Origin of the sequence: Sorangium sp. So ce590 (genome assembly GCF_051521365.1) — a bacterium.
GTDB lineage: Bacteria > Myxococcota_A > Polyangia > Polyangiales > Polyangiaceae > Sorangium.
In genome coordinates, this window is record NZ_CP150346.1 from 6,002,957 (window position 1) to 6,060,627 (window position 57,671).

A 57,671-nucleotide genomic window follows, 5' to 3' on the forward strand; every position below is an offset into this window, starting at 1 on the left:
CGGGCGCCAACGTCCGGCGCGCCTCCCTGCACAACGCGGCCAACGTGCGCGGCCTCGGCATCGGGGTGGGCGACGAGGTGCTGGTCTCGCGCCGCAACGACGTGATCCCGTACGTCGAGGAGGTCGTCGAGAAGCGCGGCCCCGTCGCGGTCCCCCCGTCGCTCTGCCCGGTCTGCAGCGCGCCGCTCGTCGTCGAGGGAGAGTACCTCCTCTGCCGGAACGCCGCGTGCCGCGCCCTCATCGAGGGGCGCATCCACAACTGGATCGACGCGATCGGCGCGCTGGAGTGGGGCGACAAGCTGATCGAGCAGGTGGTCGCCGCGGGCCTCGTGCGCGAGCCGCTCGACCTCTACAAGCTCACGGTGAAGGACATCGCCGAGCTCGACCGGCGCGGGGAAAAGAGCGCCACGAAGTGCCTCGACCAGCTGAAGAGCCGGCTCCCGCTCACGCTGCCGGTCTTCCTCGCGGCGCTCGGCATCGAGGGGTTCGCGATCCAGACCGCGCGGCTGCTCGTGTCCGCCGGCTACACGACGATCGAGAAGCTGCTCGCGGCCGGCGAGGACGAGCTCGCCGACATCCCGGGGCTCGGCGCGATCAAGGCCGCGAGCATCGTTCGAGGGCTGCGCGCCCGCGGCGACGAGATCGCGCGGCTGCTCGCCGCCGGCATCGTCCCGGTGGCCCCCGAGGCCGAGGGGCCGCTCGCCGGCCTCACCTTCTGCTTCACCGGCGCGGCCGTGCGCCCCCGCGGCGAGCTCACCCACCTCGTCGAGTCGAACGGCGGCCGGGTGCTGAACAGCGTCACGAAGGAGCTCAGCTACCTCGTCCTCGCCGACGTGGCGTCCGCGTCGAGCAAGGCGGTCAAGGCGCGCAAGTACGGCACCAAGCTCATCACCGAGGACGACCTCGACAAGCTCATCGCCGAGCGCCGCGGCGGCTGACCGGAGGAGCCGCCGGGGCTAGAGAGCGCCGGCGGAGCGGCGCGGCTGTCCAGCTGAGCCTCCAGCGCGAGCCCGCGGAACGCGGCGGCCACGGCGACCCTCGACTTCCCCGCGCGGGCGCTCGAGCCGCACCTGCGCGCGGGGCAGCCACGCGCGCGCGGAGCTGCCTTCGCCGCCCACGTCGCCCACGTCGCCCACGCGTGATGAGCTCGCGCATCGCACGAGCGTAGCGGCGGCGCGGGCGCTGCCCAAGGCGGGCGACGTCTGATCATGACATCCACGAAATGCGGTGAGCGCTGCCCAGCGCGGCCATCCGGCTCACGCCGCAGCCGCGAACAGCGGCGCCGGAGCGCTGCGTGCCCGTGTCTCGCCCGCTAGACTCGCGTCATGATCGACGCCATCGCCACGCCCCCGAGCCCCCAGAACGAGCCCGTCCTCGCGTACGCCCCTGGCAGCCCGGAGCGCGCGGCCCTCAAGGCGGAGCTCGATCGCCGGGCACGGGAGACGATCGACATCCCGATGGTCATCGACGGCGAGGCGGTCCGGACCGGAGCCCTCGACGAGGTCCGCGCACCGCACCGGCGCGACCTCCTCCTCGCCCAGGCCCATCAGGGCGGCGCCGAGCACGTCGCGCGCGCGATCGAGGCCGCCCGGCGAGCGCAGCGCGCCTGGTCGCGGACGCCGTGGACAGAGCGCGCCGCGGTGTTCCTCAAGGCGGCCGAGCTGCTCGCGACCCGGTACCGCCCCGTGCTCAACGCGGCGACGATGCTCGGCCAGAGCAAGACGGCATTCCAGGCGGAGATCGACTCCGCCTGCGAGCTCATCGATTTCTTCCGCTACAACGTCCACTTCGCCCACCGGATCGCGGCGGAGCAGCCGGCGAGCGCGCCCGGCATCTGGAACCTCGCCGAGCCTCGCCCGCTCGAGGGCTTCGTCTTCGCGGCCACGCCGTTCAACTTCACCGCGATCGCGGGCAACCTGTGCGCGGCCCCGGCGCTGATGGGCAACACGGTGGTCTGGAAGCCGTCGGCGAACGCGCTCTGCTCCGCGCACGTCGTGATGGAGCTCCTGATCGAGGCGGGCCTGCCTCGCGGCGTCATCAACCTCGTCATGGGCCCGCCCGAGCTCGTCTCGAACGCCTGCCTCGATCACCCGGACTTCGCCGGCATCCACTTCACGGGATCGACCGCTGTCTTCCGGTCGATCTGGCGCCGCATCGGGGAGAACATCGGGCGCTACCGGAGCTACCCGCGCATCGTGGGCGAGACCGGCGGCAAGGACTTCGTCTTCGCGCACGCGAGCGCCGACGTCGACGCGCTCGCCGTGGCGCTCGTCCGGGGGGCCTACGAGTACCAGGGGCAGAAGTGCTCCGCCGCGTCGCGCGCGTACGTCCCCCGCTCGCTCTGGCCGGCGCTCAAGGGCCGACTCGAGGGCCACATCCAGGCGATCCGCATGGGGGACGTCGCCGACTTCCGCAACTTCATGGGCGCGGTGATCGACGGGCGCGCGCATGCCCGGCTCACGGAGCGGATCGCCGCGGCGAAGAAGGACACGGCGTGCTCGCTCGTGTGCGGCGGCGGCGGGCGCGCGCACGACGGGAGCGACGGCTGGTTCGTGGAGCCGACGCTGATCGAGACAACGGATCCGCGCCACGCCCTGATGACGGAGGAGCTGTTCGGTCCGGTGCTGACGGTCTGGGTCTACCCCGACGGCGAGGAGGACAAGGCGCTCGCGCTCTGCGACGAGACGTCACCGTACGGCCTCACGGGCGCCGTGTTCGCGCGGGACCGGGCGTTCATCGAGGCGGCGAGCGACGCGCTCCGCTTCGCGGCGGGCAATTTCTACATCAACGACAAGCCGACGGGCGCCGTCGTCGGGCAGCAGCCGTTCGGCGGCGGGCGCGCCTCCGGCACGAACGACAAGGCGGGCAGCCTGTTCAACCTGCTCCGGTGGGTCTCGCCGCGGGTCGTGAAGGAGACGTTCGCCCCGCCGCACGCAGTCGCCTACCCGTTCATGGCAGCCGAGTAGGACGCGCGCGGCGCGCCAGGAGGCACGCGGCGCGGCGGCGCGTCGCCGCGCGGCGACGAGGTGTGGCGGGCCTCGTCGGTCAATCCTCCGGCGAGTAGTCGCAGGCGCCGGCCGCGAGGTCGGCGCAGGACCAGCTCTCCTCCTCGTAGCATTCGGCCTGACGCTCGATGGCGATGGCATAGGACGCGCGGTCGGATTCGCCGAGACAGATGGCGATGCAGGCGTCCTTGCCAGGGCTGTCGGGCTGGCACTCGGCGTTCTTGGCGCAGACGACCTCGCAGGGGTCGCTGCCCGAGCAGCCAGCCGTGAAAGCGAAGAGCAGCAGGGCAAAGACGAGCGCGGGACGGGGCATGGCGGAAGCTCCAGCGGCCATCGGAGCACGCGACGCAGCCGGCGGCGAGAGGCGAGCAGGAGGGCGTCTGCGCGCCGTCGCCTGCCCGGGAGATAAGGAGGGAAGCGCGCCCCGGCAGCGGTGACGCCGGAGGTGAGCTGACCGGCGACCGCCGTGCTCGATCCGCCGCGCCGAGCGCCCGGGCGAAGACCAGGTCGCTCCACGAGAGTTCAGGCCCGACGGATCACCCTCCCAGGCACCGCTCACCGAGCCCCACAGCTCGCACCGGCCTCTGAAGGATTCATCTGTGGAGCAGCCCCCCAAACTCCACGATTTGTCCAGATCTTCGACCGTCAAAACCGTGCGCTCTCATGGCGCACGCGACGAGCAGCGGTGTAGGTGTACTAATCCCACGTAGCCACACTAAATGCTGCAGTGGGACAGCAAACGTGTTGGAGGTGCCATGAGGTCGATGTATTTTTTGGGTTTTTTCGTGCTTGGCACGATCGCGGCGCCAGCTGCGGGCTGCGGTGGCGATGAAGACGGCAGCGGAGGAAGCGGAGGCGAGGGGGGAGCCGGGAGCACCACGACGTCGAGCGTGACCACCACCACCGGCCTCGTCACGAGCACCTCCACGGGCTCGGGCGACGTGGACGACGGCAACGACAGCATCGATGAAGCAGAGGAGATCCCCGCCGGCAACAACGGGCTAAGCGGGACGCTCGAGCCGCTCGAAGAGGACGCGGACTACTATCGGTTCACCGGAACCAAGGGCCTCCCGGTCTACCTCATCAGCGACGCGAAGCCGAGCGACGCCGAGAGGGATCCGACCTTCCCCGATACGGTCATCACGCTGCTCGACGCCGAAGGGAACCAGATCGCGCAGAACGACGACCCGGTCGACGGTCTCACCAACGACGGCGAGCTGCTCACCGTGCTGCCCGCAGACGGCGAGTATTTCGTGGTCATCCAGGACTGCAACGCCGCGTTCCCGGAGATCGCCTTCCCGAACGGTTGCTTCAACCCGGCCGAGGTCGTCAGCTTCGACTACTCGCTGCAGTTCCTCCCGATCAATCTGGCAGCCAGCGACACCGACAGCCTCGTCGGCGAGACGGAGCCCAACGATGACGCCGAGCAGGCCGTGCCGATGCCGTATCAGCTGACAGCCAACGAATCGGCCTACTACACCACGTTCGTGTTCGGCAGCTTCGCGAGCGAGACCGACGTCGACGTGTATTCGTTCACCCCGCCGGCGACCCCCGAGGTCGACAACGCCCAGCTGGCCGAGCTCACCCTCTCCGGCCCGAGCGGGTCCGAAGGCAACGGCTCGACGGTGGACGTCAGCGAGATCGCCGTCTTCAACGCGACCGATCTGACGAGCGCCTATGCGAAGGTCGACCCGTCAAAGGGCGGCGATATCGCCGTTCCGGTGGAGGCCGGGCAAGAGTACCTCGTGTTCGTCAAGCGCCCCGCAGGAGCGGTGGGGAAGAACGACTTCTACATCCTGCTGAACAACCGGGCGAGCTCCGAGCCGCTCGAAGCCGAGGAGCTCACCAACGGTGACGTGACGACGCCGGAAGGCGGCCTGGTCTCCTTCCCCAACGGGGGAGGCGGCGTCAGCTTCGCCATCGAGGGGAAGCTCGCCGACACCGAGGAGGGCGCGGACGTCGACGTCTACGAGGTCCCCCTCGACGACGTGGAAGCGGGCTGGACGATCTCGGTCATCTGCGGCGCCCAGCGCCACGGCTCCGGCGTCCGCGAGCTCAGCGCCGAGGTGCTGAACGGAGACGGCACCCCGATCGACGCCACCACCCACTCGGGCACGGAGACCGAAGCGGAAGCGCTGTTCATCGATAAGGTCGCGATCCCAGAGGCTCCCGAGGGCAACCGGCTGCTCGTCAAGGTGTCGGCCGGCACCCCGGCCACCGATGTGACGAGCCGCGGTTACAACTGCCTCTTCGCCTACCTGCCGCCGGCCACCGACTGAGGGTCCGAAGCACCGCACGGCTCGAGCTCCCGTTTTCCGGGGGCTCACGCCGCTCGGCGCTCTGGAGCGCACACCGTCGGACGGCGCCGGAAGGCCTGGGCCGCGCGCTCCCGCCCGAACCCCTCGAGACCCCGTGGTATAGCCGGACCGACATGAAGGTCGGCCACACGCCCGCGCGCCCCGGGCTCCTCTCCCTCCTCCTGCTCGTCGCCTGCAGCGCCGGCCCCCGGACCGGCGCGGTCGCGCCGCCGGACGGGCCCCGCGGCGCCGCCCCGCCGGGGACGACCTCGCGTCCGGCGATGACGCCGCCGTCCGAGGAGGCCCCGGCGCGCGCCGAGTTCGACCCCGTGCCGCACGGGATCACCGCGGGCGGGGTGAAGCAGCTCTGCGACGATCACCTGCGCGCGGCACACGAGCACCTCGACGCGATCAGGGCGCTCCGCGGCGCGCCGCCGGAGAAGCTCACCTACCCCGCGACCCTCCGGCGGTTCGACGACGCCGTGCTCGAGGTGAACAGCGCGGGCGACTTCCCGTACCTGATGGGGGTCGCGCACCCGGACGCGGCCGTGCGCGAGGCCGCCAGGCTCTGCGAGCCGAAGGTCGACAGGTTCACGACCGCGATGTGGCTGGACGCCGATCTCGCCGCCGTCATCAAGGCGTACGCCGAGACGGACGAGGCGCGCGAGACGCTGAAAGGAGAGCGCGCCCGGCTCCTCTCCGACGTCCTCCGCGACTTCCGACGCAACGGGCTGTCGCTGCCGCCCGACCGGCAGCAGCGCCTCCGCGACGTGAACGAGCAGATCACCCGCATCGGACAGGAGTTCATGGCGAACCTGTCCACGGCGAACGGCTCGATCGAGATCGCGCCCGCCTCGCTCCAGGGGCTGCCCAAGGAGTACGTGGCGAAGCACCCGCCCACGGCGAACGGCAAGGTCGAGATCAGCACCGACTACCCCGACTTCTTCCCGTTCGTCACCTACGCGAAGGACCGCAAGGCCGCGCTCGATCTCTACGTTCTGTTCACCAACCGCGGCGGCGAGAAGAACGTGAAGCTGCTCGAGCGCCTCCTCGCGCTCCGCTCCGAGAAGGCGAAGATGCTCGGCTACAAGAGCTGGGCCGACTACGCCATCGAGCCGCGGATGGCCAAGACGAGCGGCGCCGTGCGCGCCTTCCTCGACCAGGTCAAGACCGCGCTGAAGGAGCCCGCCAAGGCCGAGTTCGCCGAGCTGATGAAGGAGCACGCGCGGCTCGGAGGCAAGCCGACCGACAGGCTCCCGCCCTCCGAGCGCTACTTCCTCGAGGATCGGGTCCGCGCGTCCAAGTACCAGTTCAACTCGCAGGCGCTCTCGGACTACCTCGAGATCGGCGCGGTGAAGCAGGGGCTCATGGACATCACGGCGCGGATGTACGGGGTCGAGTACAAGGAGGTCCCCGCCAAGGCCTGGCACCCCGACGTGACCGCGTACGAGGTGCGCTCCGAGGGCAAGGCGATCGGGAAGTTCTACCTCGACCTCTACAGCAGGCCCGACAAGTACAAGCACGCGGCGATGTTCGCCGTGCGGACGGCGAAGCTGCTCGACGACGGTTCGTGGCAGACCCCCGTCGCGGCGCTGGAGTGCAACTTCCCGAAGCCGGGGGCGCAGCCGGCGCTCATGTCCCACGAGGACGTGGTGACGTTCTTCCACGAGTTCGGGCACGTGCTGCACCACCTCCTCACGCGCTCCGAGCTGGCCTCCTACTCGGGGACCGCGACCGTGCGCGACTTCGTCGAGGCGCCGAGCCAGATGTTCGAGGAGTGGGCGTGGTCCCGCGAGGTGCTCGATCTGTTCGCGAAGCACCACGCGACCGGCGAGAAGATCCCGGACGATCTCTTCCAGGCGATGACCCGCGCGCGGGGCTTCGGGCGAGCGCTCGCGACGCAGCGGCAGCTCACCCTCGCGTCGATCGACCTGGAGCTCCACTCCCGCGATCCGGGCTTCGACACGACCCTGGTCGTGGAGCAGGCGCAGCGCGCGAACGAGTCCTTCGCCTTCGTGAAGGGGACGCACCTGCAGTCGAGCTTCGGGCACCTCATCACGTACGACGCCGGCTATTACGGCTACCAGTGGGCCCTGTCGCTCTCGCGCGACGTGCTCACCCGCTTCAAGCAGGAGGGCCTGCTCAACCCCGTCGTCGCGCGCGCCTTCCGCGACGAGGTGCTCGCCAGGGGAGGCGGCGTCGAGGCAGGCGAGCTCGTCGCCCGCTTCCTCGGCCGACCACCGCGCCACGACGCGTACCTCGCCTACCTCCAGGGCAAGGAGTGAACGCGCCTCGGCCGCGCTGCGGACGCGGGGCCGGGGCTTCCAGGAGACAGGACGGGCGCCGCGCGCCCTCCGCCGCGGAGCGGCGGCCGGTGCTCGGGAAGGACATCTGACCCGCGCAGCTACGGCTCGATCGCGACGCCGAGCTCCTCGCGCAACGCGTGATAGGCGTCCGAGACGGTGAACGAGAGGAGATCGCCGATCTTCTCCTCCGCCGTCAGCACGCCAGGCGCATCCCCGCGCGAGAGCGACGACGCCGCGACCGAGAGCTCGCCGGTCAGCAGGTAGCCGACCCGGGCAGCGCACCGCTCCACCGAGCCCGCCCAGTGGGCGAGATCCAGCGGCGCGCGGATCTCGTAGAGCTCGAACACCGCGGCCTCCAGCGCGTCACGCTCGCGCTCCGTCAGCCGCTCGTCGAGCAGAGGCATCAGCGCGAGCACCGCGCCCTCGAGCTCGGCAGGAACAGGCTCCGAAGGCCGCGCCACCTTGACCGCCGCAGCAAGACAGACGCCGAGCTCCTCGAGCGAGGGGAAATGAAGGAGCAGCCGGTGCGGGCCGACGTGATACGCGACGTGGCTGCCCACCAGGAACGCGAGCTCCGCGGCCGTCCTCCCGCGGAGCGCCTCGCCGCCGACCAGGACGCTCGGCTCCTCGACCGTCACGGCCGCGACCGCGATCGGCGCGTCCTTGCGGAGATAGACCGCCGGCGCGGCGATCCCGAGGCACCGGCTCGCCCACGAGAACAGGCGCACCACGCCCGCCGCGTTCTGCTCCGCGTCGGCGCGCGCGGCCGGATCGACGTGGGGGGCCTTCTTCTCCCGCGCGCGCTGGGCGAACCGCGCGCGGATCGCCGCGTCGGCGACCGACGCGAGGATCTCCTCGAGCGCGCGATCGCGATCGGCCGCGCGCAGGAGATCCCAGCTCCCCGGGCCCAGCCCGCGCGCGGGCTGCACGAGGCCCGCGGGCCGGTGCTCCTCGAAGATGAAGCGCTCCCGCTCCTCGGCGGCGCCGAGGTAAACGGCCACGCTCGCCGCGGCCCAGGCCTGGTCGACGCGCCTCAGCTTCTGGAAGGTGTCGAACAGGTCGTGAAACACCTGGACGTTGCCCGGATCGAGCACCGCCGCGGCCTGGAGGTGCGCGGCCGCGCGCTCGATCCGGCCGGCGCTCCGCGCGAGCGACGCCGCGCTGAGCCGCCCGGGGACGTCGTCCGGCCGCTCGGCCACCGCGCCCTCGAACGCCTCCAGCGCGGAGCTCGGGTCCTCGAGGTGGTCGCGGAAGAGCATGCCGAGGCGGCGGCACAGCTCCCAGGTGACATCGCTCCGGACGCGCAGGCCGGGGATCCGCTGCGCCCGGTCGAGCATGCGCCGGTACGCGAGCTCGAGCTCGCCCCACTCCTGCCGCGCCGAGAGGAGGATCGCGATCAGCGCGAGCGGATCGAGGAACGTGGGATCGGCGTCGAGCGCGCGCTCGAGCAGATCGATGCCATCCTGCTCGCGCGTGACCTCGGTCAAGGTGGCGCGGGCCTCGCCCTGCATGGCGGCGCGCGCGAGCTCCAGGAGCGCGATCGCCCGCTGCCGCGGGTCCGGAGCGAGCTCGGCGAGGCAGCGGCGCGCGTCGAGCGACGCCGCGAAATCGCCCGCCGCCTGGTAGAGCCGGCCCAGGCCGCGCAGGACCGCGGCGTCGTCCGGGCCGAGCTCCCGCGCCCGCTCCAGGAGCTGCTGCGCCCGCTCCGGATCCCCGGCGACGATCTCCCAGTGCTCGGCGAACCTGACGAGGAGCCCGAAGCGAGCGGCGTCCCCCTCGACGCGCGTGAGCAGCCGCTCCTCCGCGGTGCGCAGCCTGGCGAAGTCCCGCTCGGCGAGGTGGAGCTCGACAAGCGCCTCGAGCGCGGGCCGGTGCTCGGGCGCGAGCGCCAGCGCCTTCTCGAAGCCCTCGATCGCCTCGCGGTGCCGCCCCTGGCGCCACCTCGCGTGGGCGATGCGCAGGTGCACCTCCGCGCGCGCATCCCGCTGCACGACCCCGACGAGCGCGAGCGCCTTCTTGTACGCCGTGAGCGCCCCGTCGAGGTCCGACGCGGCGGCGAGCGTGTCGCCGGCCGCGAGGTACTGCGCGACCGGGTCGTCCGGCGCGGGCGCAGGCGTGGTGGCGGCGCCGTCTTCGCCCGCGCTCTCGAGCAGCGCCCCCTCGGGCTCCCTCGCCCGCCGCCTGCCCGGAGCGCCGCCGCGCGGGACGAGCACCGCGAACGAACCCCGCCCGCCCACCCGCGCGAAGCAAGGGATGGCGCCGGCGAGGTCGGGGTTCTCCTGCACGCGGCGGAAGATCTCCTCCGCGGTGAGGCCCCTCTCCGGATCGGCCTCGTCGAGGTGCTCGACGAAGGCGCGGGTGAACACCGACGGCAGGTCGGCGTCGAGCGATCCGATCGGGTGGGCCGAGACGAGGAGCTCGACCCCCGTCACGGGGGACGCCGTCGCCTGCTCGGCGGCGGTGACCACGGCGCGCGAGGTCGCCCCGGGGCCGTGGTGGCACTCGAGGACGAAGAGCACCTCGCCGCGCGCGCGATCGCGGAACACCGCGGCGATGTCGCCCAACGCGTCGCCCACGCCGGGGTTCTCGGGGTCGAGGCAGAGGAAGAGCTCCCCGTCCGGCGACAGCGCGACCGCGCAGGAGGCGTAGAAGAGGAACAGGGTGGAGGCCTCGTCGCGCGCGGCGTCCTCCGCGTCGACCAGGGTCCGCCGCGTCGCGACGAGCTCGTCGAACAGCGCGTCGAGCTGCTCCGCGAGATCCCGCGCGGGATCGACGTCGAGCACCCGGAAGCCCGCGTCGTCCAGCGAGAGGCGGGCCCGGATGAGATCACCGTCCAGCGAGCCGGGCGCCGGCCGCTGATCGCGGTGCAAGCTGGGCGTGGCGACGACCGCCAAGCGCATCAGGGCGCCCTCTCCTCGTTGCGTACGCGCATGCAGGCGAGCAATCTACCCAGGGCCGCGCCCGAAGCGAAGAAGGTTGCCACCCGGCGTGCAACTCCGACGCAGCGCGAGGTCCCCCGTACGAGACAACCCGCCGGGAGAGAGCACGCATGAGCAAAGGCAAGGGTCGTTGGTGGACGGAAGCGCCCGGCAGCGCCGGAGGAGCTCGCGCTGCGTCATTTGCGCTCGCGGTCGCCCTCGCGTCGGGCTGCGGGGGCGCGTGCGACGAGGCCGAGGACCACATGGAGGAGTGCGGGTTCCAGGGCAGCGGCCTCTCCAGCGAGGCGTCGTGCGAGGGCGCCGTCCGCTGCGCGTCGGCGTGCGCCGCCGAAGTGCCCTGCGGCGCGTTCGACGGAACGGACGCGGCCGCGTCCGATCGGTACAGGAGCTGCCTCGAGGCGTGCTGAGGCGTCGCGGAGCTCAGCAGACGGTCCGGACGAGCGCCGCGCCGTCCTGCGGGCGCTCGTCGTCGGGGCCGAGGCACCGCAGCGACAGCTCCTTCCAGGGAGCCAGCCCCTCGCCCCCGAGCGGCTCGAGGCGCACGAGGACGTCCTCGAGCACGCGGCCGTAGCCGTAGATATCGTCGCGCGGGTCGCTCGGCCGCCCGGCGAGCCGCTCCGGCGAGACGTACCCCGGGCTGCCGCCGGCCGACGGCGCGCCGCGGGGCCGGGCCAGCCCGAAGTCGCTGAGCACGGGCTCGGCGAGGCTGCGCAGGAGCACGTTGGCCGGCTTGACGTCGGCGTGGACGTAGCCGCGCTCATGGATGCGGGCGAGCGCGCGGGCGAGCGGGCGCGCCCACCGCGCGACCGGCGCGAGCGCCGCCGCGTCGCCGGCGCGGAGCGCGTCCCGGACCGAGCCGCGCGCGATCCACTCGAGCGCGATCCACCCCTCGTCGGGGTCCGCGTCGAACACCCGCACCACGCCGGGGCCCGCGAGCGCCGCGGCGAGCCGCACCTCGCGGGCGAGGTGCGACCGGTCGCCGCCGCGCCCGTGGTAGACCTTGAACCCGATGCGCCGGCCGAGCACCTCGTCCTCGGCCTCGTAGACGACGCCGGCGCCGCCGCGCGCCACCTCGCGGAGCAGGCGGAACGGGGTCTTGCCCGCCGAGGGCGCGACGACGGTCACGTCCTCCACGCGGGCCGCCGCGGGCCGCTCCGCGCCGAGCGCCGCACGCCAGCGGTGGTGGCGCTCGCGCGCGCCGGGCGCGTCGATCTCCCGGGCGAGCACCCGCTCGATCGCGCCGACCGCCCGCGGGAGCTGCCCCAGCGACGCGTAGAGGTCGGCCGCGAGGACGAGCCCCTCGGTCGAGGACACCGGCTGCGCGCGCGACCCGCCGCCGCGCTCGCGCGACGCGGCGCCCTCGAGCACGGAGAGCGCGCCCAGCTCGTCGCCCCGGGCCGCGAGCAGGTCGGCGCACGCCACCCGGATCGGATCCGGCAGCACCCGCTCTGCCATCGCCGCGACGAGGTGCGCCACGGCCTCGGCCTCGCGCAGCGTCCCGCGCGCGCGCCGCAGGATCGCGATCACCTCGTCCGTCGAGGGCGCGTCCCGCGTGCCGGAGCTCCGCAGGCGCGCGATGTCGTCGCCGCCGTCCTCGCGCGCCGCGCGCCCCCGCGCGTCCGCCGCCGGCCGCGCCGGGCGCGCGCCGCGCCCGGCGTCCGGCGCGGCCGGCGCAGCACCGCCGGGCGGCGGCGCGCCGCCCTCCGCCGCGCCGCCGCCGCCGAGCCGCTCCTTGAGCCGCCGCCACAGGCTCATGCCGGCCCGCCCTCCGCGCCGCCGTCGCGCCGCATCGACGCGGCCTGGCCCGCGGCGGGCAGCCGGAAGACCGGCGTCCCGCCGCGCGACGCGGCGATCGCGTCGCCCGCGCAGAGCTCGACGGACGGCGCGAGCTGGTAGTCGCCGAGGAACGGCGGCGGCGCCCCCGGCGGCGTCTTCAGCGCGACGAACGCCGAAGCGCCCGCCCGCTCGAGGCGGAGCCGCCACGGCCCGACCGGCAGATCGCCGAGCGGCGCCGTGAAGCGCTCGCCCGCGATCGCCACCACGCAGCCCTGCCCGATCCCGGGCGCGATCGCGCACGGCACCTCCCCGCCGAGCAGGATCTGCACGCCACGGCCGACGGGCAGCGGCGCCGTGAGCCGCGCGCCGGCCAGCGTCGTCCCGTTGCGCGTCCCCAGATCTTCGACCTCGATGCCGGACGGGCCGCGCCGGATCCGCACGTGCGTCCTGCTGACGGCGCGGGACGAGACGACGAGGGTCGCCTCGCCGCGGCCGATCGTGACCTCGTCGCCGAGGGCGCACCGCACGAGGGCGCCGCCGAGCTCGATCGAGAGGAGCGGACCCGAGAGGAGCCGCGCCCGGATCGCGCGCAGCGCGTCGGCCACCTGCTCGCCGCCGCGGCCGCCGCCGCCCCACGCCTCGGCCACCGCGATCGCCTCGCGGCGCTCCGCCATCCGGTCGAGATCCGCGATCCTCGTCAGCGCCGCCGCGAGCTCGCGCTGGTCCCTCTCGGCCGTCATCGAGACGCGGAGCCGCTCCTCGAGCCGGTCGATCGCGCCCGCCGCGGCCAGCACGCGCGCCTCCGACTCGTTGTCGCCGACCAGGGCGTACGCGTCCGCCGCGCGCTCGAGCTCCCCCGCCGCCTCGAGCTCGCGCGCGACCGCCAGCACCTCGCTCCGCATCGCGCTCGCCTCCCGCGCGCGCACCAGGTCGAACGCGAGCATCGCCTTGCGCCCGAGCGCCGCGCGCTTCAGCTCGGGGCTCTCCGCCGTGCGGGACGCCGACGCGCAGAAGGCGATCCGCTTCTCGACGCTCCGCTCGGCGTCGGCGCGGAGGAGCAGGACGCGGGCGGCGTCGTCCGGCATCCCGGCCTCGAGATACAGCTCGACCGCCCCCGCGAGATCGCCGGCCAGCTCCCTGGCCTCTGCCGCCCGGCGCCGGCTGTCCCCCCGCTTGAGCCCGAACCACTCAAAGAGACTCACGCAGCGCCATCCTCACCACCAGCCGCCATCCTACCCTTGATGCGCGCGGGCCCCAACCGCCAGCGTTGACTCCCTCCCTCGCCACCCGCAGGATTTGCGGCCTCGATGTCGACAACCAACCGCCTCGGCGAACTGCTCGTCCGCGAAAAGCTCATCAGCCTCCAGCAGCTCAGGCAGGCCCAGGAGGAACAGCGCAAGACAGGTCAGAACCTCGGCTACGCCCTCGCCAAGCTCGGGTACATCTCCGACGGCGAGATCACGAGCTTCCTCTCGACGCAGTACCGCGTCCCGGCCGTCGCCCTCGACGAGTACGAGATCGACGCGGAGGTCTCGCGCCTCGTCTCGCGGGACGTCTGCGAGAAGCACAAGATCATCCCGATCTCCCGGTCGGGCACGGCGCTCGTCGTGGCGATGGCCGATCCGACGAACCTCCACGCCATCGACGACATCAAGTTCCTGACGGGCTTCAACGTCGAGCCCGTCGTCGCGTCCGAGACGGGCATCACCGAGGCGATCGAGCGCTCCTACAACGTCGGGCCCTCCTACGACGAGGTGCTGAGCGAGTTCGGGGAGGAGGAGGTCGGCTTCCAGGTCGAGGCCGACGACCTGAACGTCCTCGAGCTGGAGAAGGCCGCCGAGGGCGCGCCCGTGGTCCGGCTCGTCAACGCGATCCTCCTGAACGCCATCAAGAAGGGGGCGAGCGACATCCACGTCGAGCCGTACGAGAAGAAGCTCCGCGTCCGCTACCGCATCGACGGCGTGCTGATGGAGGAGATGCAGCCGCCGATCAAGTTGAAGAACGCGATCGCGAGCCGCCTCAAGATCATGAGCTCGCTCGACATCGCCGAGCGGAGGCTCCCGCAGGACGGCCGCATCAAGCTGAAGATGGGCCGGGGCCGGGAGATGGACTTCCGCGTCTCCGTGCTCCCGACGATCTGGGGCGAGAAGATCGTCCTCCGCCTCCTCGACAAGTCGAACCTGCAGCTCGACATGGCGAAGCTCGGCTTCGACCCGAAGCCGCTCGGGGACTTCAAGTGGGCGATCGGCCAGCCGTGGGGCATGGTCCTCGTCACCGGCCCGACCGGCTCCGGCAAGACGACGACGCTCTACTCGGCGCTCTCGGACCTGAACCAGATCGGCTCGAACATCAGCACCGCCGAGGATCCGGTCGAGTACAACCTGCACGGCATCAACCAGGTGCAGATGCACGACGAGATCGGGCTCAACTTCGCGATGTCGCTGCGCTCCTTCCTGCGGCAGGACCCGGACATCATCATGGTCGGCGAGATCCGCGACTTCGAGACCGCCGAGATCGCCGTCAAGGCGGCGCTCACCGGCCACCTCGTGCTCTCGACGCTGCACACGAACGACGCGCCCTCGACGATCTCGCGCCTCCTCAACATGGGCGTCGAGCCGTTCCTCATCACCGCCAGCGTGAACCTCGTGCTCGCCCAGCGCCTCGCGCGCAAGATCTGCGCCGACTGCCGCGTCCCGCTGCGCCTGGACTCGGCGGTGCTCCTCGACTTCGGCTTCACCGAGCAGCAGGTGGCGCGCGCGGATCTCGTCCGCGGCGGCGGCTGCAAGACGTGCAACGGCTCGGGCTACAAGGGCCGCGTCGCGCTCTACGAGGTCATGCGCTTCACCGACTCGCTGAAGGAGATGGTCCTCCAGGGCGCGTCCACGGCCGAGCTCAAGGCCGCGGCCATCAAGGGCGGGATGCTGACGCTCCGGATGAGCGGGATCGAGAAGGTGCTGGCAGGCGTCACCACGACCGAGGAGGTCGGCCGCGTGACGATGGGGGACTAGCGCATGACGACCGAGCTTGTCGGACAGCAGGAGGGCCTCAGGTACACGCTCCAGCAGCTCCTCCGCGCGATGGTGGAGAAGGGCGCGAGCGACATGCACATCACGAGCGGCACGCCGCCGCTCCTGCGCATCGACGGCACGGTGGTGCCGCTCAAGCTCCCGCCGCTGATGCCGAGCGACACGAAGCAGCTCTGCTACTCGGTGCTGAACGAGGAGCAGGTGACGACGTTCGAGCAGCGCAGCGAGCTCGATCTGTCGTTCGGCATGAAGGGGCTCGCCCGCTTCCGCGCGAACATCTACATGCAGCGCGGCGCCGTGGCGGCCGCCTTCCGGCAGATCCCCTTCCGGATCATGAACTTCGACGAGCTGGGCCTGCCGCCGGTCGTGCTCGACATCACCGCCAAGCCCCGCGGCCTCGTGCTCGTGACCGGCCCGACCGGCTCGGGCAAGACGACCACGCTCGCGAGCATCATCGACAAGATCAACTCCGAGCAGCGCCTCCACATCCTCACGATCGAGGATCCGATCGAGTACCTGCACCCGCACAAGCTCTCGCTCGTGAACCAGCGCGAGATCGGCTCCGACACCGCGTCGTTCAAGGACGCCCTGCGTTACGCCCTGCGCCAGGATCCGGACGTCGTGCTCGTCGGCGAGATGCGCGACCTGGAGACGGTCGAGTCGGCGCTGACGATCGCCGAGACGGGCCACCTCGTGTTCGCCACGCTCCACACGAACTCGGCGATCTCGACGATCAACCGCATCATCGACGTCTTCCCGCCGCACCAGCAGTCGCAGGTGCGCCAGCAGCTGTCCTTCACGCTCGTCGCCGTGATGACGCAGCTGCTCCTGCCGCGCGCGAACGGCCCGGGGCGCGTCATGTCGATGGAGGTCATGATCCCGAACGCGGCGATCCGGAACCTCATCCGGGAGGACAAGCTCCACCAGATCTACTCGCAGATGCAGGTGGGCCAGTCCGGCAGCGGGATGCAGACGATGGCGCAGTCGCTCGTCTCCCTCTACCAGCGCCGGATGATCACGCTGGAGGAGATGTTCGCCGCCGCCACCGACGCAGACGAGATCCGGGCGATGCTCGAGCCCCGCCAGGCCATGAGCTCGCGGAACAACCTCCCGAAGCCGACCTGAAGCCGACCTGAAGCCGACAGGATCAGGGGCCCCTGCCCTTCGGTTCACCCTGCACGCTCGACGCGCCCCCCGGCTCACCGCGCGGCCCGCGCCACGGGGTCAGCCGCGCCCGCGCGCCGCGCCGGCCCCCCGAAGATCGCGGCAAATTCGGCCCTGTGGAGAGAGACCTCCACACTTTTTTGACATCTACCCAACCGTTCAGTAGGTTCCGCCCGATGCAGGGGCTCACCGAGCGGCAACAGCAGGTGCTTCACTATATCCGGCAGTCGATCACCGAGCGCGGGTACCCGCCGACGCTGCGTGAGATCGGCGCGCATATGGGGATCCGCTCGACGAACGGGGTGAACGATCACCTCCGGGCGCTCGAGCGCAAGGGCTACCTCACCCGCGAGGACATGAAGTCGCGCGCCCTCCGGCCGCGCGACCTCGACGGCGGCGGCACGAGCGGCGGCGCCGAGCTCCGCGGCGCGCTGGTGGCCGGCGGCAACGACGCCCCTGCGAACGACCAGGACGACGACCTCGTCGAGATCGCGGTCGTCGGCCGGATCGCCGCGGGCCTGCCGCTCCTCGCCGAGGAGCACGTCCTCGATACGGTCCGGATCGAGCGGACGCTCGTGCGCGGCGGGCGCGAGGTGTTCGGCCTGCGCGTCACGGGCGACTCGATGATCGAGGCGGGCATCTTCAGCGGCGACTACATCTTCGTCCGCCGGCAGCTCACCGCGCAGCGCGGCGACATCGTGGTGGCGCTGATCGGCGACGAGGCCACCGTGAAATATTTCTTCCCCGAGAAGGACTACGTGCGCTTCCAGCCGGCCAACGCGGCGATGGCGCCCATCCTGGTCCGGGCGAGCGATTTCAAGCCCGCGATGCTCCTCGGCGTGGTCGTGGGCGTCTACCGGAAGCTCTAACCTCCTCCCCTCTTCCCGAGCCGGTTGACGCGCGCCGAGCGCCCTTGGTAGCGTCGCGACGACCGGGCGGACGGTCCAAGGGCCCGCTCCAGAAAGAACGCGATCGTGACGACGCACGGGCGGCGATTCGGGATTTGGATTTCAGGCGCGGGCATGGTGCTCGCGGCCGCTCTCACGAGCGGCTGCGGCGGCGCCATCTACGCATTCACCGCGAACTCGGCCTCGAGCAAGCTCGAGACGGCGGAGGCGCTCGGGGCGGCGAAGTACGCGCCGTACGAGTACTACACCGCGCGAGAGCACCTCTGGAAGGCGCGCGAGGAGGCCGCGGCCGCCGATTACGGCGACGCGATCGACTTCGCCGACGTCGCGGAGGAGTACGCGGACAAGGCGATCACCCTGGCGAAGCAGGCACACGAGGGCGCGGGTCGATGAGCATTCGGATGAAGCGTCGACCTTCCCACCGCGCTCGTCGCGCCGGCGCCGGCGCCATCGCCGTCGTGATGATCGCGGGGTCCGCGCTCTCGTGCGCGCAGGTGCCGGTCATGCGCGGCGACATCGAGGCGCTGAGCACCATCGCGAAGCAGGCGGAGCGCAACGGCGCGCTCCGCTGCGCGCCGCGCGAGCTGGCGATGGCGAAGTCGCACCTGTCGTTCGCCACGGTCGAGCTCGATCAGGGCTTCTTCGCTCGCGCCAAGGAGCACCTCGACATCGCGAAGGCGAACACGCACGCCGCCTATGATCTCTCGCCGCCGCAGAAGTGCGCCGAGCGCGGGTTCGTCGAGGAGGCGCCGCCCCCCACGCCCGGCGACTGCGACGGCGACGGGCTGCTCGATCCGCAGGACAAGAAGTGCCCCTGCGATGCCGAGACGTGGAACGGCTTCCAGGACGACGACGGCTGCCCGGACGATCCGGACACCGACGGCGACGGCATCACGGACAGCAAGGACAGCTGCGTGCTCCTGCCCGAGGACAAGGACGGCTACCTCGACGAGGACGGCTGCCCCGAGCTCGACAACGATCTCGATACGGTCCCCGACCTGAACGACAAGGACAGCACCGGCAAGAGCTGCATGAACGACCCGGAGGACCCGGACGGCTACGAGGACGCCGACGGTTGCCCGGAGCCGGACAACGACCAGGACACGGTGGTCGATCTCGAGGACCAGTGCCCGAACGAGCCGGGCGTGGTCGGCGGAGACAAGCCGGGCTGCCCGAAGAAGCCGAGCCTGGTCATCGTCACCGAGAAGGAGATCAAGATCACGCAGCAGATCCACTTCGAGTTCGACAGGGACAAGATCCGGCCCGAGAGCTTCCCGATCCTCGACGCCGTGGTGGAGGTCCTCCAGCAGAACCCGAAGATCAGGATCGAGATCCAGGGGCATACCGACAACAAGGGCGCCGCGGCGTACAACAAGAAGCTGTCGGATCGGCGCGCGGCCTCGGTGAAGAAGTACCTGGTGGCCAAGGGGGTCGACGAGGCCCGGCTGACGTCGAAGGGCTACGGGATGGAGCAGCCGATCGTGCCGAACACGTCCGATCAGAACCGCGCCCTGAACCGGCGCGTGCAGTTCGTCCGCACGGAGGGTGGCGCGCAGTAGGCAAGCAGCTGCTGGAGCGCCGCCCGGCGTGTGGGGGGTACGCGCGATCTCGACCGCGCCGTTCTGGAGCCGGATCCGGCTCGGATCTCAAAAGCAAGAGCCCGTCCCCAGCATTTCCTGGAGGTTCGAACCCGTGTTTTCTTGTCGCTCACGCCGCGGTCGCCTCGCGTTCGCACTGACTTCGCTGCTCGTCCTCGGCGCGCCGGCGGCGGCCAGCGCCGCCGGCGAGAGGGACGCGGAGGCGATGAAGCTGCACAACCAGGCGATGGACGATGACTATCTCTCTGTCGAGTTCGACAAGGCGGAGAAGAAGCTCAAAGTCGCCCTGAAGAAGTGCGCGAAGGGCGCGTGCACGAAGCCGGTGATCGGCAAGCTGCACATCGCGCTCGGCACGGTGTACGGCGGCGGCGACAAGCTGGATCAGGCCAAGGCGGAGTTCGTGCTGGCGCTCCGGGCCGACCCGAAGGCGGCGCTCATCGACGCGCTGACGACGACCGAGCTGGCCCAGGCGTTCAAGGACGCCCAGAAGGAGGCGCAGGGCGCCAGGAAGCCGGCGGATGAGTCGCAGGGCGAGGGCGGCAGGCCCGCGAAGGCTGCCGCGGGCGACGTCCCGCACACGCCGGTGGCGGAGCAGGCGGTGAACACGCCGGTGCCCGTCTATGTCGAGATCCCGGAGGAGATCGACGCGTCCAAGGCGACGGTGCGGTACAAGCCGTTCGGCTCGCCCAAGTGGAAGTCGCTCGAGATGACGAGCATGGGGAGCGGCTTCGGGGCGGAGATCCCCTGCGAGGATGCCACGACGACCGGCGAACTCCGGTATTTCGTGATCCTGCGGGACGAGGCGGGCGACCCGGTGGGCACCGCCGGCTCGATGCAGGCGCCGCACCGGGTGCCGATCAAGAACGAGATCGAGCAGGAGCCGTCTCTCCCCGGCCAGGAGCCGCCGAAGCGGTGCGCCGCGAAAGAGGATTGCCCGCCTGGCCTGCCCGGTTGCCCCGAGGCCGGCGGCGAGCGCGGGGACAAGGACTGGGGCTCGGCCTGCGAGGAGACCGTGGAGTGCCAGTCCGGGCTCGTCTGCCTGAACGGGACCTGCGAGCAGGGGACCGAAGGCGGGGGCGGTAGGGCCGCCAGCGGCAAGGGCAACCGCAACGTGATCGGCCTCTGGGGTGGGCTCGACCTGCTCCTCGTGCGCGGCACGGATTACGTCTGCTCGGGCAGCGACGCCGCCTACGCCTGCTTCTATCCGGGCAGCGGCGGCAAGCAGTTCTACGGCGAGCCGGCGGATCTCCCCGGAACGAACGGGGTCAAGGGTGGCCTGAGCCTGGGTGGGGGGCGCGTGATGCTGTCGTACGACCGGCAGCTCTTCTCGAGTCTGCCGCTGCTCGTGGGCGCGCGGGTCGGGTTCGCTTTCGGCGGCTCGCCTACCTCGGAGGCGGAGAAGACGCAGTGGCCGGACAAGGAGAACCCGCATCCCCAGGCGCGCAGCTTCCTGCCGCTCCACGGGGAGCTCCGCGTCACGTACTTTCTCCTCGGCGATCGGATTGTCGAGAAGGGTGGATTCCGCCCGTATGGGTTCCTGTCACCCATTGGCCTGGCCCAGGTGAACGCCTCTGTGCCCGTGGATGTGTGCGATCGTCGGACGGAGGACCTAACGCCGCTGGCGGGGAGCGGCAGCAACAGGTGTCCGTCGAACACCCGTTTCGTGGAGGACCTCGACGCCTACCAGATCACCGGTTTGAACTTCTCGGCGGCCGGCGCCGGTGTGGTTTATGGCATCACCCCGCACTTCGGTGTGTCCGCCGAGGTGAAGGTCATGCTGATGTGGCCGACGCTCGGCCTCGTCATAGCGCCGACCATCGGCCCGGTGTTCGCCCTCTAGCGCCCCGCGCCATTCCCGCGCCTTCAGCAACCTTCTCGCCACGCAGGCGAGCTCCGCCACGCCAAGCCCCCCGGTTCCCCCGTTCCCTCCACAGCGCGGGGGGCGGCCGCACAGGAGACGGGCCCAGATCGGCGTTTTCGGCGCGCAGGCGTACTCTCGTACGCCGAGCACCGAAAACGCCGAGATGGGCCCGTATCCGAAGCGGCCGCCCCCCGCGCTAGAGGTCGAAGCGTTCGGTGCCGAGCAGCTGGTAGAGCGCGTAGAGCGCCCCGGCGTCGTGATGCTCGAAGCGAACGCCCCCGCGGGCCGGTCTCCCCGCCGGCCCGCGGCGGATCCAGGCGATCCGGCCGCGGAGGCTCAGCGGATCCCAGAGGTTCGGCGTGGTGACCTCGAGCGTCACCGAGGCCTCGGGATCCAGGAGCTCCGACGCGAGCTGAGCCTCGGACAGCTCGATGCCGGCGCCGCCCAGCCCCAGATCGCGGATGCGAACGCCGTGCTCCTCGAACGACTGCCTATCGCGCAGCGTCGCCCCAAGATCGACGCGTCGCCGCGCATGAGCGCGAAAGTGGTCCCGGACAGCCATCCCGGCGCATTCTCCAGTCGGCGCGAACATATCACGAGAGGCGCGCGCGCAGGCTCGGTTCACATGTCCCGCAGCGCGCGGGCACGGGCGCGAGCACGCGCGCACGAACAGCATGCTCGCCCGGTAGCCCATGGCCGCGTTCGGTAAAGCGACCGTCACGTGTTAGCCTTTGGGCTTCGCGGCGAACCTTGGGTAACATGCGGACGAGATCCGCAGGAGCGAGTCGCGAAGTAGACGGGAGTTCTACCCTGATGGCCCAGGACACACGCAAAGATCCGCGAGCGAGGGTGCTGCAGATGACCGTGCGCTACAAGAGCGCCACGGTCGACGAGTTCATCGAGCACCACTCGCATGACGTGAGCCGGGGCGGCATCTTCATCAAGACGCCGTCGCCCTTCCCCGCCGGCACGCTGCTCAAGTTCGAGATCCGTCTGCTGGACGAGCAGGCCGTCATCGCCGGCGTCGGTCGCGTCGTATGGAAGCGGGAGCCTGCGCAGGCGAGCGACGCGCACCCGTCCGGCATGGGCGTGAAGTTCATCAAGATCGATGAGAAGTCCAAGGCCGTCATCACCCGCCTGGTCGACGCGCAGCAGGGCGCCGGGTCGGCGTTCGAGGCCGGCATCACGGACCGCACCGAGCTGGGCGACGAGGCGCCGGAGCCCGCGGCCGCGGCGGCGACCACGACCGCGCCCGCGCCGCAGGCCGAGCCTGCGGCCGCGAAGGCCGCGCAGGCGAAGCGGGCGTCGACGATGCTGGGGCTCGGCTCGATCGGGGCGACCTCGAAGGGCGACGCGGGCAAGAGCGACGCGGTGAAGAAGGCCGACCCCGCGGAGGCCGGCGGCTTTTTCCCGCAGACGAACCCCGAGAAGGAGATGCCGCCGCCCGACGAGCGGACGATGATGAAGCAGGCGGCCGAGCTGCTGAAGCAGGCGCTCGCCGAGGCCGGCGGCTCGCTGGACGAGATCGGCGCGTCCAAGGAGCCGCTCATCGCCACCCCGCCGAAGAAGGCCGAGCCCGCGCCGGTGCCGAAGCAAGAGCGGGCGAAGCCGCTGGCCGAGCCAGCGGCCGTTCCTGTCGCGGCGGTCGCGCAGCTGGCGAACGAGAGGGAAACGCGGGACGATCTGCCCGCGGCCGAGGCGAGAGCAGCCAAGGTCGCCGCGGCGAAGAAGCCGGCGGAGGAGGCGGACAGGACGCCGGCCGAGGAGCTGCACGGCAAGCCCGCGCGCCAGGAAGAGAAGGCGGCCGACGAGCCGGCCAGGGCAAAGCCTGTGGCAGCCAAGCCGAAGGACGACAAGGCGGTCGCCGCCAAGACCGCAGCCACGGGCAAGACCCCGCTCGCGCAGGAAGAGGAGAGCAGCGGAACCGGACGGCTGCTCACGATCCTGCTGGTCGCGGCGGCGCTCTGCGGCGCGCTCTGGCTCGTGTTCGGCCAGAGCGACCCCAAGCCGACCGCACCCGCGCCGGCCGCGCCCGCGCCGGAGCAGCCCGCGGCGAAGCCCGAGGCTCCGGAGGAGAAGCCCCGGCCGACCGAGATCGTGCCCGCGGCGACGGACACGACCGCGCCCACAGCGCCCGCTGCGCCGGCAGCGGCCCCCGAGGTGACCGCGGCGCCTACGCCCACGCCCACCGTCGAGGCCCCCGCGGCGACCGCCGAGCCGGCAGCGCCCACGGCGACCGCCGAGCCGGCAGCGCCCACGGCGACCGCCGAGCCGGCAGCGCCCACGGCGACCGCCGAGCCCGCCGCCCCCAAGCCGGCGGCCACGCCGGCGCCCAGGCCGGCGCCCAGGCCGAGGCCTGCCGCGCCGAAGCCGCCGAAGAACGACGATCCCTACGGTTGAGGACGAGGCCGTGGGTCACCCGCGGGAGAGGCGGCGGCAATGAGCGGCTCGGGTAGCCACGTCGATGAACCGGGGCCGGGGCTGGGTCGCCCGAAGGCGGCCGCCCCCCTGGCCGCGCTGGGCCTGCTGGTCGCCACCGGCCTCGTCTGCGGCGCGGTCGCGCTCCGCAACCCGACGGCCGTGACGGTGCTCGAAGGGGAGCTCAGCGGGGCGCAGAGGCCTGTGCCGACCGCCGCCCCCAGCGGCAGCGACCGCGCCAGCGTACCGGCGCCCGAGCCGGCGGCCGCGAGCGAGCCCGCGGAGCCCGAGGCCCCCGCGAAGGCGGAGCCCGCCCGCGCGCAGCCCGCGGAGCTCGAGCGCGCCCAGGCCACGGGGGCCGCTGCGCTCGGCGCGCTCGCGCAGCGGTATCCGGAAGACCCCGCGGTCCTCCGGGCGCTCGCGGTCGCGCAAGGGCGCGAGAAGGCGACGGTGGCGGCCGCGCTGCTCACGGCGAAGCGGCTGTTCGAGATCGCCCCCGAGGAGACCGGGATCGACGAGCTCAAGCAGTTCATCCTGAGGGCCGCGAACGGCCCCCCGGACGTCGCCCTCACGGCGCTCGATCTGATGGCCAAGCACATGGGAAGCCGCGGCCCCGACCTGCTCTACGAGGTGGTGACCGCGCCGAAGTTCGGCGACTGGCCCAGGGACCACGCGAGCACGCGGCTGCTCGACAGCAGCGTGCGTCAGCTCGCGTCGCCGGCGCTGCTCGTCGCGGACGACCTGCGCCGGCTCACGGGGTGCCCCACCAAGGCGCTGATCGCCAGGATGCGCGAGGAGGGCGATGTCCGCTCGCTCCATTACATCAAGCAGCTGCTCACCCCGCAGCGCTGCGCGGGCCAGCGGACGCGCCGCTGCATCAAGTGCGGCGCCGTCGCCAAGGATCTGCGCGCGACGGCCGGCGTCATCGAGAGGCGCAAGAACGACAAGGCGGCCGCAACCCCGCCCGCGGCGCCCCCTGCGCCCTGACGTCTGCGCCTCGCCTCGGGCACACGGGCGTCGGCCTGCGGGCCTCGTCGCCGCCGAGGTCGCGACGACAGGCAGGGGCGTCGCCTAGGCAACGCGCGACGGGTCGCGACGGCACGTCCCCCGATGCGAACGGGAGGCACACGGCGCGAGCTGCAGCACGCTCGACACGACGCATCGGCCCAGCTGCCCAGCGCCTGCCGCTGGCGGCATCGTCGCGCGGGCGACTCGATGCGTTGGACCAGCTCGCGCGGGGGGCGAATCGGGGTGGGCGCAGCAGGACTTGAACCTGCGACTTCGTCCGTGTGAAGGACGCACTCTACCGCTGAGTTATGCGCCCGATGCCAGCCGGTTGTCACCCGGCCGTTTCGGAAAGACGTGGCGCTTTTAACCCAGACATCGGCATTCGACAAGAAGAACTCGCTGCCGACAGCGAACTTCCTCGCGGTGCTCGGCAAATCGGGCGCCAGCGGGCCGTCCCTCACGGCTCCGGCGGCGAGGCTCGGCCGCGCGCCGTCGCGCGCCCTGACGCGCCGACCGCGAGGGGGGTGGATCCAGGCAAGCAGCCGCTTCCGCATCCCTTCTCGGTCGCGCCCTCGAGCGGGCGGAGCCGGCGCCGCGGCCTCGAAACCGCGCCCCGGGGATCGGCCCAGGGGTCCGCGATCCGTCAATCGAGCGCCGCGACGGCGCGGCGGAGCGCGGCGAGGCCCGCTTCGATGTGGTCCTCGTCGCAGGCGTAGGAGAACCGAAGATAGCCGGGTGCACCGAAGGGGGTGCCGGCGACCGCGGCCACGTGCGCTTGCTCCAGCATCCACGTCGCCACGTCCTCGTCGCTCGCGAGCGTCTTCCCCTGGAAAGAGCGCCCGCAGAGCCCCCGTACGTCGGCGAACGCATAGAAGGCCCCCTCCGGCATCCGGCAGCGCACCCCTGGGACCGCGTTGAGGCCCTCGACCATGAGCGAGCGCCGCCGGGCGAAGGCCGCGCGCATCGCGAACACCGCGTCGCGCGGGCCGTTCAGGGCGGCGACGGCGGCGGCCTGGGACACGGCGGCGGCGTTCGTTGTGCTCTGGCCCTGGACCACGTCGAGCGCCCTCGCGACCTCGGTCGGCGCGATGCTCCAGCCGACGCGCCAGCCGGTCATGGCGAACGTCTTGCTGACCCCGTCGACGACGATCACGCGCGGGGCGAGGTCCTCCGCGAGCGCGGGGAGCGACACGTGCTGGAAGCCGTCGTACGTGAGGTCGGCGTAGATCTCGTCGACGATGATCCAGCAGTCGTGGCGCCGCAGCACGGAGGCCAGCGGGAGCAGGTGCTCCTCCGCATACGCCGAGCCGGTCGGGTTCGAGGGCGTGCACAGGACGAGCGCCTTCACCCGCGGAGACAGCGCGGCCTGGAGCGCGTCCGCCGTGAGGCGGAAGCCCGTCGCCTCGGTGGTCTCGACGATGACCGGCGTGGCGCCGAACAGGCGCACCTGCTCGGGATAGCTCACCCAGTAAGGCGCCGGGATGACGACCTCGTCACCCGGATCGAAGAGCGCGGCGGCGAGGTTGAACAGCGCATGCTTCGCGCCGCAGCTCACGTTGATCTGGCTCGGCAGCGGCCGCCATCCGCGGTGCTGCTCGGTCGCGGCGCAGATCGCCGACTTCAGCTCGGGTGTACCGGACACGGCCGTGTAATGGGTGGCGCCGGCGTCGAGCGCCGCCTTCGCCGCGCTGCGAATCGGCTCGGGCGTGTCGAAGTCCGGCTCGCCCACGCCGAAGGAGTAGACATCGTGTCCCTCGGCGCGGAGCCGCGCGACCCTCGCCGCCATGGCGAGCGTTGCACTGGGCGCGACGGCCGACAGACGGTCAGCGAGCTTCGTGGGCATGGGGACAACGAGGAATAAAGGGGGGACCGGAACAACGCAAGGCGCTACCCCCCTGGCGGTTGCGCAGGCGACCCGGATGTGCCTCGCGCCGCGGGAGCTCCGCCGCCGTGCGCCCCGAGCGTCGCGCGCCACGCGACAGATACGGCGCTCGACGCCTCCCGGGGGAGCCGCCGCGAAGCGGCGCAGCAGCCCGGCCACGCACGCCGGACACCTGACGCGCGGCCCTAGGGAGCGGGCGCCGGCGTGGTGCCGCCGACCTGGACTGCAGGCTTCTGCTCGTCCTTCTTGATCGAGTAGCGCACGAGCGCGCGGAGCACGTCGTTGCGCTGCACATTGCCGAGGAGGCTCTTCATGTCCTCGTAGATCGACGGATCCACCAGGAGCGCGCCGAGGGTCCCCTTGCCCGCCCTCATGTCGTGCACGATCGCCCGGAGGTCGCCGGTCATCGCCGTGACGTTGGCGAGCGCCTCGGCGCCGTCGCCCTTGCCGCCGTAGAGCGCGTCGTGCGCGAGGCTGTCGCTCTCGCGGATACCCCGCAGCGTCATGGCGACCTCGTCCGCGGCGTTCCCGAACTGCTGGACCTGCTTCTGCGGGCCGTCGCCGTAGATGACGTCGTGCGCGAACCCCGGCCCCTCCTTGACGCGCGAGACGACGCCCCTCACCTCGCGCAGCGTGCTCGCGAGCTCCATGCCGACGCGGTCGAGGCTCTGCAGGGTGCGCGAGATGCGCTCGGCCTCCTCGGGATCGGTCAGGAGGCGGTGCGGGTAGCCCTCCCCCTCGGTCACCTGTTTCATCAGCGTGTTCGCCGAGGCGACCGTCTCGCGGAGGTCCTTGTGCAGGCGCTCGTCGGCGATGCTCTCCGAGACCTTCTGGATATTGTCGAGCGTCGCCTCGGCCTTCTCGGCCATCCCGGTCACCTTCCCCATCACGTCGGTCGGGACCTCGCCCGGGATGTGGCCCCCCGGCGGCACCGAATCGGGGCTCTGCCCCTTCGTGAGCTCCAGCATCTTGTCGCCGAGCAGGCCCTTGTTCGCGATCTGGGCCACGCTGTCGGTCTTGATCCGGCTCGACTCGCTCTCGACGACCTCGAGCTTCACATAGATCTTTGTGTCCTTCGGGTCCGGGCCGTAGGCGACCTCGGCGACGTGACCGATGTCGATGCCGCCCATGCGGATGGGCGCGCCTGGCTTCAGACCCTGCACATCGCCGAAATTCGTCGTGAACTCGACGGAGGCGTCGAAGAGCCGCCGCTCGTCGCCTATCAGGAAAATGACGAGGGCGGACATCACGAGGCCCGCCAGCACAAAAAGTCCGACCTTCAGATCGCGCGCTCTGCCCATGCAGACGGGCATCTTGCGCGATCTTGGAGGGATCGTCACGTGCCGAGAAGCGTCTGGACGTCCTCATTCACCGGGGCGGTCCCGGTGATGAAATCGGCGACATGTGGATCTCTGGACGCCCGGAACTCGTCCGGCGTGCCGGTCGCGATGACCTCACCGCGGTAGATCATCGCCATCCGATCCGAGATCGAGAACGCGCTCTTCATGTCGTGCGTCACCACGATGCTCGTGACGTTGAGGGCCTGCTTGAGCCCCTTGATGAGGTGGTTGATGCGCTCGGTGTTGATCGGATCGAGTCCGGTCGTCGGCTCGTCATAGAGCAGCACCTCGGGCTGCACCGCGATGGCGCGCGCGAGGCCGACGCGCTTCTTCATGCCGCCGGAAAGGTCCCCCGGGCGCATCTGCTCGATGCCGGGCAGGCCGACGAGCGACAGCGCCCAGTTCACCCGGTCGGCGATCTGCGCCTCGGTCATCTGCTTGCGGAAGTGCTCGTGCAGGCCGTAAGCGACGTTCCCGCCGACCGAGATCGAGTCGAACAGAGCGCCCCCCTGGAACAGCATCGCGATGCGCTGGCGCACCCCGGAGATGCGCGCCTCGCTCACGCGCGTGATCTCTTCACCGTGGAACTGGATAGATCCATCGTCCACGTCGAGCAGTCGGATGAGCAGCTTGAGCATGACGCTCTTGCCGACGCCCGAGCCGCCCATGATGGTGAGCGTCTCGCCCGGGTACACCTCGAGGTTCAGGTCGCGGTAGATGACCTTCGGACCGAAGGCCTTGCGCACACGCGAGAACCGGATCAGCGGCTCGGCCACGCGCCCACGCTAGCACGCCGCCGAGGCCCGCCGCGAACGCTCAATCGGCCGCGGCGACATGCTCGATCCTGATCTCGACGGCGTCCCCGCCGCGCCAGGCGTCGCGCCGGAGGCGGCCCACCACATCGACGCTCCGGCCGGTGAACCGCGGCGCGAGCTCGCCCAGCTCGAGCCCGAAGCACGAGATCTCGCGGCGGGCGAAGGTGAGCTCCAGCTTGAGGTGGCCCTTCAGGTTCCTCGCCGAGCGCACGGCCGCGCCCGCCAGGAGGACGTACGCCGGGCGGTTCCCCTCGCCGCACGGCTCGAGCCGCTCGAGATCGCGCGCCACGGCCGTCGGGTCGTCGCGATCGTCGAGCCGGACGTGGGCGGCCGCGAGCGCCGAGGCGGCGGGGAGGTCCTGCTCGCGGAAGGCGTCGCACCACGCCGCCCGGAGCGCCTCGACGCGGTCGGCGCGCACCTCGACGCCGGCCGCCGCCTGGTGGCCGCCGAAGCCGACGAGCTCGGCGCGGCAGAGGGAGAGCGCGTCGTGGAGCCGCGCGCCGGCTGGACCGCGGACCGAGCCCCGCCCCTTCGCGCCCTCGAGGGCGATGACGATCGTGGGTTTGCCGAAGCGGGAGGTGATCCTGCCCGCGACGATGCCGACCACGCCGGGGTGAAAGCCCTGCCGCGCGATGACGATCGCGGGATCCCGCTCGAAGCCGGCGCGCTCGATCTCGGCGAGCGCGGACACCAGCATCTCGTCCTGGATGGCGCGCCGCTTCATCTGCGCCTGCTCCACCGTGGCGGCGAGCGCCGAGGCGGTCACGCTGTCGTGCGCGAGCAGCAGCTCCAGCGAGATGTCGGGATCGCCGAGCCGGCCGGGCGCGTTGAGGCGGGGCGCGATCCGGAAAGCGACGTCCTCGGCAGACGCGCCGCGCCCGAGATCGAGGTTGGCGAGCGCCGCGAGCGCCCGCAGCCCGGGCCGGGGTCCGGTCTGGAGCACGCCGAGGCCGGCCCGCACGAGCGCGCGGTTGTCACCGGTCAGCGGCGCGACGTCGGCGACGGTGCCGATGGCCACGAGGTCGAGGTAGGGGCGGAGATCGAGCGACGAGCCGAGCTTCTTGCGCACGGCGGCGAGCAGCGTGAGCGCGAGCCCGCACGACGCGAGCCCCTTGTACGGGAAGCCGCAGTCGGCGCGGTGCGGGTTCAGGAACGCGATCGCGGGGAGCGGCTCGGCCGGCACGAGGTGGTGGTCGATGACGACGCAGTCGATGCCGGCCGCGCGCGCGGCGGCCAGCCGCTCGTGATCGCTGGAGCCGCAGTCGCACGTGATGAGCAGCGTGGGGCAGGCGCGCATCACGCGCTCCATCGCGGGCGCTGAGAGGCCGTAGCTGCCCTCGGCGCGCGTCGCGAGGAGCGGCACGACCTGGCCGGAGAGGGCGCGCAGCGCGCCCGTCATGATGGCCGTCGCGGTGATCCCGTCGCAGTCGTAGTCGCCGAAGACGGCGATCCGCTCGCCGGCGCGCACGGCGCGCGCGATCCGGTCGGCGCTCGCCTCGCGATCGGCCATGGCGTCGGGCGGCGTGAGGTGCGAGAGCCGCGGATCGAGGAAGCGCCGGGTCGCCTCGTCAGGAGCTCGGCCGGCCCGGTGCAGGATGTCCGCCACCGTGATCGACAGCCCGAGCTCGCGCGCCATCGCGAGCGCCTCGGGCGACGCCTCGCCCGGGTCCGCGATGCGCTCGGACGCGCCCGCGCCATCCCGCGCCGCGCGCGAGGCGGGGGCCTGCGCCTCGCGCTCGGGGAGCTCCTTCCAGGCCTCCGTGGAGGTGCTCGTCATCGTCAGAGCCGGTACATCGGCGCGATGGAGGCGTCCATGGCCTGCGTCCCGGCTGCGCGAGCGGCCGCGATCACGGCGAGGCGGTCAGACGACCGCGTCGGCGCGCTTCTGCGTGCGGACGCGGTTGACCTTCTTGCGCTTGCTGGAGTTCGAGCCGAAAAACTTGCGGTCGATCCACTCGGTGAGCGGCGCGGCGACGTAGATGGAGGAGTACGTCCCGACGACGATGCCGACGACGAGCGTGAACGCGAAGTCCCGGATGACGCCCGTTCCGTAGAAGAGGAACATGACGAGCGACAGGAACGTCGTGAGCGACACGAGGATGGTGCGCCCGAGCATCTCGGAGAGCGAGTAGTTGATGACGGCGGCGAAGCTCATGTCGCGGTGCTTCCCCAGGTTCTCGCGGATCCGGTCGTAGACGACGACCGTGTCCGTGATCGAGTAGCCGACGATCGTGAGCAGCGCGGCGACGGTGGAGAGGGTGATCTCCCGCTGCGTGATCACCATCGCGCCGAGCGCGATGCCGACATCGTGGACGAGCGCGAGGATGCCGCCGGGCGCGAACCGGACGTCGAACCGGAACGCGATGTACGCCATGATGAAGAAGATCGTGATGAGGACGCTCTTGATGGCCGCGTCCCGCAGCTGCGCGCCGGCCTTCGGCCCGATCCACTCGACCCGGAGCGCCTGGTCGGGCACCTTGTCCGCGCCGAGGTGCTCCCGGAGGCCGTCCATCAGCTGGTCGCCCTTGGACTTCAGGTAGAGCTCGACCTTGTTGTCGCGCTCGCTCACGACGAGCGGGTTGTTCGCGCCGGGCCTGAGATCGACCCCCTCGACGCCCTCGAGCTGCTTCTTGATCCCCTCCAGGTCGGGCGCGACGTCGTAGCGGGCGGAGATCTTGTCACCGCCGGGGCTGAACTTGACCTCGGTGGCGCGCACCGCCTGCGGGCAGCGGTCCTCGGGGACGGAGCCGTCCTCGGGCGCCAGGCACATCCGATCGCGCACCGCCGCCTTCTGCGGCTCCGACAGCGCGGAGACCTCGTGGACCCGGATGAGGTAGCGGTTCGGGTTCGCCTGGTCCGCGACGGACACGATGTCCGGGGAGTCGAAGCCCGACTTCGAGACGGCCTCGCGCACCTCGGCGCTGGAGACCGGAGCCTCGAAGGCGACCTCGATCTCGGTGCCGCCCTTGAAATCGGTCCCGAGCTTCGGCCCCGGCACGATGAACGAGATGATCGACAGGAGGAGCAGCACCCCGCTGAGCCCGATGAAGAGCCAGCGCTTGCTCATGAAGTCGAACTGACGGCCAGGTTTGATGAGTTCCATCGTCGTGTCTCAATCGGAGATCCGCTCTCGCGTTCTCCCTCAAAGGTCGGGGATCCGCTCTCGCGGCCCCGTTGTCAGCCGAGCGAGAGCGTCTTGATCTTCCGGCCGCGGACGGCCCAGTCGAACACCAGGCGGGTGCACACGACCCCCGTGAACAGGCTGATGGCGATGCCGACGATCAGCGTGATCGCGAAACCCTTGATCGGGCCGGTGCCGTACTGCGCGAGGATGAGCCCGGAGATCAGCGTGGTCACGTGGCCGTCGAGGATGGCGCTGAACGCCTTGTCGTAGCCGGCGTCGACCGCGGCGCGCGGGCTCTTCCCGGCCCGGAGCTCCTCCCGGATGCGCTCGTTGATCAGCACGTTGGCGTCGACCGCGATGCCCATGGTGAGCACGAGGCCGGCGATGCCGGGCAGCGTCATCGACGCGCCGAACATCGCGAGGACCGCGATCTGCAGGATGAGGTTGAAGATGACGGCGGCGTCCGCGATGAGCCCGGCGCGGCTGTAGACCACCACCATGAACACGACGACGAGCAGCCCGCTCCCGATCGCGCCCTTCATGCTCTGCTGGATGGCGTCCTTGCCCAGCGACGGGCCGATGCGCTGCTCGTTCGACGGGGAGATCGGGGCCGGCAGCGCGCCCGACCGGAGCACCAGCTCGAGCTTGCGCGCGTCCTGGAGCTGCTGGTCGGGGTTCTGCGAGCCCATCGTGATCTGCGCGCGTCCGCCGCCGATCTTCGTCTGGATGACCGGCGCGCTCTCGACCTTCTCATCGAGGATGATGGCGAACCGCCGCTTGACGTTCCGGCCGGTGATGTCCTCGAACCGGTCGGCGCCGGTCGGGGTGAACTCCATCGACACGTACCAGCCGCCGAGGCCCCCATCGCTCTGATCCGGGAGCGCCTGCGCGTCGCGCACCATGTCGCCCGTGATCTCGGCCTTGCTGAAGAGGAAATACGTCCGCCAGCCGATCTCCTCGATGACGTCCTTCTCCTCGTTGTACTCGTACAGCTTGCCGTAGCCGACCTCGTTGTCCGCCGGGACCTGGAGCGTCCCGACCCACTCGCGCAGCCGCTTCAGCGTGTCGCGCAGCTCCTCGTGCTCGGCGCGCACCATCCGGGCAAAGTGGACCGGCTTGGTCTTCCCGGGGCCGACCGGCGCGTTCTCGATCGAGAACGTCAGCCCCTTCGGGAGATCCTCCTCCTTGGCGCTCTTCGCGATCGGCTCGAAGAAGTCCTGGTCGTCGTCGACCATCTTGAACTCGAGCCGCGCCGTCTGGCTGATGATCTCGCGGATCGTGCTGAAGGAGCTCTCGTCGTCGCCGGGGACCTCGATGATCACGTCCTCGTCGCGCGCCGAGACGCTCGCCTCCTTGAGGCCGAGGCCGTCGATGCGGCGGAGCACCGTCTCCTTGGCCTGCGTCACCGCGCGCTCGCGGATGCCGCTCGCGACCTCGTCGCGGATCCGGAACCTCGCGACGTTGCGGTCCGCCGAGCGCTGGAGCTGCATCTCTCCGAGGAACTTCGCGAGGAAATCGCTGTTGATCTTCTCGGCGTCCGCCGGGTCGTTGAAGGTGATCACGATCGTGTCGGCATGCTCGCGCGACTTCTCGATGCGGAGCTTCGTCTGGAGCTTCTGCATCTCCTCGATCGTCGGCGGCTTGTCGCCCTCGTGGAACCCGAACGCCGTCGCGAGCGCCGCGCGCAGGTCATCGTAGTACCGGTCGCGCTTGTCGCTGATCGCCTCGTCGACGTCGACCGTGTAGACAAGACGGAGGCCGCCCTTCAGATCGAGCCCGCGCACCAGCCGGAACGGGATGTTCGAGGTCAGGAAGCGGCTGAACCCGAGATCTCCCCGCCTCGCCTGGGTCTCCTGCTCCGACAGCTCGTCCGACGGGACGCCGGTGTGATCGGGGCGGCCGAACCGCTCGTCGTGGTAGGTCGGGTAGATGCAGAGCGCGGCGCCGAGCGCGAGGAACAGCACGAAGCCCGTCTTCGCCCGCCACGCAAAGTCGATCCACGGCCCGGTGCAGAGCAGCGCCCACGGCACCATCAGGCCGAACGTCGCGAGGGCCCAGAACACTTGGTAGTGGGCCGCGAACGCGGCGGCGCCGGCGGAGAGCGCCGCCCAGGCGAAGACGCTGCGCCGCGAACGGCTGAGCCACGCGCCGAGGAGGCACAGACCGGCGACGCCGGCGAACCCGTACTGGAAGATGTTTAGGAGCATGGAGTGGGGCGCCGCGAGGGGCGGTAAAGAGCTTCCTGTTGGACCGAGCGCCGGCCTACGACTTCTTGTCCTTCGCGGCGTCGGCGACCTTGGCGTCTGCCGCCGCGACCTCGCCCGGGTCGTGGCCCTGGATCACGCTCTTCAGGATCTGCACGTTCACGCCGGGGGCGATCTCCAGCTTGACCCGGGGCGAGTTCGGGCTGATGTCGGTGATCCTCCCGAGGAGCCCGGCCTGGGTGACGACCCGGTCGCCCACCTTGAGGTTCGACTCGATCTGCTGCTGCTTCTTCTTCTGGCTCCGCGTCATCACGAAGATGAGCAGCAGCGGCAGCGCCAGGATGAGGAACGAGAAGGCCCCTCCGCCGAACGGCGCAGGTTGCGCCTCCTGCCCCCCGGACGGAGGCGGCGGTTGACCTTCAACCGGCGTCGCGGGCGCGTTGCCCGCGCGCCCGGGGGCGGCGTTCGGCTGGAACCAGTTTGAGCTTGCCAAGGTGACGCGTGTCTCCGGGCCCCGACGGGCTCGCCCGCAAATTGCAGGCCTCTCCCAACCCCCCGGGGCCCGCCTCCATACCCAGGATCCAAGGGTCGCGCAAGGAGCTAGGCGGGCAGCCTCACCCGGGCACGCCGGGAATGCAGCCTTACGGCCCTTTCCGGTCCCGCCCTACCCCGCCGCGCGGGACGCGGTACCCAGAGCGCCGAGGTCAGCCGTCGCTGCCGAACACCATGTGCCGGCGGGCCCGCTCGCCGCTCGCGATCTCGGCGAGCGACAGGCGCACGTCGCGCTCGGTGATCGTGCCGTCGATCGTCGCGAACGTCGCGGAGAGGATCGGCGGGATGCGCCCGACGCCCGGGAAGCCTGGGGCCCACGTGAGCGCGTCCGCGAAGGCGGCCTTCACCAGGGCGGCGACGTGCCCCTGCGGCGCGAGGGGCTCGTCGAGCGGCTCGAGCACCACGATGGCCTTGGCCCGCCCGAGGGTCTTCACCACCTCCGCGCCGTAGAACGGCCGCAGCGCGCGCACCCCCACGAGCCCGACGCGCCGCCCCTGCGCGCGCAGGCTGCGCACGACCTCGCGGGCCGCCGGGAACGCGCAGCCCACGACGACCATGATCTCCTCCGCGTCGGCGGTGTCGACGCGCTCGATCGCGCCGAGAGACCTCCCGGTCAGCTCGCAGAGCTCCCGCATCGCGCTGGCGAGCGCGAACGGCACCCGCGCGCAGAAGCTCCGCTCGGCCCGCTTCCGCACGACGCTGCGGCCCTGCGGGCGAGGGCCCCCGTCGCCGTCGCTCTCGCCCGGCGCCGCGTCGGTGAAGGTCGGCGCGCCCCGCTCCGGGCCGAGGAAGCGCGCGGCGAGATCGCGCGCGGCGCCGAGGGCGGACACGTCCGAGGGCAGCGCGTCGACGACGTGCAGGAACGGCGTCTCGCTGTCCTCGGCGGCGCGCCGCGCCACGAGCGCCACGTCGGCCGCGTCCTGGCTGCTCCAGGTGACCAGCACCCCCGCGCCGACGTCGAGCGCCGGCGCGAGCTCGTCGCGCCCCACGGCGAGCCCGCCGCGGCGCTCGATGACGTGCACGGTGACCGGCGTCCGCACCGCCGCCGCCTCGCCGAGCGCGGCGAGCGCCCCGACGAGCTCGTGGGCGCCCAGCACCACGCTGGCCCGCTGTCCGGCGCGCGTGCGGGCCGCTGCGCCGCGGATCGCCTCGGCCGCGGACGCGGCGCGCTCGATCGGCAGATCGCCGGGCACCGCCGCATGCGCGGCGAAGAGCGTGCTCCCCGCGGCCACCTCGACATGTGCGATCACCGCCGCCGGATCCGGCGGCGAGCCCAGACCTTCAGGCCCTGCCATCCAGCCGTTCGTCGCCCGAGCCGCACGCGAGGTCAAGCGCGAGCGCGCTCGGATTGCGCGAGAAAACCGGACCGATGCGTGCGGCGATCCCGCTCATCCATGTCTGGACGTAACTCCAAGAAACGGAGCTTTCATCTCGGGTGAAGCTCCTGCCTCACGCGGCCTCCGGGCGGGGTCGCATGGCCAAGCTCACCCCCGAGCGTGGCTGCCCCCTCGCGCTCGGCCCGGCGCACCGGGGACCTGACGCCGCAACGATCTGGCGACCGACCTGGCGCCCCCACGAGGCCCGCGCGCGGCCTCCCGTGCAGGGGCATCGCGACCGGTGCGCTCCCGAGAAAAGCGATCCCCAAAAATAGATCGCTTGACGGGCTCTCCGGCCCTTGCTAGGAGGCGCTCTCCGTTTCGTCGGCATCGCGTCGAGCGAGCGGGACATAGGCGCGTAGCTCAGTGGTAGAGCACTACCTTGACACGGTAGGGGTCGCCGGTTCGAAACCGGCCGCGCCTACAAATCAGCAGGAGACCTAGCCTGCGAGGTTTCATGGCCCTCGATCAGACAGCCCAGGCCGCCTCGGCGGCCCGCACCACGGTGCGCGAGGCTCTCGCCGACGACATCGCCAAGGACCGCACCGTCATCGGCGCCCGCGTCAACGGGCGCCTCGTCGATCTCCACACCCCGTTCCAGCGCGACGGCTCGACCCGGATCGAGCCGGTGCGGACGAGCGATCCGGAAGGCCTGCGCATCATCCGGCACTCGACGGCGCATATCATGGCCGACGCCGTGCAGCGCCTCTTCCCGGGGACGAAGGTCACGATCGGCCCCGCCATCGACGCGGGCTTCTACTACGATTTCGACAAGCCGACCGGCCCCTTCACGGACGAGGATCTCGCCAAGATCGAGGCGAAGATGCGCGAGATCATCGCCGCGGGCCGCCCGTTCCGGCGCGACGTGGTGAGCCGCGAGGCGGCGCACGAGCTCTTCGCGCAGATGGGCGAGACCTACAAGCGCGAGATCATCGACGCGATCCCGGCGGGCGAGGACGTCTCGCTCTACCGGCACAGCGACGGCGAGCGCGAGTGGGTCGACCTCTGTGAAGGTCCGCACGTGCCGGACGCCTCGCTGCTCCAGGCGATCAAGCTGGTCAGCGTGGCCGGCGCCTACTGGCGCGGCGACGAGCGCAACCCGATGCTCCAGCGCATCTACGGCACGGCGTTCCCGAGCCAGGCGGCGCTCGACGAGCACCTGAAGCTGCTCGCGGAGGCCAAGGAGCGCGACCACAGGAAGCTCGGGAAAGAGCTCGAGCTCTTCATGTTCCACGAGATCGCGCCGGCCATGCCTTTCCTCCTGCCGCGCGGCGCGCACGTCTACAACGCGCTCGTCCAGTACATGCGCGGCCTCTACGTCGACTACGGCTACGAGGAGGTCATCACGCCGCAGATCTTCGACAAGCGCCTGTTCGAGACGAGCGGGCACCTGCCGAACTACCGCGAGAACATGTACCTCCCCGTCACGGCGGAGCACCTGGACGCGGCGCGGCTCGCGCTCCGTCTCGGGGTCTCTCCGGGGGAGGCGGACGCGGCGATCTACAAGGAAGCGGACAAGAAGCGCGACGCCGCGGTCCTGGAGCAGCTCGCGGAGCTCGAGCGGCTCGCCCAGAAGCCGATGAACTGCCCGAGCCACTGCCTCATCTTCGGCCAGCGGCGGCGCAGCTACCGGGAGCTGCCGTGGCGGCTCGCCGACTTCGGGCGGCTCCACCGGTACGAGCGCGGCGGCGTCGTCCACGGCCTCGCCCGGGTGCGGAGCTTCTGCCAGGACGACGCCCACATCTTCTGCGCTCCGGAGCAGATGCAGGGCGAGATCCAGGCGTTCCTGCGGCTCCTGCTCGAGGTGTACGCCGCGTTCCGGTTCGCCAAGATCGACATCAAGCTCGCGACCCGACCCAAGAAGCGCATCGGCACCGACGCGCAGTGGGACGCCGCGGAGGCCGCGCTCGCGGACGCGCTGAAGCAAGCCGGCCTCCCCTTCGAGATCGCGCCCGAGGAGGGCGCGTTCTACGGCCCGAAGCTCGAGTTCCACGTCGAGGACGCGCTGCGCCGGAGCTGGCAGCTCGGCACGATCCAGGTGGACTACGCGCTGCCCGACCGCTTCGAGCTCGAGTACACAGGCGCCGACGGCGGCGCCCACCGCCCCGTGATGCTCCACCGGGCGATCCTCGGCTCGCTCGAGCGGTTCTTCTCAGTGTACCTCGAGCACATCGGGGGCGCCTTCCCAGCCTGGCTGGCCCCGGAGCAGGCGGTCATCGTCACGGTCAGCGAGAAGCAGGCCGCCTACGCAGAGGACGTGGTGGCGTACCTCCGGGGCCGCGGGCTCCGGGCGAGGGCCGACCTCAGCTCCGACAAGCTCGGCGCCAAGATCCGGGCGGCGCGGCTGACGCGCGTCCCGTACGTGGTCGTGGTCGGCGACAAGGAGGCGGAGGGCCGCAAGGTCGCCCCCCGGTCGCGCGACCTCAACAAGGACCTCGGGGCGATGCCGCTCGAGGACTTCGCCGACCGGCTCGCCGCGGAGTCGAAGCCGCCTCGCCTCGCTGTGAGCGCCTCCGGTTCGTGACCAGCCGTTCCGGCTGGCCCTTCTCGCCGGCAGGCCCTTCCCTACCCCCGTCGAGCCCGGCAGCTCAGGGCTCCCGAGCGCCCCTGCGCCGCGGCGGCCGTCGTGCTTGCTGCCGTTGCCTGCGGCGCGGAGTCAGGCGACATTGGCGTGGTGATGGTCGCCGCGACCACCTTCGGTCGCGAAGCGGCGGTCCGTCGCTTTCAGAATCACAGAACACAAGGAGGCAGCGAAATACCACATGGCGATGAGACGCTTCGACCCTCGGCAGGCCCAGCGGGGGCCGCAGATCCGCATCAACCAGCGCATCCGCGTCCCGGAAATCCGCGTCATCGGCGATGATGGCGAGATGCTCGGCATCATGCAGACCCACGAGGCGCTGCGCCGAGCACAGGAGAAGGGGCTCGACCTCGTCGAGGTCAACCCGAAGGCGGATCCTCCGGTCTGCAAGATCCTCGACTTCGGCAAGTACAAGTACGACGAGAAGAAGAAGGCCCGCGAGGCGAAGCGCAAGCAGAGTGTGGTGGAGATCAAGGAGATCAAGCTCCGTCCCAAGACGGACGACCACGATCTCGAGTTCAAGACCAGGGCTGCGCATCGGTTCCTCGGCGCAGGTCACAAGGTGAAGTTCACGGTCCGCTTCCGCGGCCGCGAGATCACGCACCCGGAGAAGGCGCAGGAGCAGCTCGACTGGATCGTCCAGCACTGCGAGGAGATCGCGAACGTCGAGGTGCGCCCGATGATGGAGCAGCGCACGATGACGCTGATGATGGCGCCCAAGCCCGCCATCCTGCAGAAGGTGGCCCAGGCCCGCGTCGCCGCGGAGAGGGCCCGCCAGAAGGCGCTCCAGGAAGGGCGCGCCGCTCCCACCGGGGACGAAGAGGACGAGGAGATCGAGAAGCTCGAGAGGCAGCTCGAAGAGCAAGACGACGACGACGACGACGACGACGAGGCCGAGGGAGGGACCGAGTAACCCGCCCGGGGAGAGCGTGCGCCACGACGGCAGCTGCGGCTGCCGTGGGGCGCGCATCGCGCCGCCCGCGGGAGCTCGCGTGGCGCGCTCGCTTCTGCGTCGCGGGGGGCGCGCCCTCTCCCTCGAACGTCCGCGGGCGCGGCGAGGCGCTCGCGCGCCGCCGGCTCAGTGCGGGATCAAGCCGCCGAGCCACGCCCCTGCGGCGAGGACCGCCAGCGCGGCGACGACCAGCACAGCCTTCACCGCGCCTCCCCCTGTCCTGAGTGGACGGAGCTCCGGCTCCAGGTCGCGCGGCGCGGCCGTGGCTGGCGGCGCCAGCACGCGCGAGGGCGGCGCAGGGGGCTGTGGCGCAGGCACGGGCTGCGGGGAGGCCAGGGTCGGCTCGGCCCTCCTCTCGAGCGGCTGACGCGCGGGGAGCGGCGGCGCGAGCGGCTGCTCCGCGGCCGAGTACGCGGGCAGCGTGGCGGGTGGAGCGACCTCCTCGGGCTCCTCGAGCGCGGCGAGGTTGCCCGCCTCGACCGAGACCGCGGCGAGGGACTGCCGCATGAGGTCCTCGCCGGGCGCCGAGATCTTGAGCTCGTCGGCCCACTTGCCGATGTCCTCGAAGGCCGAGATCTTGAGCGGCTCGTTCGGCCGCGCAGCGCTCGGCGCCGCCTTGTCGTCCGGGAGCGACGTGAACTCGAGCAGCGTCTCCTCGATGAGCCTGTCGATGAACGACGCCTTGTCCGACGCGGGGGCGCGCTTGCGCAGCGCCATGGCGCTGCGGACGTGCTCGGCGATGTCGTACGCGCTGACCGGCCGGCCGTACCTGTACAGGAAGGTCGTGAGATCCCGGCCGAGCTCGCGCGCGGAGCTGTAGCGATCACCGGGGTCGCGGGCCAGCGAGCGGGCGATGATGCGATCGAGCTCCGGAGGAACCGCCTTGTTGATCTCGGAGAGCGGCGGGATCTGCGCCTGCTGCACGAGCTTGACGGTCTGGTAGTCGGTCTCGCCGAGGAAGAGCCGCTTCCCCGAGAGCATCTCCCAGAGGATGGCGCCGGCCGCGAAGATGTCGGTGCGGGGATCGACCTCGAGGCCCTGCGCGGCCTCGGGTGAGAGATAGCTGAACTTGCCCTTGATGATCCCCGCCTCGCTCTTCTCGAGCTGGCTCGTCGCCTTGGCGAGGCCGAAGTCGACGATCTTCACCTCGCCGTACTTGGTGATGAGCACGTTCGGAGGCGACATGTCCCGGTGCACGATCTTGAGCGGGTGCCCGTCGGCCCCCTTGAGCTCGTGAGCGTACGTGAGCCCCTCGCAGAGCTTGCCCGTGATGAACACGGCGGACTCGACCGGGAGGATGCGCCCAGCCTTGCGCATCGACTCGAGGACGGCCTTCAAATCGGCGCCGTCCACGTACTCCATCACGATGAAGTAGGCGTTGTCGCCGACCCCGATGTCGAACACCTGCGCGACGTTGGAGTGGGAGAGGTGCGCGGACAGCCGCGCCTCATCGAGGAACATCGCGATGAAGCGCTTCTTCTCGCTCAGGTGCGGGAGCACGCGCTTGATCGCGACCTGCTTCTTGAACCCCTCGATCCCCGCGCTCTCGGCGAGGAAGACCTCGGCCATGCCGCCCGAAGCGAGCCGCTCGATGACCCGGTAGCGCTGCTGCTGGTGGGCTTCCGTCATGCTCCGACTAGTACATCACGTCCCACGCTGTGCGCGGAAACAACCGGCTGTACCCGGGGTCCCACGCGCAATCGCGGGGTCTGTGACGAGCGCGTTCCAGGCCCTTTCGGGCGCGAGCTCACGCGGGCAGCGCCGCGGCCGGGCTCGGCAGACGGCGCCGGCTCAGCCCGTGAGCGCGCTCCTCGCGAACGCGCGAGGCGCGGGTGTGAGCGGCACCGCCACCGCGCGCGCGCGGCTCCTCGGCGCGACCACCGCGCGAGGGCGCGGCGTCAGATCGAGCTGCGCGGCGGCGCGCTTCCGGCGATCGTCGAGCTCCGCGGCGAGCATCTCCTTCACCATGTCGAGGAGCTCCGCGAAGCCCGCGAGGCGAAGACCGAGGTCGTTCGTCCAGAGGATGATCTCGAGCTCGCCGTCGGGCGCCCTCGCCTCCGGATCCCAGGCGAAGACCGTCTCGGCCGCCGCGTCGATGCCGAACGGGACGAGCGCGCTCCGCGCACCGTAGCGGCCGCGCACGGTCTTTGGCGCGGCGTCGTCCTCGCATGCGCCGCGCGCCCCCTGGCCCTCGCAGTGCTCGAGCACCATCCGCCCGACATCCATGTACGAGCCGCGCGCGAGCGCGCGCACCCCGAGCAGGCTGGCGCCGGCGAACAGCTGCGGCCAGCCGTCGTGCCGCGAGAGCAGCTCGCGGTAGCTCGGCGGCAGCGGCATCCCGAGGCGGCGCTCGACGCCGGCGATCTCCGCCGCGGAGGCCCCGGACGGCGGCGCGATCGGCATTCCCCGCCGCGGGTCCATCCGCGCGAGCTCCAGCTTGAGCGCGCGGATGCGGTGCATCGACTCGAGCCACTCCATGCGCGCGACCCTACGCGCCCGGCGCCGGTAGGAGCAAAAAACGCGCGATCCCCGACACCGCCGCACCGGGTCGGCGCGCGGAGCGCGCGCGCTTGACAGGCATTTGCGCTGGCGGCACGGTGCTTGCGTGATCGGCTTGGGCTCCTGGGCATCCCTGCGCACCGCCTTCGTGGCGGCGGGCGTCACGTTCGTCGTCGCGTCGCTCGCGACCGCGTGCCTCGACTACGCGGGCGAGGAGCTGTTCGATCAGTGCGACACGCCGGCTGCGCCGCTCCCCGGCTCGGGCTCCGGCTCGGGCGCGACCACCGACGCCGGGGCGGCCAGCGCGGATCCGCCGGACTGCGGCGCGCCGACGCACGCGCCAGGCTCGGGCTCCGGCTCGGGCTCGTGAGGGAGGAGCGGCGCGACGTCGTCGCGCTCGCCGCGCTCGCCGCCGCCGCGCTCGCCTCCCGCCTGCTCTTCCGCATCGACCACGACGAGGACATCGACGCGCTCCGGTTCGCGCTCGGCGTGGAGCGCTTCGACGTGGCCGCGCTTCGCCCGCATGCGCCGTACTATCCCGTGTTCATCGCCGCGGCGAAGGGGCTCGCGCTGCTCGGCGCCTCGCCGCGCGCCGCGCTCGCCCTCGTCAGCGCCGCGGCGGGCGCGGCCACCGTCGCCTTCACCGCCCTGCTCGCCCACGCGGTCGCCGGGCGGCGCGCCGCGGTGTTCGCCGGGGTGCTCGCGCTCGCCTCGCCGTTCCTGTGGCTGTCGTCCGAGAAGCTCCTCAGCGACATGGCCGGCGCCGCGGTGACGACCGCGGCGCTCTGGCTCTGCGCCCGCGCGCGGCACCTCCGCCGCGCGCCTGGGGCCGCCCTGACGGGGCCGCCCGAGATCGCCGCCCGCGAGGCGCGCGCCGCGCGCTCGCGCACGTGCGCGCTCGTGTTGCTCGGCGTCGGGCTCGGCGTGCGGCTCTCGTACTTCCCGTTCGCGCTCGCCTGCCTCGCCGTCATCGCCCGCAGCGAGGGCGGCCGCCTCGCGTGGCTCGCGCGCGGCCGCGACCTCGCGACCGGCGCGCTCGCGTGGCTCGTCCCGCTCGTGCTGATCGCGACGCCGCGCGACCTCGTCGCGGCGACGTGGGTCCAGGGGCTCGGGCACTTCACACGCTGGGGAGGGACGGCGATCACCGTCTCGTCGCCGGCCGAGCGGCTCCACGGCGTGCTCTGGGGGATCTGGGCCAACGGCCTCGGCGGCGCGTGGCCGGACGCGCCGGCGGCGCGCTGGCTGGGCGCGCCGATCCTGATCGCGCTCCTCGCCGCCGCCGCGCTCCGCGTCGCGCCTCTCCAGCGCGCCGCGCGCGCGGCGCGAGACCAGCCCGAGCTCTGGGCCTCGGCGCTCGCCTATTTCGTCTGGGCGCTCCTCGGGCAGAACATCGCCTACAAGCCGCGGCACTGGCTCCCGCTCGTCCCGCCCTTGCTCGTCGCCTTGGCCGCCGGCGCGGCGGCGCTCTCGCCTGCGCTCTCGCCGGCGGCGAGCGCGCCGCGCGGCCGCGCGCTCCGCTCGGCCGCGCCCGCCGCCCTGGTCGCGGCGCTCGCGGCGCAATGGCTCGTCGACGCGATCGTCCTCGCGCGCGAGCACCGGGCGCCCTCGCCCGCGGCCGCGATCGTCGGCTTCCTCCGCGACGCCCGCGCCGAGCAGCGCCCGGTGCTCACGCGCGACCTCGACCGGATGATCCAGGAGGGCGCGCCGGGCCGGCGGCCGGTGCGCGTGCGCAGCGACGCCGAGCTCGTCCGCGCCGTCGAGCAGGCCGGCCCGGGCGGCGCGCTCATCACGAGCGAGGCGCTCTCGCCGGCGGCGCGCGACGCGCTCGCCGGCCGCGGCCATGCGATCTCGATCCGCTTCGCGCGCCCGCGCTCGCGCTACGTCGACGCGCTCTGGAGCGACCTCGCCCTGCTCGAGGCGCTGCCCGGTGGGCCTCCGATGGATCGATCGCTCCCGCGCTCGACGGGCAGCGCGCTCTCCCGCTGAAAACGAGGTTGACCTCCGTTTTCGGGGGCGCGAAGACTTCCGCCCTGCCGAGCCCCGGCCCTCGTCATGAAAGCAATATCGTCCTTGTGGCCTCGCTCTGCGGGCGTCGTCCTCAGCGCGCTGCTGCCCTTCGCGGCCGCCGCGCAGCCCGCGCCCGCCGCGCAGCCCGCGCCCACCGCGCAGCCGGCGCCGGACGGCCCGGTCCTCGACCTCCCGCCCGAGCATGCCGCGCCGCCGCCGGCTCCCCGGGAGCCCGCCATCGGCCTCGGCGCCGGGCAGGCGCCGGAGCACGAGCTCGTGCGCGGACTGACCGAGCAGCGGTTCCGGAGCGCCGGCGCGAGCGCGAGCAACACCTCCGTCGGCGGCTACGGCGAGGTGCACGTCCGCGGCACGACGACCGGCCGCGAGGGCGAGCGCGCGTGGGTCGCCGACATCCCCCGGCTCGTGCTCTTCGTGGCGCACGAGTTCACGAACGACATCCGGTCCTACGTCGAGCTCGAGGTGGAGCACTCGCTCTCCTGCGCGAGCTGCCCCGGCGCCGCGGAGCTGGAGCAGGCCTACCTCGAATGGAACGCCGCAGGCCGCGCGCTCGGGCTGCGCGCGGGCCTCGTGCTCGTCCCGATGGGGATCATCAACTCGTGGCACGAGCCGCCGGTGTTCCACGGCGTGGTCCGGCCGAAGGTGGAGACCGTCGTCATCCCCTCGACGTGGCGCGAGATCGCCGTCGGCGCCTTCGGGCAGCCGCTCGACTGGCTGCGCTTCGAGGCCTACGCGATGACCGGCCTCGATCCGCTCGGCTTCCGCGCGGGCGGCCTCGCCGGCGGCCGGCAGAGCGCCGGGCTCGCCCGCGCCAACGCCTGGGCCGGCGTCGCGCGCGTCGAGGCCGAGCCGCTCCTCGGGGTCGTCGCCGGCGCGTCGGTGTACGCGAGCGACGCCGGGTCGAACGGCGATGGCAAATTCTTCCTCCGCGACGGCACTCCGGTGGATCTCTCGATCCCGGTCCTCGGCTGGTCGCTCGACGCGCGCTGGCGCAGGAGCGGCCTCGAGACGCGGGTCCTGTTCGCCGAGTGGCACCTGCCCGAGGCGCGCGCCCTCATGGTCTCGTTCAACGAGAGCGGCGCGCCCAATTTCATCGATCCCACGAGCCCCGTCGCCACCCGGCTCCGCGGCGGCTACGTCGAGGCCGCCTACGACGTGCTCCGCCCGCTCGGCCTGGGCCACGAGCTCCTGCCGTTCGCGCGCCTCGAGGCGTACGACACGCAGTCCGCGGTGCCGGAGGGCTACAGGGCGAACGCGTCGTACGGGGTCCGCGAGATCACGGTCGGGGCCTCGTACCGGCCGACCCAGGGGGTCGTGCTGAAGGCCGACTACCAGCTGCGCGACCGCACCCTCGGGTTCGACCAGACGCAGCTCAATTTCGGGCTCGGGTTCATGTACTGAGCGCGCCGTCCGAGGCTCCCCATGTCACTCCGCCCAGACGACGCGGGGCCCGAGCGCCTCGTCGTCGGCGCCGGCATCTCCGGCCTCTACGCGGCCCTGCTGCTCGCGCGGGCCGGCCGTCGCGTGCGCCTCCTGGAGCGCGCGGCGCGCCCCGGCGGCCTCGCCGGCGCCGAGCTGTTCCGCGGGCTGCCGTGCGACCTCGGCTCGCACCGGCTCCACCCGGCCGCGCTCGAGCAGCCGCTCTTCCGGGAGGTGCACGCGCGCTCCCCGTTCCTGTCGCGCCCGCGCCGCGGGGTGCTCGTGCTCGGCGAGCGCCACGTCCCCTACCCCCCGAGCGTCCCGTCGATGCTGCGCGCGCTCGGCCTCCGCGCCGGCGCCGCGATGGGCCTCGGCTTCGTGGCGCAGCGCGGCCGCCGCGCGGCCTTTGCCCGCTGGGAGCACGACCGCGCGATCGCCGGCGAGGACGTCGGCTTCGAGCGGTTCGTGCGCGAGCGCGTCGGCGCCGCGGCCTACGCGTCGTTCTACCGGCCCTACGCCGAGAAGGTCTGGGGCATCCCGCCGTCCGAGCTCTCGCAGACCGTCGCGAAGAAGCGGATCAGCACCACGAGCCCGCTCGCGCTGTTCAAGGGCCTCGGCCGCGGCGGCGCGGCGGCGGACCTCGCGCGGTTCGTCTACCCGCCGGCGGGCATCTCGTCGCTGATCGCGCACCTCGAGGCGCGGCTCGCGGAGGCCGGCGTCAAGGCCGAGTGCGGCGCCGCCTTCGGCCTGGCCGGGATGGCCGCGCGCGCCGGCGCGGCGCCGGTCCTGTTCGCGGGCGACCTCGCGGCTCTCGTGCCCGACGCGCGCCTCGAGCACCGCGGCCTCTACCTGGTCTACCTCGCCTACCCGCGCGCGCGGCTCGGCGCCCCGGAGACGTACTACTGCCCCGACCCGCGCTTCTGGTTCGGCCGCGCCTCCGAGCTGCAGAACTACGCGCCCGATCTCCGCCGCCCGGGCGAGACGGTGCTGTGCGTCGAGATCCCCGAGGGCGCCTGGGGGCGCGGGCGCGACTTCGCCTCGGGCCGGCCGCTCGAGGCGCTGCTCGACCAGCTCGTGCGCGCGGGCATCGCCCCGCGCGGCGTGGCGCCGATCGAGGTCCGCCAGCGCTTCGTGCCGGGCGTGTACCCGCTCTACCGGCGCGGCTGGCTGGAGAGCTGGCGCGCAGCGATGCGCCGCGCCGCCGCGCTCGGCGCGCTCCCCTTCGGGCGGCAGGCGCTCTTCCTGCACTGCAACCTGGATCACTGCGTCGCGATCGCGGCCGACGCGGTGGCCCACGTCGAGGCCGGCCGCAGCCCCGAGGCGTGGGTGCTGAACGCCGAACGCTACCTGGACGTACAGGTGCGTGACTGAACGCAACTGAACGCAACTGAGCGCAACTGAGCGCAACCGAGGCGCGCGCCCACCGCAGCGAAACCCAGGGGCCAAACGCTGTTGACGTTGACTTTCATGAGTGACAGTTTCGTCGGAGCCTTGATGCGTCCTTCCGGTCTCCGCACTGCCCACTTCGCCGCAGCCACCGCGCTCGCGTTCGTCCTCGCGGCGCTCCCCGCCCACGGCGCGACGTACTGGACGATCCCTGCCGTCCTGAAGAGCTTCTTCGCGAGCTCGAAGAAGGTCGGCTATCGCAAGATCGTCCTCAGCGACGTGGAGGCGCGGGACGTCGGCAAGAAGCTCGGCGCGCCGGTCAAGCGCGAGTGGGTTGTGTACGTCGCCGAGTCGGACGGCAAGACCGACGGCTACGCGATCAAGGACGAAGAGAAGGGAATGCACGAGCCGATCGACTTCGCCGTGAAGTTCTCGACGGCCGGCGCGGTGGAGCGGATCGAGATCCTCGAGTACCGCGAGGCGTACGGCGACGAGGTCCGCGGCGATCGCTTCCGCGCCCAGTTCCAGGGCAAGACGGCGAGCGACCCGATCACCGCGGGCAAGGACATCGACATCGTGTCGGGCGCATCCATCTCGTCCCGCTCCGTCGCGCTCGGCGTCAAGCGCGACGCGCTCGTCCTCCAGCTCGCGCTGAAGCGCGGCGCGCTGTGAGAGATTTCACCGCGGCGGCGGGGCGGCTGAGGTCGCTCTCGCTCGGCGCGAAGCTCCTGTACTCGGCGTTCACGCTCGCGTCGATCCTCGGTTTGCTCGTGTCGTGGCGCCTCTACGGGGCGATGGTGCAGGACGCGGGAGCGGCCGCGTACTACGCGGGCGCGCCGATCGCCGCGCCGCCGCCCGCCCCGCCGCAGGCGCCCGCCGCGGCCGAGGGGCCGGCGCTCGACCTGGGCCCGGAGCTCGAGCTCCCCGGCGCGCCGGAGGCGCCGCGGGTCCTGGTCGAGCAGATCTCCGAGCGAAAGCTGCTCGAGGTGACCCACTTCCACCTCTTCTCCGTGCCCGTCTACGTGCTGATCCTCGCGCACCTCTGGCTGCTCGCGCGGCTGCCGTCGTGGCTGCACACCGCGGGCGTCGTGGCGGCCGTCGTCACGAGCGGGCTGCACATGGCGGCGCCGTGGCTCATCCGGAGCGCCCCCGGCGCCGCGGCGCTGATGCCGATCTCCGGCGTGGCCATGCTGCTGTCGCTCGGCGCCATGGCGGTCGTCTCGACGGTGGACATGTGGCTGCCCAGGCGGTCGCGGCGGGGCGACACGGCGCCGCTCGACGAGGTGCAGTGAGACGCATGAGCAGGTTCGGAGGGGCCCCGGACCGAAGGGCGCCAGATCAGGAGTTACCGGCGGACAGCGGAGCTCCAGGCGGGGCTTGTCGGCCGCCCCAAGGCCGTCGTACAGAGCCTGTAAGTGGGAGCTCACCACCTCTGTACCGTTGAACCGGTGTCGAGGTCGAGGCGCTGGCTCAGGACCCCTGCCAAACCCACGCCAGGGGTGTAAACACCGCTCCCGGGGCGTCAACACCCCCGCAGCGCGGTCCCCTCACCGCCTCGTCGCGCTCCGCTTGAGCCACCGGGACGTGAGCGACCAGGCGAGCTCCAGCACGTCCTTGCTCTCGAACGGCTTGCTCAGCAGCCGGAGCTCCGGCCGCTTCAGGCGCCGGATCACGTCGTGCCACGAGTAGTCCGAGTACGCGCTGCAGATCACGGCCTCGATGTCCGGACACTCGGACCAGATCCGCTCGATCGTCTCGATGCCGTCCCAGCCCGGCGGCATCCGCATGTCCACGAACATCAACGCATAGGGACGGCCGCACCGCTGCATTCGCCGGATCTTCTCCAGGCCTTCCTGACCCTGGCAGGCGCCGTCCACCTGGAACGTGCTCCTCGGGGTGGCCGCCGGCCCCCCGAAGATCGCCGCGTCGAGGGCGTCGAGATCCGCCGACGCACCCGAGTCGGGACAGAGGAGCTTCTGGAAATCGCGGTGAATCGCGGGGTTGTCGTCGATGACGAGGACCCTGCGGACCTCGCCTCCCCGCACGGACTCAGGCCCGGTCGACGCCGCGGGCGGCATCTGCGAACGGAAGCGCGACGGACCTCCTTGACTCATCATCGCCCACGTCTGACCAAGGGGCTCGCCGTTGCTACTCACCATTGAAGCATTCCACCTTTGCTCGATCCGAGCCTGCTCGTCCCATCGTACGTCGGAGGACCAGGAGAGCACCAGGCAGGGGTTCCGATATCGGCCCACCAGGCCGGGTGCGTGACGAGGAAGAACGGCGCACAAGGGCAAGCGCAGCGAAGTGCTTCAACCTGGACGGACATGACCTCGTGCTCGCATCGTTGTCGCGGCGACGAGCTGCTTGGCGTGATGGAGAGGAGGCGGACGGCCTCGAGCGGGGCCGCCGGCGGAGAGCGCTGCGAGGCGACGGCCGGCGCCTCGCAGCGCGCCGGGGGAGGCGTCAGGGCTGCGCGTCGTGCTCGGGGACGAGCCAGAGCACCCCGAGCGGCGGGAGCGTCAGCACGATCGACTGCGGGAACCCGTGGCAGGGGACGTCCTCGACCTCGACACGGCCCATGTTGCCCACGCCGCTGCCGCCGTACACGGTCGCGTCGGTGTTGAGCACCTCCAGGTAGGCGCCGCGGCGCGGGACGCCGATGCGGTAGTTGTGGCGCGGGACCGGCGTGAAGTTGCCGATGAACACCACGTGCACGCCCGAGGGCGACATCTGGTCTCCCGCGCCGTCCCCGTAGCGGATGAACGAGATCACGGTCTGCATGTGGTCGGTGCAGTCGATCCACCGGAAGCCGTGGTGCTCGTCGTCGAGCTCGTACATCGCCGGGTACTTCTTGTAGAGCGCGTTGATGTCCGTCACGAGCCGCTTGAGCCCGGCGTGGGCGGGCACCGAGAGCAGGCCCCAGTCGAGCTCCGTCTTCTCGCTCCACTCGGCGAACTGGCCGATCTCGCCGCCCATGAACAGCAGCTTCTTGCCCGGGTGCGCCCACATGTACCCGTAGAGCGCGCGCAGGTTGGCCAGCATCTGCCAGTAGTCGCCCGGCATCTTCGAGAGCAGCGACCGCTTGAGATGAACGACCTCGTCGTGGCTCAGCGGCAGGAGGAACTTCTCGGAGAAGGCGTAGATGAGCCCGAACGTGAGCTGGTGGTAGTGGAAGGCGCGGTGGACGGGCTCGTGCTTGAAGAAGTCGAGCGTGTCGTGCATCCACCCCATGTTCCACTTGAAGTCGAAGCCGAGCCCGCCGACGTACGTCGCGTGCGTCACCGACGGCCAGGCGGTGGACTCCTCGGCGCACAGCACCGCGCCCGGGAAGCGCTCGTGCACCCGGTTCGACAGCTCCCGGATGAACTCGATCGCCTCGATGTTCTCGCGGCCGCCGTACCGGTTCGGCACCCAGTCGTGGCCCTCCGCGGCGTAGTCGAGGTAGAGCATCGAGGCGACCGCGTCGACCCGCAGGCCGTCGATGTGGAACTCGTCGAGCCAGTAGAGGGCGTTGGCGACAAGGAAGTTCCGCACCTCGTGCCGGCCGTAGTTGAAGATGTACGTGTTCCACTCGCGGTGCTCGCCGAGGCGCGGGTCGAGGTGCTCGTAGAGCGCCGTCCCGTCGAACCGGCCGAGCGCCCACGCGTCCTTCGGGAAGTGCGCCGGGGTCCAGTCGAGGAGCACGCCGATGCCCTTCTGGTGGAACCGGTCGATGAGGTAGCGGAGATCGTCGGGATCGCCGTAGCGGCTGGTCGGGGCGAAGTAGCCCGCGACCTGGTAGCCCCACGAGCCGTCGAAGGGGTGCTCCATGACCGGCATGAGCTCGACGTGCGTGAAGCCGAGCTCGGCCACGTACTCGACGAGGTGGTCGGCGAGCTCGCGGTACGTCATCCAGCGCATCCCGTGCTCGTACGGCGGGCCCTCGCCGGGCACGCGCCGCCAGGAGCCGGCGTGGACCTCGTAGATGGAGATCGGCTTCTTGCGCGAGTCGACCTCGCCGCGCGCCCGCATCCACGCGTCGTCCTGGAACGTGTAGCGGCTCGTGGTGACCCGCGAGGCGGTGGCCGGCCGGAGCTCCATCGCCTGGCCGAGCGGATCGCTCTTCGCGGTGATGTGCCCCGCCGGGGTCTTGATCTCGTACTTGTAGAGCGCGCCCTCGCCGACGCCGGGGACGAAGAGCTCCCAGAAGCCCTCGCCCATCCGGCGCATCGCGTGGCGGCGGCCGTCCCACTGGTTGAAATCGCCGACGACGCTCACGCGGCGCGCGTTCGGGGCCCAGACCGCGAACGCCGTCCCGGAGACGCCGTCCACCTCGCGCACGTGCGCGCCGAGGATGCGGTAGAGCTCCCAGTGCCTCCCCTCGGCGAGGAGGTGAAGGTCGACGTCCCCCAGGGTGGGCGGCATGCCGTACGGATCCGGCTCCACCGAGGCGTTCCCGTCCGGGAAGCGCAGCTCGAGCCGGTAACGGAAGCGGCCGTCCTCCGGGTAGGAGACGCCGGGGAAGCGCGCCTCGAAGAGCCCCGCGGGGTGGATGCGCTCCATCGACCGCCTCCGGAGCGAGGGATCGGCCGGGAGCACCGCGATCTCGGTGGCGTCCGGGCGAAAGACGCGGACCACCAGGTCGCCTTCCTCCTCGTGCGCGCCGAGCACGTGGTGCGGATCCGGATGCTCGACAGCCGCGATGAGATCGACTTCTCGTTGTTCCAACATGTCAGGGTCCGCGTATACCGGCTCCTCTCGCCGACGTCATGCCGAGAGTCCGCCCCAGACGCCAACCAGGGTCGGCCCGACGCACCGGCGCGCCCCACGCCGCCCGGCCCCCCTGGCGCCGCCGCGGTGTGCTCACCATTTGTCCGCGACGCAACAGCGAGCGCCGGGGGGCGGATCGCGCGCAATTTTGTCGGGAATCATCGGGAAACATCGCAAATGCTCATTTGCTGTACCTTCGCTGGGGGGGTACGGTCCGGGCGCCGAGCAGCCAGCCCCGGAGACAATCCGGCGGCAACGCGGGCTCGACAGGCGGAGGGATCGAACATGGGTCAGGTGGTGAGCGAACGCTCGATCGGGGGCAACGGCAGCGGTCCGGGCATGAACGGGCACGGGGGTGCGACGATCCGCAGCTACGCGCCGGCGACCGGGGACCTCCTTGGGGAGGCCCCGAACACGAGCGCCGAGGAGGTGCGGGCCGCGGTGGCCAGGGCGCGGCGCGCGCAGGAGGCGTGGGGCGCGCTGCCCGTGGAGGAGCGCTGCCAGCGCATCCTCCGCTTCCGCGACGCCATCGTCGACCGGACCGACGAGATCGTCGACCTGATCTCGCGCGAGTGCGGCAAGCCGCGCCACGAGGCGCTCCTGCACGAGGTGCTCGTCGCGGCCGACATGGCGACGTACTTCGCCGGCATCGCCGCGAAGGCGCTCGAGCCGCGCGAGATCAGGCTCCACCTCTTCAAGCACCGGCGCAGCTGGGTCCACTACACCCCGCGCGGCGTGGTCGGCGTGATCTCGCCGTGGAACTTCCCGTTCCAGCTAGCGCTGCGCGACGTGCTCGCGGCGGTCGTCGCGGGCAACGCGGCCGTGCTCAAGCCGAGCGAGGTGACGCCGCTCATCGCGCTCAAGCAGAAGGAGATCTGGGACGGCGCGGGCATGCCGGAGGATCTCTTCCAGGTCGTCACCGGCTACGGGCCGACCGGCGCGGCGCTCATCGACAGCGGCATCCAGATGCTCCTGTTCACCGGCAGCGTGGGCACCGGCAGGAAGGTCGCGGCCGCGTGCGGGGAGCGCCTCATCCCGTGCGTGATGGAGCTCGGCGGCAAGGCGCCGCTCATCGCGTGCGCGGACGCCGACATCGAGCGCACGGCGCAGGCGATCGTGTTCGGCGGCTTCGCGAACGCGGGGCAGGTCTGCGTCGCTGTGGAGCGGGTCTACGCGCACCGCGAGATCCACGACCGCCTGCTCGAGCGCACCGTCGAGATCACGAAGGGGCTGAACCAGGGCGATCCGGGCAAGGAGTTCGTCGACGTGGGGGCGATCATCTTCCCGCCGCAGCTCGACGTGGCCGAGCGGCACATCAAGGACGCGGTCGAGAAGGGGGCGAGCGTGAAGGCCGGCGGCAAGCGCGCACCTGGGCAGGGCCAGTTCTTCGAGCCGACGATCCTCGCCGGCTGCGATCACGGGATGACGGTGATGAGCGAGGAGATCTTCGGGCCGGTCGTGCCGTTCATGCAGGTCGCGACCGAGGAGGAGGCGATCCGCCTCGCGAACGAGTCGCACCTCGGCCTGAACGCCTACGTCTTCTCGCAGGACACCGATCACGCCCGCCGGCTGGCCGAGCGCCTGCAGGCCGGCAGCGTGCTGGTGAACGACGTGCTCATGAACGGCGCCCTCCCCGAGGCGCCGTTCGGCGGCATCAAGCAGAGCGGCTTCGGCCGGGTGATGGGCGAGGACGGGCTGCGGCAGATGTGCGACGTCAAGCACATCAACGCGGACCGCATCGCGCTCGGGTCGAAGGACCCGACGTGGTTCCCGTACACCGAGTCGTCGTACGGCTGGTTCAAGCGCGGCATGCGCGCGCTCTACTCGAGCGGCAGCTTCCTCCGGCGCATCGGCGAGCTGTTCTAGACGGGCGCGGCGCGGCGCCAGGGGGGACGGCCGCCGGGGGGGACGGCCGGGGGGGGACGGCCGCCGGGGGGGGGGGGACGGCCGCCCTTTGGCTTCGTGCCGCTTGCTCCCGTGCCCCCTTCCGATCCACGCTGAACCCATGCCCACCCGCCCCGGTGCCTCGCCGAGCGACCCCATCCTCGCGGCCATCGACCGCGCGCCGCGTGTACAGAGGCTCACGCCGGAGCAACGCGCCGAGCTCGAGCAGGACCTCGCCGACATCACGGCGGGGCGGGCGCGCCTCGTCGCTCACGAGGATCTGCCGCGGGCCCTGGAGGAGCTGGCCCGCGCGCAGGACGAATGAGCTTCCGCGTCGTCTGGAACTTCCCCGCCCTGGTGACATTTTACCGCCTGCCGATGCACTCGGCCTTCATGATCGACCGGGCGGTCGTTCGCTTCGCGGAGACGGGCGAGGGCGAGCTCGCCTGGGAGGCGCCTCACCACCTCCTCAGCGCGGGCTTCCACGACGTGGTGCTCGCGATCGATCGTGAGGCGCGAGCGATCACCGTGCTCCGCATCTATCGCGTTCGCTGAGCGCTCCAGAGACGAGTCGTCAGACCGGCGCGGGCTCGACCGGCCTGGGATTCGCGGGCCTGGGCTCGACGGGCGCGGCCTCGGCGGGCGCGGCCTCGGGCTCCGCGGCGGCGCTGCCCCGGCGCTTCGGGCGGAGCCTCCGCAGGGCGTTGCGGAACGAGGCGGCGCTGAAGCGGCGCTTCGCCTCGGGGATCTCCCAGCAGGCGTTGACGCCGGCGGCGCGCGCCTCGTACCCGAGCAGCGTGGCGTAGGTCACGATGGAGTTGCGAAGCGCTCGCTCATTCCGGCTTCCTCGGCGATCTCCCCGAGGGTGTACCCGTCGTTCCTCGGCATGGGCTGCCTCCTCGGACAGAGATCGCCTGGGAAAGCGGCAAGATGCCATAAATCTTGACAGGATCGAGGCCTGGGTTTGCCGGGAACTAGGCCTATTCGTGCGACTTTTTTACACATAGTTAGAAGAACATTGTCACGATCGTGAAATTAACTTCTCTATCCAGGATGTCCGAAGCCCCCTGTGTGAAGTTAACTTCTCCATCCAGGATGTCCGAGGTCCACTGCGTGAAGTCAAGCTCTCCATCCAACATGCCTTCGTGGGTCGTCCATGCTGCGGGCAAGTACACCCTGCGCGCGTCGCATCCTGGTTATGCGACGCGAACCAGGACGATGCCCATCGAGCGGAGAGGCTGCATCTTCCAGGCGCCAGGCTTCAGGTTCCCGCTCCCGCCCTTGAAAGGGGGGCCTCCGGCAGGGGCCGGCGGCCGCTGAGACAGAGGTTGAGATCGGCGGGAAGGCCAGCGCCACCTCGCTCACTGTCACCGCGGAGCCGGCGGCAGGACAGGACCTGTATCAGCGGCCTATGCGATCCGGCCCCCCACGCGGGCCTAGAGCGACAATCGGGTTGAACTTCAGCTAAATTCAACAGATTGTGGCACCCGTCGGATCCGCCGAGGAGCACGCTGGAAGGGCGCGGCACCCAGTCAGACGAGAGACCGCAAGGGCGCGAGAGGCGCAAGGGAACAGAGATATAATTATATTCATCTCCCCCCCTTGCGCCCCTTGCGCCCTAGCGGTCCTCTTCCCACGAGTCGATTTTAGCGGAATTTCAATGTGATCGACGTTCTAGAGCGGGGAGCAGGTCCGAGGGATACAGTACCCGCAGTGCTTGAACCAGCCGCGAGCGTCCGCCGGAGTGATCGCGCCGATCGCATGCCCCATCGACTTGTAGACGGCTGAGGGCGATCGAGGTGCTGGTCCTCCCCCGCTTCCGTGGACACCCCCGGAGGCACCAGGAGGCAGGGATGGGACGGAGAAAGAGGAGGGCGTTCACGCCCGAGTTCAAGGCGGAGGCGGTACGGCTGGCGAAGGCGGGCGACCGGAGCATTGGCCAGGTAGCGAAGGACCTCGACCTGACCGAGACGGCGCTGCGCGACTGGATCAAGCGCACGGACACCGACGCGGGCCACGGCCCGCCGGGGGCGTTGACGACGCTGGAGCGTGAGGAACTGCAGCGGCTGCGCCGCGATGTGAAGCGGCTAGAGATGGAGCGCGACATCTTAAAAAAAGCGGCGGCCTTCTTCGCGAAGGAGAGCGAGTGAGGTTTGAATTCATCGACGCGGAGAAGGCGCACTACCCGGTGCTGGTGCTGTGCGCGGTGCTGCAGGTCACGCGCAGCGGCTATTACGCATGGGCCAGTCGCTCGGTGTCCGCGCGAGCCAAGGCCGATGCCCAGCTCAGCGCGCAGATCAGGGCTGTGCACAACAAGAGCCGGGGCAGATATGGCAGCCCGCGCATCCACGCCGAGCTGCGTGCTCGCGGCATCCGTGTCGGGAAAAAGCGGGTCGCACGGCTGATGCGCGCGGAGCGGCTCGCGGCGCGCAGCAAGCGGCGCTTCCGCCGCACCACCAACTCGCGGCACAAGGGCCCGATCGCGCCGAACGTGCTCGAACGGCAGTTCGACGCCCAAGCCCCCAACCAGGTCTGGGTGACCGACGTGACGTACATCCCCACCGACGAGGGCTGGCTGTACTTGGCCGTGATGTTGGACCTGTTCTCGCGCCGCGTGGTCGGCTGGGCCGCGAGCGCGACCAACGATCGCGCCCTGGCGCTCGCCGCGCTGACGCCCGCCTTGAGAGCGCGCCGCCCGGCGCCTGGGCTGGTGCACCACTCGGACCGCGGTAGCCCCTACGCCAGCGACGATTACCGCGGGGTGCTCGGGGCGCATGGGCTCATCCCGAGCATGAGCCGCGCCGGCGACTGCTGGGACAACGCCGTGGCCGAGAGCTTCTTCGCGACGCTGAAGGCGGAGCTGGTCGAGCACGAGCGCTACCCGACGCGAGCGGCCGCCATCGCGTCGATCGGCGACTACATCGAGAACTTCTACAACCTGAAACGACGGCATTCACGGCTCGCCTACATGAGCCCGATCGAGTTCGAATTGAAGACCTACGTGACCGCGTTCGCGGCATAATGAAACTGTCCGCGGAAGCGGGGGAGGATCAAAACGTCCAGGGTCGCGTCGGAGGACGTCGCCACGAGCGACCGCAGGTCATCCAGGGCTTGCCCGTCGATCTTCGGTCGCGGCCCGTTGGCGCGAGGGCGCGGCGCCACGCTGCCGGTCGTCCGGTAGAGCGTGAGATAGGACTGCACGGTTTTCGGTGCGACTTCGAACTGCTCGGCCAGGTCGCGTACCGATCCTTCCCCATTCTCGTACGCCTTGACGATACGCTCTCGAAGGTCGAGTCCGCAGGGTCGCATCCTTGCTGCCCTCCCGCCATGGGGATGCAAGCAGCGTGCACCTCGGACCCGCTCCCCGCTCTAGACGGCTGTCCCGCCACGGTCGCTGGGCTCGGCGGTCTTGCCTCTCAGCGCCGATTTCACGTGCTCGTGAGAGGTTCGCAGGAGCTCACCCAGCTTGTCGAGGTCATCGATCGACTCCATCGTTATGCAAGACCAGCCGAGCTGGGGGATGGTGACCGGAAGTGAGGCAGCGAGAGGGCCCACCTTGTCGCTCGGCAGAGGCACCCAGATGCACGGCTTCTTGCGACCGGCGAGCAGCCTGCAGAACACCGCCGTCCGCCTCTCCTGAAGGTGCATCTTCAAGTAGGATACGGTGTCCTCGTAAGCGATCGGCCGCTCGGGCCCGAGCAGGCGCTGAGCGGTTGCAAAGGCATTGAGCTCTTCCTGCGTCGTTTCAACCTTGGGGGCCGGCGGCTCTTCGGGAGGAGCGCTGATGCGGGCCTGGGTCTCCAGAACCGACGCCAGCGCGCGCTGCTTGGCCCATTCATTGATGGCATTCGCCACGATCGGCTTCCAGCTCTCGACCACCGCAGCGGTCAGATTCCTCGTCTCGATCCTCGCGACGGCGAGCTTCGTGAACTCCGGCGCCGGCTCGAGGAGCCTGCCCAGCTCCTGCACAAGAAGGTTCTGCTGGCGGGTCCGCTGGGCGAACGTCCGGAGAAGGCTGGCGTTGTACTCGGCCTTCTGGAGCACCGTGAGGAAGTCGATCGGTGGCTGGTCGTCGGCCAGGACGTCCCACTGCACGAACGGCTCCTTATCCATCACATTTTCGTTCACAATGTCGGTAAAGAAGCGCCACTGGATACCGTTCGTAAGAACTCCGAGCTTCGCCTCCGGCGCCTTCGCGAAATAATCCGCCAGCTGCTCATCGAAGCCAGCGAGCTTCCGTCCCGCTTCTTTGGCTTCCACGAAGAAGATGGGGCGTCCGGTCTGAAGGAAGGCCCAGTCAATCGGCTTGACCGAGCGGTCCTTTCCGAAGTCGACGCGATATTCTGGAAGACACTGGCGAGGGTCGGTCAGGTCGTAACCAAGAAGAGTAAATAGCGGTCCTATCAAGCTTTGCTTCGTGGCCTGTTCATTGCCCTTGACATGCTCTGCCAACTCACGGACGCGGTGGACATGCGATGCGAGCGCCTCCCTCATGGACTACCCCTTTCGTGGGGTAGAGGCTACAGGACCCCCGTGCAGTGTGTCGAGCGCGCGATGCCTGGTTTCGAGGTTCC

45 protein-coding genes and 2 tRNA genes (1 of these 47 cut by a window edge) are annotated in these 57,671 nt (G+C 71.3%); 26 read left to right on the top strand and 21 right to left on the bottom strand.

The window, feature by feature from the left end:
* On the top strand, positions 1-938 hold the 3' portion of the coding sequence (ligA, locus tag WMF28_RS22325) for an NAD-dependent DNA ligase LigA (RefSeq protein WP_437595262.1). It extends 1,078 nt beyond the left edge of the window; 938 of the gene's 2,016 nt are visible here — the last part of the coding sequence; its start codon lies beyond the left edge, outside the window; it ends in the stop codon at positions 936-938.
* A 387-nt stretch (positions 939-1,325) separates the two neighbouring features.
* Positions 1,326-2,966 carry an L-glutamate gamma-semialdehyde dehydrogenase gene (gene pruA / locus WMF28_RS22330; RefSeq protein WP_437595263.1) on the top strand — a complete coding sequence of 547 codons (1,641 nt, stop codon included), beginning with the start codon at positions 1,326-1,328 and terminating at the stop codon, positions 2,964-2,966.
* Between the two features lie 79 nt (positions 2,967-3,045).
* Here pruA and WMF28_RS22335 read toward each other — a convergent pair whose 3' ends face one another.
* The gene (locus tag WMF28_RS22335) at positions 3,046-3,318 is read right to left on the bottom strand and encodes a hypothetical protein (protein ID WP_437573015.1); all 273 of its coding nucleotides are present in this window, start codon (positions 3,316-3,318) and stop codon (positions 3,046-3,048) included.
* Positions 3,319-3,895: 577 nt separating this feature from the next.
* On the opposite strand from WMF28_RS22335, the gene WMF28_RS22340 reads away from it, so the two are divergent.
* Both WMF28_RS22340 and WMF28_RS22345 read left to right on the top strand, forming a co-directional pair.
* A complete protein-coding gene (locus tag WMF28_RS22340; RefSeq protein WP_437595264.1) occupies positions 3,896-5,284 on the top strand; it encodes a hypothetical protein in 1,389 nt (462 codons plus the stop codon).
* 152 nt (positions 5,285-5,436) lie between these two features.
* Positions 5,437-7,587, top strand: coding sequence for a M3 family metallopeptidase (locus WMF28_RS22345; RefSeq protein WP_437595265.1), 2,151 nt, complete (start codon positions 5,437-5,439; stop codon positions 7,585-7,587).
* Positions 7,588-7,706: 119 nt separating this feature from the next.
* Here the strand turns inward: WMF28_RS22345 and WMF28_RS22350 are convergent, their stop codons facing one another.
* Positions 7,707-10,508: a tetratricopeptide repeat protein gene (locus WMF28_RS22350; protein WP_437595266.1), complete on the bottom strand. Its 2,802-nt coding sequence runs from the start codon at positions 10,506-10,508 to the stop codon at positions 7,707-7,709.
* Positions 10,509-10,657: 149 nt separating this feature from the next.
* Here WMF28_RS22350 and WMF28_RS22355 point away from each other — a divergent pair, with 149 nt between their 5' ends.
* On the top strand, positions 10,658-10,954 hold the full coding sequence (locus WMF28_RS22355) for a hypothetical protein (RefSeq protein WP_437595267.1): 297 nt from the start codon (positions 10,658-10,660) through the stop codon (positions 10,952-10,954).
* Between the two features lie 13 nt (positions 10,955-10,967).
* Here WMF28_RS22355 and WMF28_RS22360 read toward each other — a convergent pair whose 3' ends face one another.
* Together WMF28_RS22360 and WMF28_RS22365 are read right to left on the bottom strand one after the other, a co-directional pair.
* Positions 10,968-12,302, bottom strand: coding sequence for a serine/threonine-protein kinase (locus WMF28_RS22360; RefSeq protein WP_437595268.1), 1,335 nt, complete (start codon positions 12,300-12,302; stop codon positions 10,968-10,970).
* Positions 12,299-13,525 (bottom strand): FHA domain-containing protein, encoded by a 1,227-nt coding sequence (locus WMF28_RS22365; protein WP_437595269.1) that lies wholly within the window; start codon positions 13,523-13,525, stop codon positions 12,299-12,301. Before WMF28_RS22365 ends, WMF28_RS22360 begins: the two co-directional genes overlap by 4 nt.
* A gap of 105 nt (positions 13,526-13,630) precedes the next feature.
* Between WMF28_RS22365 and pilB the strand changes: the two genes are divergently transcribed.
* The 6 genes from pilB (at position 13,631) to WMF28_RS22395 (ending at position 20,859) form a co-directional block, all read left to right on the top strand.
* Complete coding sequence (gene pilB / locus WMF28_RS22370) at positions 13,631-15,331, top strand: type IV-A pilus assembly ATPase PilB (RefSeq protein ID WP_437595270.1); 1,701 nt, start codon at positions 13,631-13,633, stop codon at positions 15,329-15,331.
* A 3-nt stretch (positions 15,332-15,334) separates the two neighbouring features.
* Complete coding sequence (locus WMF28_RS22375) at positions 15,335-16,474, top strand: type IV pilus twitching motility protein PilT (protein WP_437595271.1); 1,140 nt, start codon at positions 15,335-15,337, stop codon at positions 16,472-16,474.
* A 215-nt stretch (positions 16,475-16,689) separates the two neighbouring features.
* The gene (gene lexA / locus WMF28_RS22380; RefSeq protein ID WP_437573024.1) at positions 16,690-17,382 is read left to right on the top strand and encodes a transcriptional repressor LexA; all 693 of its coding nucleotides are present in this window, start codon (positions 16,690-16,692) and stop codon (positions 17,380-17,382) included.
* Between the two features lie 153 nt (positions 17,383-17,535).
* Complete coding sequence (locus WMF28_RS22385; protein WP_437302040.1) at positions 17,536-17,814, top strand: DUF4398 domain-containing protein; 279 nt, start codon at positions 17,536-17,538, stop codon at positions 17,812-17,814.
* An 8-nt stretch (positions 17,815-17,822) separates the two neighbouring features.
* Positions 17,823-18,980 carry an OmpA family protein gene (locus WMF28_RS22390; protein WP_437595272.1) on the top strand — a complete coding sequence of 386 codons (1,158 nt, stop codon included), beginning with the start codon at positions 17,823-17,825 and terminating at the stop codon, positions 18,978-18,980.
* Between the two features lie 133 nt (positions 18,981-19,113).
* A complete protein-coding gene (locus tag WMF28_RS22395) occupies positions 19,114-20,859 on the top strand; it encodes a hypothetical protein (protein WP_437595273.1) in 1,746 nt (581 codons plus the stop codon).
* A gap of 217 nt (positions 20,860-21,076) precedes the next feature.
* Here WMF28_RS22395 and WMF28_RS22400 read toward each other — a convergent pair whose 3' ends face one another.
* Positions 21,077-21,442 (bottom strand): PilZ domain-containing protein, encoded by a 366-nt coding sequence (locus WMF28_RS22400; RefSeq protein WP_437475591.1) that lies wholly within the window; start codon positions 21,440-21,442, stop codon positions 21,077-21,079.
* Positions 21,443-21,693: 251 nt separating this feature from the next.
* Here WMF28_RS22400 and WMF28_RS22405 point away from each other — a divergent pair, with 251 nt between their 5' ends.
* Both WMF28_RS22405 and WMF28_RS22410 read left to right on the top strand, forming a co-directional pair.
* On the top strand, positions 21,694-23,280 hold the full coding sequence (locus WMF28_RS22405; protein ID WP_437595274.1) for a TIGR02266 family protein: 1,587 nt from the start codon (positions 21,694-21,696) through the stop codon (positions 23,278-23,280).
* Positions 23,281-23,319: 39 nt separating this feature from the next.
* Positions 23,320-24,285, top strand: a complete 966-nt coding sequence (locus WMF28_RS22410) for a hypothetical protein (RefSeq protein ID WP_437595275.1) — start codon at positions 23,320-23,322, stop codon at positions 24,283-24,285.
* A 265-nt stretch (positions 24,286-24,550) separates the two neighbouring features.
* On the opposite strand, the gene WMF28_RS22415 is transcribed toward WMF28_RS22410, so the two are convergent.
* The 9 genes from WMF28_RS22415 to WMF28_RS22455 all read right to left on the bottom strand — a co-directional run bounded on the left by WMF28_RS22415 (position 24,551) and on the right by WMF28_RS22455 (position 35,518).
* A tRNA-Val gene (locus tag WMF28_RS22415) sits at positions 24,551-24,622 on the bottom strand.
* Positions 24,623-24,949: 327 nt separating this feature from the next.
* Positions 24,950-26,149, bottom strand: a complete 1,200-nt coding sequence (locus WMF28_RS22420) for a pyridoxal phosphate-dependent aminotransferase (protein ID WP_437595276.1) — start codon at positions 26,147-26,149, stop codon at positions 24,950-24,952.
* Positions 26,150-26,373: 224 nt separating this feature from the next.
* Positions 26,374-27,489: an MlaD family protein gene (locus WMF28_RS22425; protein WP_437595277.1), complete on the bottom strand. Its 1,116-nt coding sequence runs from the start codon at positions 27,487-27,489 to the stop codon at positions 26,374-26,376.
* A 35-nt stretch (positions 27,490-27,524) separates the two neighbouring features.
* Positions 27,525-28,304, bottom strand: coding sequence for an ABC transporter ATP-binding protein (locus WMF28_RS22430; protein ID WP_437595278.1), 780 nt, complete (start codon positions 28,302-28,304; stop codon positions 27,525-27,527).
* A 40-nt stretch (positions 28,305-28,344) separates the two neighbouring features.
* Complete coding sequence (gene recJ / locus WMF28_RS22435) at positions 28,345-30,120, bottom strand: single-stranded-DNA-specific exonuclease RecJ (protein WP_437595279.1); 1,776 nt, start codon at positions 30,118-30,120, stop codon at positions 28,345-28,347.
* An 84-nt stretch (positions 30,121-30,204) separates the two neighbouring features.
* Positions 30,205-31,446 (bottom strand): protein translocase subunit SecF, encoded by a 1,242-nt coding sequence (gene secF / locus WMF28_RS22440; RefSeq protein ID WP_437595280.1) that lies wholly within the window; start codon positions 31,444-31,446, stop codon positions 30,205-30,207.
* Between the two features lie 74 nt (positions 31,447-31,520).
* Positions 31,521-33,674, bottom strand: coding sequence for a protein translocase subunit SecD (gene secD / locus WMF28_RS22445; protein ID WP_437595281.1), 2,154 nt, complete (start codon positions 33,672-33,674; stop codon positions 31,521-31,523).
* A gap of 55 nt (positions 33,675-33,729) precedes the next feature.
* The gene (yajC, locus tag WMF28_RS22450; protein ID WP_437595282.1) at positions 33,730-34,164 is read right to left on the bottom strand and encodes a preprotein translocase subunit YajC; all 435 of its coding nucleotides are present in this window, start codon (positions 34,162-34,164) and stop codon (positions 33,730-33,732) included.
* A gap of 211 nt (positions 34,165-34,375) precedes the next feature.
* On the bottom strand, positions 34,376-35,518 hold the full coding sequence (locus WMF28_RS22455; RefSeq protein WP_437595283.1) for a transketolase: 1,143 nt from the start codon (positions 35,516-35,518) through the stop codon (positions 34,376-34,378).
* Positions 35,519-35,951: 433 nt separating this feature from the next.
* Here WMF28_RS22455 and WMF28_RS22460 point away from each other — a divergent pair.
* The 3 genes from WMF28_RS22460 to infC all read left to right on the top strand — a co-directional run bounded on the left by WMF28_RS22460 (position 35,952) and on the right by infC (position 39,093).
* Positions 35,952-36,023 (top strand) — tRNA-Val (locus tag WMF28_RS22460).
* A 33-nt stretch (positions 36,024-36,056) separates the two neighbouring features.
* Positions 36,057-38,123, top strand: coding sequence for a threonine--tRNA ligase (gene thrS / locus WMF28_RS22465; protein ID WP_437595284.1), 2,067 nt, complete (start codon positions 36,057-36,059; stop codon positions 38,121-38,123).
* A 244-nt stretch (positions 38,124-38,367) separates the two neighbouring features.
* Positions 38,368-39,093: a translation initiation factor IF-3 gene (gene infC / locus WMF28_RS22470; protein WP_437595285.1), complete on the top strand. Its 726-nt coding sequence runs from the start codon at positions 38,368-38,370 to the stop codon at positions 39,091-39,093.
* A gap of 165 nt (positions 39,094-39,258) precedes the next feature.
* Here infC and WMF28_RS22475 read toward each other — a convergent pair whose 3' ends face one another.
* Together WMF28_RS22475 and WMF28_RS22480 are read right to left on the bottom strand one after the other, a co-directional pair.
* Complete coding sequence (locus WMF28_RS22475) at positions 39,259-40,761, bottom strand: serine/threonine protein kinase (protein WP_437595286.1); 1,503 nt, start codon at positions 40,759-40,761, stop codon at positions 39,259-39,261.
* Positions 40,762-40,923: 162 nt separating this feature from the next.
* Positions 40,924-41,610: an SMI1/KNR4 family protein gene (locus tag WMF28_RS22480; protein WP_437595287.1), complete on the bottom strand. Its 687-nt coding sequence runs from the start codon at positions 41,608-41,610 to the stop codon at positions 40,924-40,926.
* A 127-nt stretch (positions 41,611-41,737) separates the two neighbouring features.
* Here WMF28_RS22480 and WMF28_RS22485 point away from each other — a divergent pair, with 127 nt between their 5' ends.
* The 6 genes from WMF28_RS22485 to WMF28_RS22510 all read left to right on the top strand — a co-directional run bounded on the left by WMF28_RS22485 (position 41,738) and on the right by WMF28_RS22510 (position 47,753).
* Positions 41,738-42,001: a hypothetical protein gene (locus WMF28_RS22485; RefSeq protein WP_437595288.1), complete on the top strand. Its 264-nt coding sequence runs from the start codon at positions 41,738-41,740 to the stop codon at positions 41,999-42,001.
* A complete protein-coding gene (locus WMF28_RS22490; RefSeq protein WP_437595289.1) occupies positions 41,998-43,617 on the top strand; it encodes a hypothetical protein in 1,620 nt (539 codons plus the stop codon). The genes WMF28_RS22485 and WMF28_RS22490 overlap by 4 nt, the downstream gene beginning before the upstream one ends.
* Positions 43,618-43,701: 84 nt before the next feature.
* Positions 43,702-45,057, top strand: a complete 1,356-nt coding sequence (locus tag WMF28_RS22495; RefSeq protein WP_437595290.1) for a hypothetical protein — start codon at positions 43,702-43,704, stop codon at positions 45,055-45,057.
* Positions 45,058-45,078: 21 nt separating this feature from the next.
* Entirely contained in the window at positions 45,079-46,446 is a 1,368-nt protein-coding gene (locus WMF28_RS22500; protein WP_437595291.1) for a protoporphyrinogen/coproporphyrinogen oxidase, read from the top strand.
* Positions 46,447-46,569: 123 nt separating this feature from the next.
* Complete coding sequence (locus WMF28_RS22505) at positions 46,570-47,133, top strand: FMN-binding protein (RefSeq protein ID WP_437595292.1); 564 nt, start codon at positions 46,570-46,572, stop codon at positions 47,131-47,133.
* On the top strand, positions 47,130-47,753 hold the full coding sequence (locus WMF28_RS22510) for a hypothetical protein (protein ID WP_437595293.1): 624 nt from the start codon (positions 47,130-47,132) through the stop codon (positions 47,751-47,753). The genes WMF28_RS22505 and WMF28_RS22510 overlap by 4 nt, the downstream gene beginning before the upstream one ends.
* Before the next feature lie 255 nt (positions 47,754-48,008).
* Here the strand turns inward: WMF28_RS22510 and WMF28_RS22515 are convergent, their stop codons facing one another.
* Together WMF28_RS22515 and glgB are read right to left on the bottom strand one after the other, a co-directional pair.
* Positions 48,009-48,620, bottom strand: a complete 612-nt coding sequence (locus tag WMF28_RS22515; protein ID WP_437595294.1) for a response regulator transcription factor — start codon at positions 48,618-48,620, stop codon at positions 48,009-48,011.
* A 307-nt stretch (positions 48,621-48,927) separates the two neighbouring features.
* Positions 48,928-51,174 carry a 1,4-alpha-glucan branching protein GlgB gene (gene glgB, locus WMF28_RS22520; RefSeq protein ID WP_437595295.1) on the bottom strand — a complete coding sequence of 749 codons (2,247 nt, stop codon included), beginning with the start codon at positions 51,172-51,174 and terminating at the stop codon, positions 48,928-48,930.
* Between the two features lie 336 nt (positions 51,175-51,510).
* Here glgB and WMF28_RS22525 point away from each other — a divergent pair, with 336 nt between their 5' ends.
* From WMF28_RS22525 to WMF28_RS22535, 3 genes are all read left to right on the top strand, one after another.
* Positions 51,511-53,079: an aldehyde dehydrogenase family protein gene (locus WMF28_RS22525; protein ID WP_437595296.1), complete on the top strand. Its 1,569-nt coding sequence runs from the start codon at positions 51,511-51,513 to the stop codon at positions 53,077-53,079.
* Between the two features lie 139 nt (positions 53,080-53,218).
* Complete coding sequence (locus WMF28_RS22530) at positions 53,219-53,422, top strand: hypothetical protein (RefSeq protein ID WP_437595297.1); 204 nt, start codon at positions 53,219-53,221, stop codon at positions 53,420-53,422.
* Entirely contained in the window at positions 53,419-53,652 is a 234-nt protein-coding gene (locus tag WMF28_RS22535) for a hypothetical protein (RefSeq protein ID WP_437475635.1), read from the top strand. The genes WMF28_RS22530 and WMF28_RS22535 overlap by 4 nt, the downstream gene beginning before the upstream one ends.
* Before the next feature lie 19 nt (positions 53,653-53,671).
* Here WMF28_RS22535 and WMF28_RS22540 read toward each other — a convergent pair whose 3' ends face one another.
* Positions 53,672-53,908 (bottom strand): hypothetical protein, encoded by a 237-nt coding sequence (locus WMF28_RS22540; RefSeq protein WP_437595298.1) that lies wholly within the window; start codon positions 53,906-53,908, stop codon positions 53,672-53,674.
* Between the two features lie 1,042 nt (positions 53,909-54,950).
* On the opposite strand from WMF28_RS22540, the gene WMF28_RS22545 reads away from it, so the two are divergent.
* Positions 54,951-56,119 (top strand): IS3 family transposase gene (locus tag WMF28_RS22545; RefSeq protein WP_437595299.1). Its coding sequence is split into 2 segments (ribosomal slippage): positions 54,951-55,203 and positions 55,203-56,119, totalling 1,170 coding nucleotides; the frame shifts between segments, so codons are not numbered across the junction.
* Here WMF28_RS22545 and WMF28_RS22550 read toward each other — a convergent pair.
* Together WMF28_RS22550 and WMF28_RS22555 are read right to left on the bottom strand one after the other, a co-directional pair.
* On the bottom strand, positions 56,095-56,406 hold the full coding sequence (locus tag WMF28_RS22550) for a helix-turn-helix domain-containing protein (protein ID WP_437595300.1): 312 nt from the start codon (positions 56,404-56,406) through the stop codon (positions 56,095-56,097). The genes WMF28_RS22545 and WMF28_RS22550 overlap by 25 nt on opposite strands.
* 60 nt (positions 56,407-56,466) lie before the next feature.
* Positions 56,467-57,591, bottom strand: coding sequence for a hypothetical protein (locus WMF28_RS22555; RefSeq protein WP_437595301.1), 1,125 nt, complete (start codon positions 57,589-57,591; stop codon positions 56,467-56,469).
* Between the last annotated feature and the right edge of the window lie 80 nt (positions 57,592-57,671).

Coding starts and splice junctions, on each gene's coding strand:
- lexA (WP_437573024.1), top strand. CDS start 16,690: ATGCAGGGGCTCACCGAGCGGCAACAGCAGGTGCTTCACTATATCCGG.
- WMF28_RS22390 (WP_437595272.1), top strand. CDS start 17,823: ATGAAGCGTCGACCTTCCCACCGCGCTCGTCGCGCCGGCGCCGGCGCC.
- WMF28_RS22410 (WP_437595275.1), top strand. CDS start 23,320: ATGAGCGGCTCGGGTAGCCACGTCGATGAACCGGGGCCGGGGCTGGGT.
- WMF28_RS22375 (WP_437595271.1), top strand. CDS start 15,335: ATGACGACCGAGCTTGTCGGACAGCAGGAGGGCCTCAGGTACACGCTC.
- WMF28_RS22355 (WP_437595267.1), top strand. CDS start 10,658: ATGAGCAAAGGCAAGGGTCGTTGGTGGACGGAAGCGCCCGGCAGCGCC.
- WMF28_RS22405 (WP_437595274.1), top strand. CDS start 21,694: ATGGCCCAGGACACACGCAAAGATCCGCGAGCGAGGGTGCTGCAGATG.
- WMF28_RS22515 (WP_437595294.1), bottom strand. CDS start 48,620: ATGGTGAGTAGCAACGGCGAGCCCCTTGGTCAGACGTGGGCGATGATG.
- pruA (WP_437595263.1), top strand. CDS start 1,326: ATGATCGACGCCATCGCCACGCCCCCGAGCCCCCAGAACGAGCCCGTC.
- glgB (WP_437595295.1), bottom strand. CDS start 51,174: ATGTTGGAACAACGAGAAGTCGATCTCATCGCGGCTGTCGAGCATCCG.
- WMF28_RS22345 (WP_437595265.1), top strand. CDS start 5,437: ATGAAGGTCGGCCACACGCCCGCGCGCCCCGGGCTCCTCTCCCTCCTC.
- WMF28_RS22420 (WP_437595276.1), bottom strand. CDS start 26,149: ATGCCCACGAAGCTCGCTGACCGTCTGTCGGCCGTCGCGCCCAGTGCA.
- WMF28_RS22385 (WP_437302040.1), top strand. CDS start 17,536: ATGGTGCTCGCGGCCGCTCTCACGAGCGGCTGCGGCGGCGCCATCTAC.
- recJ (WP_437595279.1), bottom strand. CDS start 30,120: ATGACGAGCACCTCCACGGAGGCCTGGAAGGAGCTCCCCGAGCGCGAG.
- secF (WP_437595280.1), bottom strand. CDS start 31,446: ATGGAACTCATCAAACCTGGCCGTCAGTTCGACTTCATGAGCAAGCGC.
- WMF28_RS22550 (WP_437595300.1), bottom strand. CDS start 56,406: ATGCGACCCTGCGGACTCGACCTTCGAGAGCGTATCGTCAAGGCGTAC.
- secD (WP_437595281.1), bottom strand. CDS start 33,674: ATGCTCCTAAACATCTTCCAGTACGGGTTCGCCGGCGTCGCCGGTCTG.
- WMF28_RS22535 (WP_437475635.1), top strand. CDS start 53,419: ATGAGCTTCCGCGTCGTCTGGAACTTCCCCGCCCTGGTGACATTTTAC.
- pilB (WP_437595270.1), top strand. CDS start 13,631: ATGTCGACAACCAACCGCCTCGGCGAACTGCTCGTCCGCGAAAAGCTC.
- WMF28_RS22360 (WP_437595268.1), bottom strand. CDS start 12,302: ATGAGCCTGTGGCGGCGGCTCAAGGAGCGGCTCGGCGGCGGCGGCGCG.
- WMF28_RS22335 (WP_437573015.1), bottom strand. CDS start 3,318: ATGCCCCGTCCCGCGCTCGTCTTTGCCCTGCTGCTCTTCGCTTTCACG.
- WMF28_RS22555 (WP_437595301.1), bottom strand. CDS start 57,591: ATGAGGGAGGCGCTCGCATCGCATGTCCACCGCGTCCGTGAGTTGGCA.
- WMF28_RS22475 (WP_437595286.1), bottom strand. CDS start 40,761: ATGACGGAAGCCCACCAGCAGCAGCGCTACCGGGTCATCGAGCGGCTC.
- infC (WP_437595285.1), top strand. CDS start 38,368: ATGAGACGCTTCGACCCTCGGCAGGCCCAGCGGGGGCCGCAGATCCGC.
- WMF28_RS22505 (WP_437595292.1), top strand. CDS start 46,570: ATGCGTCCTTCCGGTCTCCGCACTGCCCACTTCGCCGCAGCCACCGCG.
- WMF28_RS22530 (WP_437595297.1), top strand. CDS start 53,219: ATGCCCACCCGCCCCGGTGCCTCGCCGAGCGACCCCATCCTCGCGGCC.
- WMF28_RS22455 (WP_437595283.1), bottom strand. CDS start 35,518: ATGGCAGGGCCTGAAGGTCTGGGCTCGCCGCCGGATCCGGCGGCGGTG.
- thrS (WP_437595284.1), top strand. CDS start 36,057: ATGGCCCTCGATCAGACAGCCCAGGCCGCCTCGGCGGCCCGCACCACG.
- WMF28_RS22350 (WP_437595266.1), bottom strand. CDS start 10,508: ATGCGCTTGGCGGTCGTCGCCACGCCCAGCTTGCACCGCGATCAGCGG.
- WMF28_RS22400 (WP_437475591.1), bottom strand. CDS start 21,442: ATGGCTGTCCGGGACCACTTTCGCGCTCATGCGCGGCGACGCGTCGAT.
- WMF28_RS22480 (WP_437595287.1), bottom strand. CDS start 41,610: ATGGAGTGGCTCGAGTCGATGCACCGCATCCGCGCGCTCAAGCTGGAG.
- WMF28_RS22425 (WP_437595277.1), bottom strand. CDS start 27,489: ATGGGCAGAGCGCGCGATCTGAAGGTCGGACTTTTTGTGCTGGCGGGC.
- WMF28_RS22500 (WP_437595291.1), top strand. CDS start 45,079: ATGTCACTCCGCCCAGACGACGCGGGGCCCGAGCGCCTCGTCGTCGGC.